The 57671-nt window shown below is 61.1% G+C and carries 53 protein-coding genes (2 of these 53 running past the window's edge); 19 read left to right on the forward strand and 34 right to left on the reverse strand.

Annotation, left to right across the window (positions count from 1 at the left end):
• From AB4N82_RS04320 to AB4N82_RS04330, 3 genes are all read right to left on the reverse strand, one after another.
• On the reverse strand, nucleotides 1–121 hold the 5' portion of the coding sequence (locus AB4N82_RS04320) for a hypothetical protein (RefSeq protein WP_241089526.1). 1124 nt of this gene lie to the left of the window's left edge; only the first 121 of its 1245 coding nucleotides appear in the window; its start codon is at nucleotides 119–121; its stop codon lies off the left edge, out of view.
• A gap of 5 nt (nucleotides 122–126) precedes the next feature.
• Nucleotides 127–2646 carry a CS1-pili formation C-terminal domain-containing protein gene (locus tag AB4N82_RS04325; RefSeq protein WP_122764794.1) on the reverse strand — a complete coding sequence of 840 codons (2520 nt, stop codon included), beginning with the start codon at nucleotides 2644–2646 and terminating at the stop codon, nucleotides 127–129.
• A 119-nt stretch (nucleotides 2647–2765) separates the two neighbouring features.
• Nucleotides 2766–3266 (reverse strand): CS1 type fimbrial major subunit, encoded by a 501-nt coding sequence (locus AB4N82_RS04330; protein WP_032891862.1) that lies wholly within the window; start codon nucleotides 3264–3266, stop codon nucleotides 2766–2768.
• Nucleotides 3267–3761: 495 nt separating this feature from the next.
• Between AB4N82_RS04330 and AB4N82_RS04335 the strand changes: the two genes are divergently transcribed.
• The gene (locus AB4N82_RS04335) at nucleotides 3762–4301 is read left to right on the forward strand and encodes a PadR family transcriptional regulator (protein WP_032891863.1); all 540 of its coding nucleotides are present in this window, start codon (nucleotides 3762–3764) and stop codon (nucleotides 4299–4301) included.
• Nucleotides 4298–5065, forward strand: coding sequence for a siderophore-interacting protein (locus AB4N82_RS04340; protein WP_460104483.1), 768 nt, complete (start codon nucleotides 4298–4300; stop codon nucleotides 5063–5065). Before AB4N82_RS04335 ends, AB4N82_RS04340 begins: the two co-directional genes overlap by 4 nt.
• A 1-nt stretch (nucleotide 5066) precedes the next feature.
• Here the strand turns inward: AB4N82_RS04340 and AB4N82_RS04345 are convergent, their stop codons facing one another.
• Nucleotides 5067–5690, reverse strand: coding sequence for a Pr6Pr family membrane protein (locus tag AB4N82_RS04345; RefSeq protein WP_032891866.1), 624 nt, complete (start codon nucleotides 5688–5690; stop codon nucleotides 5067–5069).
• A 4-nt stretch (nucleotides 5691–5694) separates the two neighbouring features.
• The gene (locus AB4N82_RS04350) at nucleotides 5695–5928 is read right to left on the reverse strand and encodes a VF530 family protein (protein WP_016977534.1); all 234 of its coding nucleotides are present in this window, start codon (nucleotides 5926–5928) and stop codon (nucleotides 5695–5697) included.
• Nucleotides 5929–6078: 150 nt separating this feature from the next.
• On the opposite strand from AB4N82_RS04350, the gene AB4N82_RS04355 reads away from it, so the two are divergent.
• Both AB4N82_RS04355 and AB4N82_RS04360 read left to right on the forward strand, forming a co-directional pair.
• A complete protein-coding gene (locus tag AB4N82_RS04355; RefSeq protein ID WP_122764792.1) occupies nucleotides 6079–8097 on the forward strand; it encodes a TonB-dependent receptor in 2019 nt (672 codons plus the stop codon).
• A gap of 445 nt (nucleotides 8098–8542) precedes the next feature.
• Complete coding sequence (locus AB4N82_RS04360) at nucleotides 8543–10954, forward strand: glucose/quinate/shikimate family membrane-bound PQQ-dependent dehydrogenase (RefSeq protein ID WP_032891870.1); 2412 nt, start codon at nucleotides 8543–8545, stop codon at nucleotides 10952–10954.
• Nucleotides 10955–11139: 185 nt separating this feature from the next.
• Here the strand turns inward: AB4N82_RS04360 and AB4N82_RS04365 are convergent, their stop codons facing one another.
• From AB4N82_RS04365 to AB4N82_RS04425, 13 genes are all read right to left on the reverse strand, one after another.
• Nucleotides 11140–11559 (reverse strand): group I truncated hemoglobin, encoded by a 420-nt coding sequence (locus AB4N82_RS04365; protein WP_122764790.1) that lies wholly within the window; start codon nucleotides 11557–11559, stop codon nucleotides 11140–11142.
• Nucleotides 11559–12416: a DUF3034 family protein gene (locus AB4N82_RS04370; protein WP_122764789.1), complete on the reverse strand. Its 858-nt coding sequence runs from the start codon at nucleotides 12414–12416 to the stop codon at nucleotides 11559–11561. Before AB4N82_RS04370 ends, AB4N82_RS04365 begins: the two co-directional genes overlap by 1 nt.
• A 9-nt stretch (nucleotides 12417–12425) precedes the next feature.
• The gene (locus AB4N82_RS04375) at nucleotides 12426–14774 is read right to left on the reverse strand and encodes an EAL domain-containing protein (RefSeq protein ID WP_122680308.1); all 2349 of its coding nucleotides are present in this window, start codon (nucleotides 14772–14774) and stop codon (nucleotides 12426–12428) included.
• On the reverse strand, nucleotides 14758–15432 hold the full coding sequence (locus AB4N82_RS04380; RefSeq protein WP_122755653.1) for a methylamine utilization protein: 675 nt from the start codon (nucleotides 15430–15432) through the stop codon (nucleotides 14758–14760). The genes AB4N82_RS04375 and AB4N82_RS04380 overlap by 17 nt, the downstream gene beginning before the upstream one ends.
• Before the next feature lie 194 nt (nucleotides 15433–15626).
• Complete coding sequence (locus AB4N82_RS04385) at nucleotides 15627–17963, reverse strand: putative bifunctional diguanylate cyclase/phosphodiesterase (RefSeq protein ID WP_032891874.1); 2337 nt, start codon at nucleotides 17961–17963, stop codon at nucleotides 15627–15629.
• 947 nt (nucleotides 17964–18910) lie between these two features.
• Nucleotides 18911–20086 (reverse strand): ABC transporter substrate-binding protein, encoded by a 1176-nt coding sequence (locus tag AB4N82_RS04390; RefSeq protein WP_032886475.1) that lies wholly within the window; start codon nucleotides 20084–20086, stop codon nucleotides 18911–18913.
• Nucleotides 20083–21057: a CobW family GTP-binding protein gene (locus AB4N82_RS04395; protein ID WP_122764787.1), complete on the reverse strand. Its 975-nt coding sequence runs from the start codon at nucleotides 21055–21057 to the stop codon at nucleotides 20083–20085. The genes AB4N82_RS04390 and AB4N82_RS04395 overlap by 4 nt, the downstream gene beginning before the upstream one ends.
• Complete coding sequence (locus AB4N82_RS04400; protein ID WP_032886473.1) at nucleotides 21054–21353, reverse strand: hypothetical protein; 300 nt, start codon at nucleotides 21351–21353, stop codon at nucleotides 21054–21056. The genes AB4N82_RS04395 and AB4N82_RS04400 overlap by 4 nt, the downstream gene beginning before the upstream one ends.
• Before the next feature lie 13 nt (nucleotides 21354–21366).
• Entirely contained in the window at nucleotides 21367–22116 is a 750-nt protein-coding gene (locus AB4N82_RS04405) for an SDR family NAD(P)-dependent oxidoreductase (RefSeq protein WP_032886471.1), read from the reverse strand.
• 168 nt (nucleotides 22117–22284) lie between these two features.
• Complete coding sequence (locus AB4N82_RS04410; protein WP_095183921.1) at nucleotides 22285–23046, reverse strand: SDR family NAD(P)-dependent oxidoreductase; 762 nt, start codon at nucleotides 23044–23046, stop codon at nucleotides 22285–22287.
• 10 nt (nucleotides 23047–23056) lie between these two features.
• The gene (locus AB4N82_RS04415) at nucleotides 23057–24397 is read right to left on the reverse strand and encodes an MFS transporter (RefSeq protein WP_032886468.1); all 1341 of its coding nucleotides are present in this window, start codon (nucleotides 24395–24397) and stop codon (nucleotides 23057–23059) included.
• A 39-nt stretch (nucleotides 24398–24436) separates the two neighbouring features.
• Complete coding sequence (locus AB4N82_RS04420; RefSeq protein WP_003210406.1) at nucleotides 24437–25315, reverse strand: polysaccharide deacetylase family protein; 879 nt, start codon at nucleotides 25313–25315, stop codon at nucleotides 24437–24439.
• 11 nt (nucleotides 25316–25326) lie between these two features.
• Nucleotides 25327–26649, reverse strand: coding sequence for an amidase (locus AB4N82_RS04425; protein WP_122764786.1), 1323 nt, complete (start codon nucleotides 26647–26649; stop codon nucleotides 25327–25329).
• 336 nt (nucleotides 26650–26985) lie between these two features.
• On the opposite strand from AB4N82_RS04425, the gene AB4N82_RS04430 reads away from it, so the two are divergent.
• The 6 genes from AB4N82_RS04430 (at nucleotide 26986) to cmoB (ending at nucleotide 33599) form a co-directional block, all read left to right on the forward strand.
• Entirely contained in the window at nucleotides 26986–27975 is a 990-nt protein-coding gene (locus tag AB4N82_RS04430) for a GntR family transcriptional regulator (RefSeq protein WP_095183918.1), read from the forward strand.
• Nucleotides 27976–28147: 172 nt separating this feature from the next.
• Complete coding sequence (gene lon / locus AB4N82_RS04435; RefSeq protein WP_032886465.1) at nucleotides 28148–30568, forward strand: endopeptidase La; 2421 nt, start codon at nucleotides 28148–28150, stop codon at nucleotides 30566–30568.
• A gap of 250 nt (nucleotides 30569–30818) precedes the next feature.
• On the forward strand, nucleotides 30819–31208 hold the full coding sequence (locus tag AB4N82_RS04440) for a protease inhibitor I42 family protein (protein WP_032886463.1): 390 nt from the start codon (nucleotides 30819–30821) through the stop codon (nucleotides 31206–31208).
• Between the two features lies 1 nt (nucleotide 31209).
• Nucleotides 31210–31866: a lysoplasmalogenase gene (locus AB4N82_RS04445; RefSeq protein ID WP_122764784.1), complete on the forward strand. Its 657-nt coding sequence runs from the start codon at nucleotides 31210–31212 to the stop codon at nucleotides 31864–31866.
• 36 nt (nucleotides 31867–31902) lie between these two features.
• Complete coding sequence (gene cmoA, locus AB4N82_RS04450; RefSeq protein WP_032886460.1) at nucleotides 31903–32646, forward strand: carboxy-S-adenosyl-L-methionine synthase CmoA; 744 nt, start codon at nucleotides 31903–31905, stop codon at nucleotides 32644–32646.
• Entirely contained in the window at nucleotides 32643–33599 is a 957-nt protein-coding gene (cmoB, locus tag AB4N82_RS04455; RefSeq protein ID WP_122764783.1) for a tRNA 5-methoxyuridine(34)/uridine 5-oxyacetic acid(34) synthase CmoB, read from the forward strand. Before cmoA ends, cmoB begins: the two co-directional genes overlap by 4 nt.
• A 94-nt stretch (nucleotides 33600–33693) precedes the next feature.
• Here the strand turns inward: cmoB and tadA are convergent, their stop codons facing one another.
• The 10 genes from tadA to lptF form a co-directional block, all read right to left on the reverse strand.
• On the reverse strand, nucleotides 33694–34191 hold the full coding sequence (gene tadA / locus AB4N82_RS04460) for a tRNA adenosine(34) deaminase TadA (protein WP_122764782.1): 498 nt from the start codon (nucleotides 34189–34191) through the stop codon (nucleotides 33694–33696).
• The gene (locus tag AB4N82_RS04465) at nucleotides 34191–35573 is read right to left on the reverse strand and encodes a multicopper oxidase family protein (protein WP_095184314.1); all 1383 of its coding nucleotides are present in this window, start codon (nucleotides 35571–35573) and stop codon (nucleotides 34191–34193) included. The genes tadA and AB4N82_RS04465 overlap by 1 nt, the downstream gene beginning before the upstream one ends.
• A 193-nt stretch (nucleotides 35574–35766) precedes the next feature.
• The gene (pdxJ, locus tag AB4N82_RS04470) at nucleotides 35767–36510 is read right to left on the reverse strand and encodes a pyridoxine 5'-phosphate synthase (protein WP_122752519.1); all 744 of its coding nucleotides are present in this window, start codon (nucleotides 36508–36510) and stop codon (nucleotides 35767–35769) included.
• Nucleotides 36511–36561: 51 nt separating this feature from the next.
• Entirely contained in the window at nucleotides 36562–37254 is a 693-nt protein-coding gene (gene recO, locus AB4N82_RS04475) for a DNA repair protein RecO (protein WP_460104498.1), read from the reverse strand.
• 146 nt (nucleotides 37255–37400) lie between these two features.
• On the reverse strand, nucleotides 37401–38303 hold the full coding sequence (gene era / locus AB4N82_RS04480; protein WP_032886448.1) for a GTPase Era: 903 nt from the start codon (nucleotides 38301–38303) through the stop codon (nucleotides 37401–37403).
• Nucleotides 38296–38985 carry a ribonuclease III gene (gene rnc, locus AB4N82_RS04485; protein ID WP_032886446.1) on the reverse strand — a complete coding sequence of 230 codons (690 nt, stop codon included), beginning with the start codon at nucleotides 38983–38985 and terminating at the stop codon, nucleotides 38296–38298. Before rnc ends, era begins: the two co-directional genes overlap by 8 nt.
• 161 nt (nucleotides 38986–39146) lie before the next feature.
• Nucleotides 39147–40001 carry a signal peptidase I gene (lepB, locus tag AB4N82_RS04490; protein ID WP_032886444.1) on the reverse strand — a complete coding sequence of 285 codons (855 nt, stop codon included), beginning with the start codon at nucleotides 39999–40001 and terminating at the stop codon, nucleotides 39147–39149.
• A gap of 5 nt (nucleotides 40002–40006) precedes the next feature.
• On the reverse strand, nucleotides 40007–41806 hold the full coding sequence (lepA, locus tag AB4N82_RS04495) for a translation elongation factor 4 (protein WP_003210439.1): 1800 nt from the start codon (nucleotides 41804–41806) through the stop codon (nucleotides 40007–40009).
• Between the two features lie 151 nt (nucleotides 41807–41957).
• The gene (gene lptG, locus AB4N82_RS04500; protein ID WP_122764780.1) at nucleotides 41958–43037 is read right to left on the reverse strand and encodes an LPS export ABC transporter permease LptG; all 1080 of its coding nucleotides are present in this window, start codon (nucleotides 43035–43037) and stop codon (nucleotides 41958–41960) included.
• A complete protein-coding gene (lptF, locus tag AB4N82_RS04505; protein WP_032886439.1) occupies nucleotides 43030–44148 on the reverse strand; it encodes an LPS export ABC transporter permease LptF in 1119 nt (372 codons plus the stop codon). Before lptF ends, lptG begins: the two co-directional genes overlap by 8 nt.
• 284 nt (nucleotides 44149–44432) lie before the next feature.
• On the opposite strand from lptF, the gene AB4N82_RS04510 reads away from it, so the two are divergent.
• The 5 genes from AB4N82_RS04510 to rlmF all read left to right on the forward strand — a co-directional run bounded on the left by AB4N82_RS04510 (nucleotide 44433) and on the right by rlmF (nucleotide 51094).
• On the forward strand, nucleotides 44433–45923 hold the full coding sequence (locus tag AB4N82_RS04510) for a leucyl aminopeptidase (protein ID WP_099601187.1): 1491 nt from the start codon (nucleotides 44433–44435) through the stop codon (nucleotides 45921–45923).
• 51 nt (nucleotides 45924–45974) lie between these two features.
• Nucleotides 45975–46403 carry a DNA polymerase III subunit chi gene (locus AB4N82_RS04515; protein ID WP_095183913.1) on the forward strand — a complete coding sequence of 143 codons (429 nt, stop codon included), beginning with the start codon at nucleotides 45975–45977 and terminating at the stop codon, nucleotides 46401–46403.
• Nucleotides 46404–46410: 7 nt separating this feature from the next.
• Nucleotides 46411–46800, forward strand: a complete 390-nt coding sequence (locus tag AB4N82_RS04520) for a DNA polymerase III subunit chi (RefSeq protein ID WP_122764779.1) — start codon at nucleotides 46411–46413, stop codon at nucleotides 46798–46800.
• A 211-nt stretch (nucleotides 46801–47011) separates the two neighbouring features.
• Entirely contained in the window at nucleotides 47012–49858 is a 2847-nt protein-coding gene (locus AB4N82_RS04525; protein ID WP_032886432.1) for a valine--tRNA ligase, read from the forward strand.
• 216 nt (nucleotides 49859–50074) lie between these two features.
• Nucleotides 50075–51094 (forward strand): 23S rRNA (adenine(1618)-N(6))-methyltransferase RlmF, encoded by a 1020-nt coding sequence (rlmF, locus tag AB4N82_RS04530; RefSeq protein WP_095183912.1) that lies wholly within the window; start codon nucleotides 50075–50077, stop codon nucleotides 51092–51094.
• Nucleotides 51095–51159: 65 nt separating this feature from the next.
• Here rlmF and AB4N82_RS04535 read toward each other — a convergent pair whose 3' ends face one another.
• Nucleotides 51160–51441 (reverse strand): HU family DNA-binding protein, encoded by a 282-nt coding sequence (locus AB4N82_RS04535; RefSeq protein ID WP_003188840.1) that lies wholly within the window; start codon nucleotides 51439–51441, stop codon nucleotides 51160–51162.
• A gap of 397 nt (nucleotides 51442–51838) precedes the next feature.
• Between AB4N82_RS04535 and yejK the strand changes: the two genes are divergently transcribed.
• Together yejK and AB4N82_RS04545 are read left to right on the forward strand one after the other, a co-directional pair.
• Nucleotides 51839–52843 carry a nucleoid-associated protein YejK gene (gene yejK, locus AB4N82_RS04540; protein ID WP_032886429.1) on the forward strand — a complete coding sequence of 335 codons (1005 nt, stop codon included), beginning with the start codon at nucleotides 51839–51841 and terminating at the stop codon, nucleotides 52841–52843.
• Nucleotides 52843–53193 (forward strand): glutaredoxin family protein, encoded by a 351-nt coding sequence (locus AB4N82_RS04545; RefSeq protein WP_032886428.1) that lies wholly within the window; start codon nucleotides 52843–52845, stop codon nucleotides 53191–53193. The genes yejK and AB4N82_RS04545 overlap by 1 nt, the downstream gene beginning before the upstream one ends.
• On the opposite strand, the gene AB4N82_RS04550 is transcribed toward AB4N82_RS04545, so the two are convergent.
• From AB4N82_RS04550 to AB4N82_RS04570, 5 genes are read right to left on the reverse strand one after another with little or no spacing between them, the layout of a single operon-like run.
• The gene (locus AB4N82_RS04550; RefSeq protein ID WP_122764778.1) at nucleotides 53194–54171 is read right to left on the reverse strand and encodes a FecR family protein; all 978 of its coding nucleotides are present in this window, start codon (nucleotides 54169–54171) and stop codon (nucleotides 53194–53196) included.
• Nucleotides 54168–54746: an RNA polymerase sigma factor gene (locus AB4N82_RS04555; RefSeq protein WP_032886425.1), complete on the reverse strand. Its 579-nt coding sequence runs from the start codon at nucleotides 54744–54746 to the stop codon at nucleotides 54168–54170. The genes AB4N82_RS04550 and AB4N82_RS04555 overlap by 4 nt, the downstream gene beginning before the upstream one ends.
• Nucleotides 54747–54755: 9 nt before the next feature.
• On the reverse strand, nucleotides 54756–55082 hold the full coding sequence (locus AB4N82_RS04560; protein ID WP_095183910.1) for a DUF3325 domain-containing protein: 327 nt from the start codon (nucleotides 55080–55082) through the stop codon (nucleotides 54756–54758).
• Nucleotides 55083–56657 carry a PepSY-associated TM helix domain-containing protein gene (locus AB4N82_RS04565; protein WP_122764777.1) on the reverse strand — a complete coding sequence of 525 codons (1575 nt, stop codon included), beginning with the start codon at nucleotides 56655–56657 and terminating at the stop codon, nucleotides 55083–55085.
• Nucleotides 56654–56956 carry a DUF3649 domain-containing protein gene (locus AB4N82_RS04570; RefSeq protein WP_032886421.1) on the reverse strand — a complete coding sequence of 101 codons (303 nt, stop codon included), beginning with the start codon at nucleotides 56954–56956 and terminating at the stop codon, nucleotides 56654–56656. The genes AB4N82_RS04565 and AB4N82_RS04570 overlap by 4 nt, the downstream gene beginning before the upstream one ends.
• A gap of 170 nt (nucleotides 56957–57126) precedes the next feature.
• Here AB4N82_RS04570 and AB4N82_RS04575 point away from each other — a divergent pair, with 170 nt between their 5' ends.
• Together AB4N82_RS04575 and AB4N82_RS04580 are read left to right on the forward strand one after the other, a co-directional pair.
• Nucleotides 57127–57615, forward strand: coding sequence for a sigma-70 family RNA polymerase sigma factor (locus tag AB4N82_RS04575; protein WP_122680321.1), 489 nt, complete (start codon nucleotides 57127–57129; stop codon nucleotides 57613–57615).
• A protein-coding gene (locus AB4N82_RS04580) for a FecR domain-containing protein (protein ID WP_032886417.1) crosses the window boundary here: on the forward strand, nucleotides 57612–57671 show its beginning. 882 nt of this gene lie beyond the right edge of the window; 60 of the gene's 942 nt are visible here — the first part of the coding sequence; the start codon lies at nucleotides 57612–57614; its stop codon lies off the right edge, out of view. Before AB4N82_RS04575 ends, AB4N82_RS04580 begins: the two co-directional genes overlap by 4 nt.

A 57671-nucleotide genomic window follows, 5' to 3' on the forward strand; every position in this document is an offset into this window, starting at 1 on the left:
CAGGCCGGAACCGCGCGGTGATGTTCTCGTCCGCCAGTGAGGCGCTGGCGCTGAACAACAGCGACGCGCCCATGGCCATGATCAAGGTGTTGAAGGGTTTCATCGTGAGTGTTCTCGTCATGGCACTCAACCTGCGGTCTGGGTGCTGGATATGTGTTCGGCGAGGGTGTCCGGCGTGCAGCGCAGGTCACCGATCATCAACACGTCCTGTTCATTGGCGGAGGTGGCCGGGTCCAGGCGGAACTGGCACAGCAATTGGTTGCGGTAGCGCACTTCGAGGGTTGGCGAGCTGGCGCTCATTTCCATGGAGAAGAACCCGTCGGCCTCGCTGACCCCACGGCTGGCGTGGTTGATCACGTGATGCCCCCTGAGCGGCTGGCCCTGGGCATCGAGCAGGCGCCCGAGTACCGACACGGTTTTCATGACGGTGATTTTCCGGTAGTCCACCCCGCCCTTGTTCAGGTGGTAGGTGGTCCGCGCCGGTTGGATATTGGCCGCCGGTGGATGGTTGCCGTCGAAGTCGAAGTTCACCGTGCTGCTCTTGTAGGCCGCCACCGGTACGAAGTTGCGCCCAGGACGCAGGATCGCGCCGCCGCCGCTGAAGTCGTCGGCACGCAGGGTGATCTCATCCAGATCGGTTTCGACGTCGACGATCATGCCCGCGCCATTGCTCTGGTACTGGCTGGTCATCAGCATCTGGTCGCCACCGGCAACGAAGGTGCTGTGCAGGTTCAGGCCGCCGCTGAGGTCGCCGTTGAACGAGCTGCGTTGGATGAAGCCGTCGCCGCTGACCACATCACTGTCGAAACTGGCCATGCCCGAGAACCCGACGCCGTAGGTGTCGGTGATGGCGGTGGCCGAGACGCTTTGCAGCAGGTGGTCGGTGAGGTCCTGGCGAACGGTGACCGACGCATTGTTATCGCGACCGCCGTCCCGCGCGGTGCGGGTGCCGATGCTGCCGGAAATCTGCCGGCCATCTCCGCCCAGGGCCAGGCTCACAGAGAGGTCCACGCCGCGGTTGCGCTTGTCGTTGGTGCCGGACGTGCCCGGTCGGTCGAACACCGAGAAACGCCAGTTGGCGTCGCTGCCCCACAAGGTGTCGCGGCGGCTCCAGCCCAGGTCGAGCCCTGCGCCTTCGGCATTGCCCTCGCTGTGGGACAGGCGCAGGTTCCAGGAATTGCGCGCGTCGACCCGGTGGTTCACCGAGAGTGCCGAGTTACTGGTCTGGCCAACAAAGGTGTTGCGCCGCAGGCGGGTGCCGTCGGGCAGGGTCTCGAAGGTGTCGCGGGTGTCGAGCCAACTGCGGTTATGGCTGAGCACCAGATTGGTGGCGCCAAACGTGTAGAGGCCCTGAACGTCCAGGCCGGTGCCGTGTTCGCGGGTCTGGTAGAGGTTGGTGTAGAGGCTGGTGTTGTTGGCCACCGTCCAGTCCACCGAACCGCCGTATTGCAGTTGCTCACGCACTTCCCGCGCCGACAGGCCGAGAATCACCCGGGGATGCACCAGGTAATTGACCGAGGCACCCGCGGTGATCGAGCCGGAAGACTGTTCATCCCAGTTGCTGAACAGCTTGGTTTCGCGTCCGGCAAACAGGTTGTAGCGCCAGCGGTCATCGACGTTGCGCCAGTTGCTGGGTTTGTACACCAGCTCTTGGGAGGTGCTGACGGTGAGACCGTCTTCCACCAGGCGCACTTCGACTTCGTAGATGCCGCCGGGCAACGGCCGCGTGTCCAGGGTCTGCAAACCGGCCGCGACCGCCTGGGTGTTGATCAGCAGACCGTTGCGGTAAATCTCCACGGCGGCCTGGCGATTGGCGGTGACGTAGATCGGGTAAACGCTGGCCTTGGCATTGTTGATCGCCAGGCTGTCGGAGCTGCCGTACATGACGCCTAACGCGGTATCCGGGCTGGCGCCAAAGCTGCGCAACTGCCGGGTCAGGCCGTCGGAATTGGGGGTGAAATGGCCCAGGCGCAAAAACTGGCCTTCCAGTTCTCGCTGGGTATACAGCTCATGGATTGCATGGCGCAGTTGTTCTTCGTCGCCACTCTGGCGCGCCAGCTGCAAGTTGAACACCTGGGTCCAATTGCCCAGGCTGGCACTGGCTTGCAGACCATAACGTCCGCCCAGGTTTTCTTCCTGGCCGCCGTTGAGGTTGAGCTGGTTGTTGATGATCAAGCCACGGCTACCGCCTTCGGGCTGCGCGTGAAAACGCGGTGCGTCGCTGGTGTGTTCGACGTTCTGGGTGATGATCGACAGCAGCGAGCTTTCCAGGTTGTAGTGCACTGACACCAGTTGCTGCGGGCACGCCTGGGTGCATGCGCCAAGGCCGACGCCGCTCTCCAGCACGGCTTGCCAGGTGTCGCGGGTGGTGGCGGGGACTTTGCTGTCGCCGGTATCGGTGAACTCCAGCAGCGTCACCCGTTCGTCCTGGGACAGCACAATCAAGGCTTCCCCCAGGGGTTGCTGATCCAGTTCGACCTGTACCGCCAGCGGTACGTCGAAAAAATGGTCGCCGAACCCGGCAGGCAAACCCTGAGCCTGGGTCAACAAACTGCCAGGCGTGACGGTGCCTGACGTGGGCGCGGCCAAGGCACTCGTACAAATCACTAGCGCAAGCGCAACCGCGATGGGCGTCATCGGGAACATGAAAGGAACTCTCTGAGGGCCAGGAGACTTGATAAAAAACAGGCCGACCAATGGGGGAAAATCGGCCGGCCCGAACGCAAATGCCCGCGGGCAAGAAAGCCCGGCGGGCACCTACACCATCAAGGTGCTGGCGTTGGCGGCACCGCATCGAACACCAGCGCCACAGCGGAGGTGTAGGCACCACGCTGGGTGGCCGTAGGCTTGGCTGCCACGATGCGCAGTTCAGCCCCCACGCCCGGGGTGGAGTCGGCTTCGTTCACCACTTCTTTTGGCGTGCCGGTCAGTTCAACGCCGTGCAGGGTGGTGGTCAGCGGGATGTTCTGCGCGACGTTGCCGTTGAACAGAACAGCCGGGCCGCCTTCGATGTAGGCGTGGACCGAACCACTGGTGTTCTTCAGGTCGTAGATAGCGCTCAACGGCGCCAGCTCACCGCTGACGATGTTGTAGGTCAGGGTTTCGTCGCGGCCGAAGTTCGGATCACGTGGCTGCGCGTGGAACACCGTGGTAGGGATATTCGCCTTGATGTTGACGGTGTGGTTGGCTTCGCCGGCAGCGAAGGCCGTCGAGGCGTTCAATGCCAGAAAGGCCAATGGAGCAGCAATTGCAAACTTCTTGAACATGATGAGTTCCTGTTTTGAGGACAAGTTAGTGCCCCATTGAAAGTTGAACAGTGAATTCAACACACAATGAGGTCCGCTGCAGCGAGACGTAAGTGAGTGCAACGCGAGAGGAATGATCCACTAACTTTAAAAACAGGTATGCAGGCTGCTTCCCATGCCTTCGTAGCCAATGTATGCGGGCAAATACAGAAAAATATGGCACTTTGCCAAAACTTTAATTTTCTCCGTAAGACATGGACTACATGAGTTATTCAACAACGTTCGTTGTGAATATTCCGTAGGAAAAACACCACACATAAAAAAACAGAAATTATAAAAGCCTCTTTGAAAGTACGAGTTCCAACTCTAATCTTAGTTGGATCGCCGCACCACTAATAAGTCAATCCAAATGCTTGCAATGTGCGATAGGCCACACTGACCGTTGGTCGTCTGTGGCTATGCATCCATTAAGATATATCTTACGTTATGTCTTATCCACACAAGGAGAGCATGACAATGAGAGACCATCATTCCCACCGTGAACCCGGTGACGGCTTCGAGAAACGTCCCGGCCGCGAACGTGCCGGCCGCGGCCCACGGGTATTCGCCCCGGGTGATTTGAAGTTGCTGCTGCCGGCATTGATTGCCGAACAGCCCTGCCACGGCTACGACCTGATCCGCAAGATCGAAGCCCTGTTCGACGGCGCCTACAGCCCGAGCCCCGGGGTGATCTACCCCACATTGACCTTCCTCGAAGAGAGCGAATTGATCAGCGGTGACGCCGACGCTGGAAAAAAACGCTACACAATCACCGACGCCGGTCGTCTCTTCTTAAGCGAACAAGCGGTGGCCCTCGACGGCATTCGCCAGCGCATGGAGGTGAGCAAGCGCTCGCTGCGCGGCCAGGATCGCCCGCCGGAAATCCACGAGGCGGTGCACAACCTGCGTCACGCCTTGCATTCGCACCACGGGCATTGGAGCCCGGAAGAAATCGTTCGTGTCGCGGCGCTGCTCAACGGCACCGCCCAAGCCATTGCCGACGGGAAAGCCCAATGAATACACAAGCCATCCACCGCGTGACCCACGAAATCAAACGCCGCCGCCTCGACGTACTGCGCGTGGTCGACATCACCCCGCGCATGCGCCGCATCATCCTGGGTGGGCCGGAACTGGCGGGCTTTGTCAGCCTGGGAAGCGACGATCACATCAAGCTGCTGTTCCCGCAGAATGCCGCCGAGCAAGCGGCGCTGGAAAGCCCGACGTTCAGCATCAAGGGAGATGGCCCGCAGCCGGCCATGCGCGACTACACGCCACGGCGTTTTGACCTGGACATTGGCGAATTGGACATCGACTTCGTGCTGCACGGAGACGGCCCCGCCTCCACCTGGGCCGAGCAGGCCAAGGTGGGTCAGCACCTGTACATCGGCGGGCCACGGGGCTCGATGATCGTGCCGGATATGTTCGACAGCTACCTGCTGATCGGCGACGAAACCGCGCTGCCGGCCATCGGTCGTCGCCTGGAAGAACTGCCGGCCGGGCGAAAGGTGCTGGCGGTGATCGAGATCGCGAATACCGCAGAGAAACAGGTCCTGCACAGTCAGGCCGATGTCGAGGTGATCTGGGTCATTCGCGGCCAGGATGATCTGCTGGAAACCGTGCAGAACCTGACGCTGCCGAGCGGCTCGCTGTACAGCTTCGTCGCGACCGAAACCAAAGTGTCGCGCCAGGTACGCCGGGTGCTGCTGGATACGCACAAGGTCGATGAAACGTTCCTCAAGGCCGTCGGCTACTGGCGCGCCGAGGGCAGTGAAGAAGCGTGAATCAAGGTCGGGGCTTGATAACTTTATCCAGCCCCACCACCGCCAACGCGATCAGCACAAACCCCGCCAAAATCCCTCCGGCATTCACGAACACTTGTGGATAACCAAGGGTGGCCACGTCGATGAACGGGTACTGATACTGCCCGAGCAAATCCCCGCGCAGCAGCGCATAAGCGAAGTACACCAGCGGGTAAATCATCCACGCGCCGATGTGCTTGAGGCGAAGGCTGCCCTTGGGCACGCACCGCCACCAGTAAATCAAAAACAGCACCGGCATCACGTCATGCAGCAGTTCATCGGCGATCAACTGAAAGCCTTCGGGCTGCCATAAATGCCGCAGCAACAGGCTGTAGGCCAAGCCCACTACCAAGATGCTCACCGTGATACCGCTGCTGATCGCCGGCCTGAGAAAAAACCGCTTCGCCGCCGAGTCCCGTTGGACCAAGGCATAGCTCAACACCACCACCGCCAGGGTGTTGGTGAGCACAGTGAAGAAACTGAAAAAGTTGATCAGCCCGCCCAGCAAGCTTGCGCCGCTGGACCAGCGCGAATAGAAAATCAGGTATTGCTGAATCGCCAACCCCACCCAACCGGCCAGTGCTGTCGCCGCTATAAACCGCTTCATGGATTCAATCCAGCGGACGTTTGGTGCGCATCAGCTTTACGTACAACCCTTCTACTTTTTCCCGCGCCCACGGAGTCTTGCGCAGGAACGTCAGGCTCGACTTGATACTCGGGTCGCTCTTGAAACACCGCACATCAATGCGCTCGGCCAGGCCTTCCCATTCGTAGTGCTCCACCAAGGTGGTGAGGACGTGCTGCAGGGTTACACCGTGAAGGGGGTCGTTGCTTGTCGCGGTCATGCCAGGCCTATGAAAAAAGTAATCACGAAGGCGCACACCTTATCACCCCCTCCGCTCAGGGATAAAAAGTTCCCGTGGCCCGCGAAAAAGAGATGTTATATTGTAACTATAACTTTCAAATCTTTTCGTCGTTTTGCCAAGGAATGTCCGATGTCCCTCTCTTCTCTGTGGCGCTTGACCCCGCTTGCCGCCGCCCTGCTGATCAGCTCCGAAGCCCACGCCCTGGAGTTGCAACCCCAAGTCATCACCGGCAACCCGCTGGGCAGCGAGCAACTCGCTTCACCGACCACCGTGCTGGAAGGCGATGACCTGACCCTGCAACAAAAAGGCAGCCTTGGCGAAACACTGAACAAGCAGCCGGGTGTGTCGTCTTCGTACTTTGGTCCAGGCGCCAGCCGGCCAATCATCCGTGGCCAGGACGGCGATCGTATTCGTATCTTGCGCAACGGCGTGGGCGCGCTGGACGCGTCGTCGCTGTCTTATGACCATGCGGTGCCGCTGGACCCGGTCAACGTCGAACGCATCGAGATCGTGCGCGGCCCCGCTGCATTGCTGTACGGCGGCAGCGCCATCGGTGGCGTGGTCAACACCTTCGACAACCGCATCCCCACCGAAGCCATTGAAGGCATCCACGGCGCCGGTGAACTGCGTTATGGCGGCGCCGACACTACACGCAGCAGCGCGGGCAAACTCGAAGCCGGCAACGGCACGTTCGCCCTGCACCTGGACGCCAACGCACGGGAGTTCAACGACCTGAAAATCCCCGGCCAGGCCCGCAGCCGCCGTGCACCGGAAAGCGAAGACGGCCCCGGCAAAAACGGTCGCCTGGGCAACAGCGACGGACGTCAGGACGGTGGCGCGGTGGGCGGTTCCTACACGTGGGACGACGGTTACGCCGGGCTGTCCTACAGCAGCTACGACGCCAACTACGGCTCGCCGGCCGAACAGGACGTGCGCATCCGCATGAAGCAGGATCACTACGCCTTTGCGTCCGAGATCCGCAACCTGCAAGGCCCATTTACCTCGGTGAAACTCGACGCGGGCTACACCGACTACGAGCACCGCGAAATCGAAGGCGGCGAAACCGGTACGATCTTCAAGAACAAAGGCTATGAAGCCCGCGTCGAAGCGCGTCACCAGCCCATCGGCCCGTTCGATGGCGTGGTCGGCGCCCAAGTGACCCGCAACGAGTTCTCGGCCCTGGGCGAAGAAGCCTTCGTACCGCAGACCGACACCAACGCCGGCGCGCTGTTTATCCTCGAAGAAATGCAGGCCACCGAGCGCCTCGCACTCAGCCTTGGCGGACGCCTGGAACACACCAGCGTCGAGCCGGATGCCAAGGGCAACGCGCGCTTTGCAGGCGCCGACAAAACCAACGATTTCACCGCCGGCAGCGTGTCCTCGGGTGCGGTGTATACGCTGACGCCGATCTGGTCCCTGGCGGCGACTCTGGGCTACACAGAACGTGCGCCGACCTTCTACGAGCTGTACGCCAATGGCGCCCACGTCGCCACCGGCACCTACGAACTGGGCGATGCCAACCTGAAGAAAGAAAAAGCCGTGTCCAGCGACCTGGCCCTGCGCTTTGACAATGGCACGCATAAGGGCAGCTTCGGTGTGTTCTACAGCCGCTTCTCCAACTACATCGGCTTGCTGGGCACGGGTCGTACGCTGAACGACGAAGGTGAAGAAGACGCGAATGGCATTCCTGAGTACGAATATTCCGGCGTGCGTGCACGTTTCGCCGGCTTTGAAGCTCAAGATCACATCAAGCTCGGCGAAGGCGCCTACGGCAAATTCGCCTTGGAGCTGTCGGGCGACTATACCCGCGCCACCAACCTCGACACCGGCGACGCCTTGCCGCGCATTGCGCCGCTGCGTTTGAACAGCGGATTACTGTGGGAACTCGACCGCTGGCAGGCACGCATCGACGTGGAACACGCGGCAGGCCAAGGCCGTGTGCCGGATAACGAAAGCGGCACCGACGGTTACACCACATTGGGCGCGAGCGCGGGTTATCACTTCAATGTCGGTGGCAGCCAGTGGTTGGCGTTTGTGAACGGTGACAACCTGACCAACCAGACTGTGCGTTATGCCAGCTCGATCCTGCGGGACATCGCACCGGCACCCGGTCGCAGTGTTCAGTTCGGCATCCGCACCACCTTCTGACGCACACCGCTAACCCCTTGTGAGAGGGGGCTTGCTCCCGATGGCAATCGGTCAGATAACCCAACGGTGTCTGATCCACCGCCATCGGGAGCAAGCCTTCTCCCACACTTATTGTGCAGCGACGTTCTGTCACTGTTACCAAATCGGAAATGATGCATCTTGCGATTTGCGCTTTCTCTCGACGCGTCCGCGCTTTATCCTTGTCGGCAATAACCTGAAACGTTTCACTCCCCGGTCGACCCCATCTTGCTGAATATTCCCACACACCAAGACAGCGCTGTCTTACACCGACCTGCGCCTGGGTATAAATCGCGCGCCTGTGGATAACCCTCGCAATCCTCAGAAAAACCGAATTAACGCTGAACCAAGCCTGTGCCGAATCGTCATCTACAGTGAGTGAAGCACGGGGTTACACAATTATTCCAACGTCACGGAGAAACACACTATGAGCACTGATGGTGCTTCAAGCCCAAGCCGCCTGCTGCCCAGGTTGCTAGGCGTCTTGCTGCTGATCATGGGCCTGGCCCTGCTGGCCGGCGGTATTAAGCTGACGATGCTCGGCGGGTCGCTGTATTACCTGCTGGCCGGTATCGGCATCGCCCTCACCGGCGTCCTGCTGCTGGCTACCCGCCGCGCAGCGCTTGGCCTGTACGCGCTGGTGCTGTTCGCCAGTACCGTGTGGGCATTGTGGGAAGTCGGCCTGGACTGGTGGCAGTTGGTGCCACGTCTGGCACTGCTGTTCGCCCTCGGCATCGTCATGCTGCTCCCGTGGTTTCGCCGTCCGTTGCTGCGTGGCCAACCTGCCCCGCTGGGCACTGGCGCGCTGAGCGTGGCCGTGGTGTTGGCCGGTGCTGCCGCCCTTGCCAGCCAATTCACCAACCCCGGTGAGATCAAAGGCCAACTGGACCGCGACGCGGTGCCGGGCATGGCCAATGCTGCGCCGTCCCAGGCTGATGGCGATTGGAATTCCTACGGTCGTTCGGCCTTTGGTGATCGTTACTCGCCACTGGCGCAGATCACCCCGGAAAACGCCCACAAGCTGGTTCCGGCGTGGACGTACCGCACCGGCGACATCCCTGGCCCGAACGATCCAGGCGAGACCACCGCGGAAAACACCCCGCTGAAAGTCAACGGCATGCTCTACGTGTGCACGCCGCACAGCCAAGTGATTGCCCTGGACCCGGACACCGGCAAGGAAATCTGGCGCTTCGATCCGAAGATCAGCAGCCAAGGCGCTGAGAACTTCAAAGGTTGGGCGCACATGACCTGCCGTGGCGTGTCGTATCACGATGACGCCGTCTACGCTTCCGAGCAGAGCCCAACCGGCAGCGCCAGCCCGGCCGCTGCGCCGAATGCCTGCCCGAAACGCATCTTCGTGCCGACCGCCGACACCCGCCTGATCGCCCTGAACGCCGACACCGGCAAGATGTGCGAAGACTTCGGCGACAAAGGCCAGGTCGACCTGCGTGCCAACATCGGCAGCTTCGCCCCAGGTGGTTACTACTCCACTTCGCCACCGGCCGTGACCAAGAACCTGGTCGTGATCGGCGGTCACGTCACCGACAACGTTTCGGTCGACGAGCCAAGCGGCGTAATCCGCGCGTTCGACGTGCACACCGGCAAGCTGGTGTGGAACTGGGACAGCGGCAACCCGGACGACACCACCCCGTTGGCCGAGGGTAAGACTTACACCCGTAACTCGCCGAACATGTGGTCCATGTTCGCCGTGGATGAAAAACTCGGCATGCTTTACCTGCCGATGGGCAACCAGATGCCCGACCAATACGGCGGCGACCGTACCGACGATTCCGAAAAATACGCCGCTGGCCTGACCGCCCTGGACATCGACAGCGGCCATGTGAAGTGGACCTTTCAGTTCACTCACCATGACCTGTGGGACATGGACGTAGGCGGCCAGCCGTCGCTGATCGACATCAAGACCGAAGCCGGCGTGAAGCAGGCCGTCATGGCGTCGACCAAGCAAGGCAGCATCTACGTGCTGGATCGCGCAACCGGTCAGCCGGTCGTGCCGATCCATGAAGTGGCTGTTCCGCAGGGCGCAGTGGCGGGCGACCGTACCTCCCCTACCCAACCGAAGTCCGAACTGAACTTCATGCCGCCGCCGCTCAAAGAGCGCGACATGTGGGGCGTGACGCCGTTCGACCAACTGCTGTGCCGCATCGATTTCAAATCCATGCGCTACGACGGCCCGTTCACCCCGCCATCGCTGCAAGGCTCGATCGTTTACCCAGGTAACTTCGGTGTGTTCGACTGGGGTGGCATTTCCGTCGACCCAGTGCGCCAGATCGCCTTCGTGAACCCAAGCTACATGGCGTTCAAGTCCAAGCTGATCCCAGCTGCCGACATCGCCAAGCAAGGTCCACGCGTCAGCGAAACCGAAGGCGTGCAGCCGAACAAAGGCGCGCCGTACGGCGTGATCCTGGAAGCGATGCTGTCGCCAATGGGCCTGCCGTGCCAGGCACCGGCGTGGGGTTATGTGGCAGCGGTCGACCTGACCACCCACAAAACCATCTGGATGCACAAGAACGGCACCGTGCGCGACAGCTCGCCGGTTCCGATCCCACTGAGCATGGGCGTACCTAGCCTGGGCGGCACCTTCACCACCGCCGGTGGCGTGTCCTTCCTCAGCGGTACCCTCGACCAGTACCTGCGTGCATATGACGTGAAAAACGGCAAGCAACTGTGGGAAGGCCGCCTGCCAGCTGGCGCGCAAACCACACCGATGACCTATACCGGCAAGGACGGCAAGCAGTACGTGCTGGTCGTGGCGGGTGGTCATGGTTCCCTGGGTACCAAACAGGGTGACTACGTAATGGCGTTCAAACTGCCGGATTAAGCGTTACCGGCGGCAAAACAAAGGCGGCTACCCTCACAGGTAGCCGCCTTTTTCATAAACAACACAGATCAAAATGTGGGAGGGGGCTTGCCCCCGATGGCAGTGGATCAGCCAATGCTCATGTCACTAGCGCACTGCTATCGGGAGCAATCCCCCTCCCACGCTTGCCGCCGGCACTCATGAAACTAGTGCTCGATCACTTCACCGCGCATCACCGCCAACCGTGCAATCAACCGATTCTGCACCGGCACCGCGATCCCTTCGCTGTCCATCGCCTTGATCAAATCCTCCACCAACGCATTGAAGTCACTGCGGCTCACATTCTGGCCCTTGTGACTCTCGGCCATGCTGTCACCGGTGTAGGTGCACGGCCCGCCTGCTTCGACGCAGAACTGTTCGATCAATTTGTTGCGCAGGCGCTGGATATCGACGCGCCGAAAGCGTTCGACGATGCGCTGATCCCGGGCAATGTTGAGCAGCATGCCTTCGACAATCCGCGTGATGCCGGGCATGGCGCCAAGGTCGCGGTACAGGCTGTCGTCCTTGGGCGGTTGCTGGGCGCAGGCGCTGAGCAGCAGCACCAGCGCAATCGGTAAAAGGCGCATTAGAAACTCCCCTGCACGGACAGGTAGGTGCCGTTCTGGTTATCCAACGTAGCGATTTCGCCGAGGCGCGCGTAGGCCAGCACAAACGACACATGCTTGTTGGGAAAGTAGCCGACAAACACGTCCGCCCAGTCGTTTTCACCAGCGAACGACAAGTTATCGGGCTTCTCGCGGTACTCCACGCCCACCGCCCAGCGCGGGTTGAACAGCAGGGCCACCGACCCTTCCTTGAGCAGGCTGCGACGGTCGCGGCGGTCGCCGCCGAAGCCAAGCAGGCCAGTTTCATTGGCGCGGCTGTAACGCAGGCTACCGTTGACCAGCACGTTGTAGCCAAACGCCGCGCCCATGAACAAACGGCTGGCGGCGAGGTAGCCCTCCACGTCGCTGTCACGCTTGGCGCCAACCAGGCTGGGGATGTCGAAGTTGGTCTGGTGTTTGTATTCCAGGCCCAGCGAAACCTGCGGCAAGCGGTCGTAAATCACGTCACCGAACAGGCGGACCTTCACACCGAGCACATCCTGGCCAAGGTTGTCTTCCGGCAGATTCAGCTTGTGCACCAGGCTGCCGAGGTCAAAGCGCTGGCGGGCAAAAGAGACTTCGACGCGGTTGTCATAGGCCAACGCCAGCCCCGCCACATCCAGCCGATAGTCCGGCAGGTTGACGCTGGTGGCGAACGCCGTGGCGCCCCACTCGTGCTGTTCGCCATAGCCAGCCAGCACCGCCCACGGCGTGATGCCGCCGCCCGCCGTGCCCTCGATGCTGCTGGCACCGCCGGTGGCGATCAGGCGGCCGTTGTCGGCCAGGGTGGTTTGCACAGTCAGGGCGGCCAGGCAGCCGATCAGTAGAGAAAGACGCACGTCAGCCACTCAATGAACCAGGGAAGTTTGCGCACTGAGTGGCAACGCCACCCAGGCTTCGAAAGCGTCGGCGCTCAAAGGCCGACTGATCAGATACCCCTGGGCCGTGTCGCACTGCCAGCGCTCCAGCAGGCGCAGGCTATGGGCATATTCAACGCCCTCGGCAACCACTTTGAGGCCCAGGTTGTGGCTCATTTCGATGGTGGAACGCACGATCACCGCGTCCTCACTGGTTTCATCGAGGTTGCGCACAAAGGATTGGTCGATCTTCAACTCTTGCACCGGTAGACGCTTGAGGTGCGCGAGGGACGAATAGCCGGTGCCGAAGTCATCCACCGACAGACTGATGCCGCAATCACGCAGCAGGTGCAGGACTTTGAGGGCTTTTTCCGGCTCGCGCATTACTGCGCTTTCGGTGATTTCGAACACCAGTTGCTCAGCCGGCAAACCGTAGCGACGCAGCAACGCCGAGACGCGGTGGGCCAGTTCATCGCCGAGCAAATCGTCCGCCGAGATGTTCAACGACAACTGCAGGTACAGGCCACGGCGGTTCCACTCACACAGCTGACGAATGCCCTCTTCGATCACCCAGTGGGTCAGCAACTGAATACTGCCGGAGCGCTCGGCCAAGGGAATGAACTCCGCCGGCGAGACCATGCCGAACTGCGGATGCTGCCAGCGCAGCAAGGCTTCGGCCTGACGTACGTGGCCCTCACGAATGTCCAGCTTGGGCTGGTAATGCAGCAGCAATTGGCCTTGGTTGGGCGCGTGGCGAAGGTCGCGGATCAGCGTAATCTGGCGGCGGTGCGCGAGGTCACGGCCATGTTCATAGACCTGCAGGCGACCGGGCATTTGCGCGGCGTCTTTCATGGCGATGGCCGCGCGTTCAAGCAAGGTGTGCGGGCTTTCGCCATCGGCTGGGAATGCGGCGATGCCCAAACGGCAGTCCAGCGCCAGGTCATGGCCGTTGATGCGCTGGGGCCGCAGCAACAGTTGTTGGAGTTTGTCGGCCATGCCCACCGCCTCGTCGCTGCCTGCGCCTTCGAGCAATAGCAGGAACTCGTCGGCGATCAGATGCGCCAGGGTATCGCCGGGGCGCAGCACGGCTTCCAGGCGACGGCTGACGGCAAGCAGCAATTGGTCCACCGCATCCGTCCCGGCGGTTTCGCTGGCGACGCGCAAGTTGTCGATGCCCAGGTAGATCAACGCGACCGGCCGATTCAACGCAATGGCGCTGCCCAGACGCTCCATGGCCAGTGCCCGGTTCGGCAGGCCGGTGAGGCGATCATGCAAAGCATTGTGGGCAAGCTGCTGTTCGCGCTCGGCGATGCCGCTTTGCATGGAATTGACCGCATGGGCCAGTAACCCCAGTTCGTCACTGCGGGCCAGGGTCACGGGCGTTTGATAGTCGCCCTGGCCAATGCGCTCGGCCGCCAGGGCCAGCGCCTGCACTGGGCGCGACACGGTGCGCGCCAGCAGCAAGGCACCGATCAACGAAGCCAGCAACGCGACCAGTGCGATGGCGAGGATCTTCTCATCCAACGGCACAAAGGCTTGCATCGCCGCATCCAGCGGGCTTTGCAGCAACGCCAGGACTTTGCCGTTTTCATCGCTGGCCAATACCAACGACTGATTGAGGAAACGCTGCTCCAGGTGATCGGTGGTGGACACGCCACGGCGCGTGGAATCGCCCTGCATCAATGCAAGGATGCTCCTGCGCAGCTCTTGAGGTTGGGTGGTGACCAACTCGCCAGGCTGGTCTTTTTCAATCGCCAGGAACGACACTTCCAGGTTGCTCAACGAGCGCAACTCATCGGCGAACGCACCGTCCATGCTGAAGCCCATCACCACCCGCGCAATCGGCAGCGGCGCCAGCACCGAGGCTTCCACCAACAGGTGCGGCTTGCCTTGCAGCGGCACAATCAACATGACCTGGCGATTGCGCCGGGCCTCGCGCAGCGACTGGTCATACTTGAAGGTCGAGCCTTCGGGCACTTCGCTGAGGGTACTGGCCAGGACTTTGCCGTCCATGCCGAGCAGGATCATGTCACTGGCGTTGATGCGCTTGCCGTGGTTGAGCAGCACCGAGCGCATCGTCGCCGAATCGCCACTGGCCACCGCATCACGAAAACCGAAGTCGGCCGCCAACAGTTGCACACCGTCAGCGAGGCGCCGCCCGCGTACGTCCAGCAAGCGCTCGAATACCCGCGCGCCCACATCCAACTGGGCCAGCGCCTGGCTGCGCACCGCTGAACTGGTGGCAGCCTTGACGCTGAAATACAGCGCGCCGATCACCACCAGCAACAGCAGGATCAGGACGCTGGCGACCCGCGCCTGGAAACTACTGCGCAGTTTCACGGGCGGCTCGATTGAAGGCATCGCCAAAGGCACTTGGCGTCGGCGGAAGATCCTCGGACGCCGGCTCCAGGGCCAGCACTACGTTGTGTCTCAGGCCAGCGGCAGGCACATGCAGGGTGCCGCCGTCCAAGGGCTGCATATCCGCCAACTGCGGGTGCCATAGGGTGGCGTGGTAATCACCGGGCGCCAGCTGCTCCAGGTGCACTTGGCCCTGGGCATCGCTGACAGCGAAGAGCGGGTCATCGGTGACGTAGATGTAACCGAGCATCCAATCATGGATATTGCAGCCCAGCACCACCACGCCGGGTTTGTCGAACAGCAACGGCTCGGCGGGAGTGCCTTCGTACAGGCGTAGTTCGAAACGTTTGGCGGCGCTGAACGAATAGACCTGATGCCGGATGTTGTCGCTGTTGGGGAAGCGCACCTGAGTGCCGGTGTGTACCGCCAGCACATGGGGCGCAAAGCGCTGGCCGCGTTGGTCCATATTCGCCTTGAGCACGGCCGACGATGAGCCGGGCGGGCCTTGCAGGGTCACGACCGCATCCGCCACCGGACTGCCATCGGCCCGCTTGAACACCAGGTCCAGCGTGGCCGCCGACGCAGAGCCGGCCAACATCAGCATCAGCGTCAGGGAGAGCAAGGGAGGAGTTCGGGCCATGGTCGATCCGCAAAAAATGGAAAATGAGCGGCCAGCCCTGGCACAGTGGGTTACGGTCATGATGCCGCAAACAAGGCACAATGCCATCATGCAATAGCGCTGGATACTTGACCGTTGGTCGGTAAATAACTGTGCAAACGGTCAAGCCTTGTAGAGCGTATCGGCCTGGGGCCTAAAAACTATAGACACGGGCTTCAGACCGGCGCGCGCTCGCGGCGCATCCACATCTCGAACGCCATGGCATTGAGCGGCCGACTGATGAGGTAGCCCTGGGCCGTATCGCAGTTCCACTGTTTGAGGAGTTTGAGACTGGGCTCGAACTCCACGCCTTCGGCCACTACCTTGAGCCCCAGGTTGTGGCTCATTTCGATGGTGGAGCGCACGATCACGCCGTCGCCCGTGGCGCTGTCGAGGTTGCGCACAAACGACTGGTCAATCTTCAATTCCTGTACCGGTAAGCGCTGCAATTGCGCCAGCGACGAATAGCCCGTGCCGAAGTCATCCACCGACAGGCTGATGCCACACCCACGCAATTGTTCCAGCACGCTGAGGGCCTGCTTCGGGTTGTGCATGATCGCGCTTTCGGTGATCTCGAAAATCAGTTGCTGGGCCTGCACGTCGTAGTGTTCCAGCAAAGTGGTCACACGAATCGCCAGGTCATCATCGGCCAGGTCGTCCACCGAAATATTCACCGACAACTGGATATGTAATCCGCGCTGCGCCCACTCGCCGATCTGACGAATAGCCTCTTCGATCACCCACTGGGTCAGGCCACCCATGCTGCCAGTGCGTTCAGCCAGGGGAATGAACTCGGCGGGCGATACCAGCCCCAGCGTCGGATGCTGCCAGCGCAGCAAGGCCTCGGCCTGGCGAACATGGCCATGCAGGAGGTCGAGCTTGGGCTGATAACACAGGTGCAACTCACCTTCGACGACCGCACGGCGCAGGTCGCGGATCAGGCTGATCTGGCGCTGGTGCGCAAGATCGCGGTCCTGCTGGTAGATCTGTAGATAACCGGGCAGCGTCGTTGCATCGTGACGCGCGATGGCCGCACGGCTGATCAACTCCTCCACATACTGGCCGTCGGCGGGGTACGCGGCGATGCCGATACTCACCTCGTGGCGCACTTCGTCATTGCCGATGCGCTGGGGTTCGGTAAGCAGCGCGTAGAGGCGGTCGGCGCGGGCTACGGCGCGGTCAACCTCGGTATTTTCCAGCAACAACAGGAATTCGCTGCTGGTGATGCGCGCGGCGGTATCGCTGGCCAATAGGCTCATGGACAGACACCGGCTGGCCTCGCGCATCATTTCTTCGACGCCCTCGGGACCGAAGCCCTCGTTGATGACCCGGTAGTTTTCGATGCCCAGGTACAGCAACACTACTGGCCGACGCGCACTGATCGCGCTGCCCAGGCGCTCCATCGCCAGCGCGCGATTGGGCAACCCGGTGAGAGCGTCATGCAGGGCGTTATGGGCCAGTTGCCGTTCGCGCACGGCGATGCGGCTTTGCATGGCATTGAACGCACGGGCCAACAGGCCGAATTCATCGTGGCTGCGCACCCGCACCGGCGTGCGGTAATCCCCCGCGCCAATGCGCCCGGCCGCCTCCACCAACGCATTGAGCGGGCGCGACACCCGCCGCGCCAGGAACAACGCACCGGCCAACGAGACCACCAGCACGGCCAGGGCGATCCCGAGGAACTGCCGGTCCAGCGGCGCAAAAGATTCCAGCGCGTGATCCAGCGGGCTTTGCAGCAATACGCGCACCTCGTTGCCGTCACCGGTGTTGGCCAGCGGCAACACTTGGCTGAGCACACGCTCACCGTAAAACGGATGGATCTGCGCCTCTGGGTTCAAAGGCGCATCGTGGAGCAGGCTGAGGGTGCCGGCCTGATAGTCGACAGGCTGGGTACTGAACAACGGGCCGGGCTTGCCGTCCTGCACGCTGAGAAACGACACCTCCAGGTTGCTCATGGAACGCAGTTCGTTGGCGAACAGTTGGTCCATGGCAAAGCCCATGACAACGCGGGCGATGGGCAGGGGGTCGAGGACTTCATCCTGCACCAGCAAGTAAGGCCGCCCGTCCAAGGCGACAATCACCATTTGCAAGCCGTCACGCCGCGCATGGCGCAAGGCAGTGTCATAGGGAAAAAGCTGCCCGCGCGTGAGGATGGGCAACGTGCTGACCACGACTTTGCCATCCAGCCCCAGCACAAACACCTCGCTGGAACGGACGCCGGAGCCATGCCGACGCAGTGCAGCCAGAATCGACACCGTGTTGCCTTCGGCCACGGCTTGCTTGAACGGGCCGTCGACGGTGAGCCAATCGAGGCCGTATTGCAGGCGGCGCCCGCGCAGGTCCAGCAGGCGCTCGAACACCTGGGTTCCGGTTTTCAACTGGACTTGTGCCTGGTTCTCCACCGCGCGGGTGGTGGCGGCCTTGACGGCAAAATAGGTGGCGGCGACTACCACCAGCAGCAGCAGTGCCAGTACCCCGGCGATGCGAGTTTGGAACGTATGGCGCCACGTCATGGCGGTGCCCTCTGGCAGTGTTCGCCTCTCTCTGCCACTACGTCCTTTTGTCATGTGCATTCCTTGCGACAGCTGACCTGGCGTCAAAAAAATATCCATTTTCGTTGGATATTGGGTGTGAGGAGATTAGCTGGGAGTTGGGGGGTGTGCATTCAATAAACGTGGGGATTTAGGTGGCGGTTTATTGGCGACAGAGGGTTGGCTTGGGGGGCATATCCGTTATTTGGGTAACGGCGGGTATGGGTTCCGCCCTTACGGCGGGTCACTTTGGAAAAGCCCCAAAGTAACCAAAGGGCTCTTGCCCCAACACTCGGCACCTCGCTTAGGCTCGGTGTGCCCGCACTCCGGCTTGAATCCGTGGGCCGCCGCAATGGGCCATCCATGGCCCAGTGCGGCTAACCCGGCGTCCTGCCGGGTTACCCACGGATTCAAGCCTGCGTTCGGCCAGCGTGTTTGACGGGGCGCCTAAGATCACGATCAAAAGCGCAGATCAAAAGACCGCTGACTTCGTCAGCGAAAAGGATGTAAGAGCAAAGGCAAAAGCAAAAGCAAAAGCAGATCTAAAGCAGATCTAAAGCAGATCTAAAGCAGATCTAAAGCAGATCTAAAGCAGATCTAAAGCAGATCTAAAGCAGGCTGGGACTTATCTGATATGTGGAGATCAAAATGTGGGAGGGGGCTTGCTCCCGATGAGGGTGTGTCAGTTGATGCAGCTGTGACTGACCCACTGCCATCGGGAGCAAGCCCCCTCCCACAATTGGACGGAGTTCGGCTTAAGAACCCGGTCGGCTCTAAGGCCGCCGCGCTCTTGCTTTTGATCTGAAATTGCCCCGTCAACCACGCTGGGCCAACATTCCGGCCTTTTCCAAAAGTGACCCGCTGTAAGAGCGGAACCAAAGGCGGTCGTTACCGCAGCAACGGATATGCCCCCCAACCCACGCACTCAATCAAACACCACGCGCCCGCATGAAATCCCCCCACCTGCGCACCAGGTAGTTGTGCTCATCCATCACCGAGTTCCACACCGCAATATGCCCCATCCGCTGCTCATACGAACCACCATCGCGCACTTCGCCAATATCGATCAGCGGCAATCCATCACTCCCCAACAATTCCTCCCGCGCAGGCTTGCCGGCGTACCAGTAATCCCACTCGGCGCTGCTCAGGTGATCGCGGCTGCGCGCCGGGTTGCCGATGTAGTAACCCTGGCGGGCCATGACCGCGCCGGGCCAGCCGGACAACCACCAATTGAGGTAGGCATAGGCCGCATCCAGCACCGGGCCTTGGGCATGGCGCGACAGTGACAAACCGCCAAACCAGGCGCGATAGCCTTCGCGGGGCACGGCCAGGCGGTATTTCACTCCGGCGCGGTGCAGGCGCATCAGGGTCGGCGACCACAGGCTCTGGATATCGATGCTGGGGCTGAGCATCAGTTGCGCAGCCTCTTCATCGTCGGACCAGAACGCAGCGAAATGCCCTTCTTTCTGTTTGCGCACCAGAATGTCAGCAAGCACGTCGATCTCTTCGATGCTCATATTGCCGATGTCGTTAAAGCGGGCCAGCCCCGCGCCCTGCACCGCCAGTGCGGCGTCCAGGGCGCCGATGGCGGCGTCACTTTGCAGCGCTGTGCGCGCGCGCCAGGCCGGGTCAAGCAACCAGCCCCAGCTTTCGTTGCCGTGGCAAAAACCTTCGGGCAGGCGCTCGGGGCGGTAGGCGAAACTGTCGGCGTTGTGGGTCAGGGGCAGCATGCTGATACGGTCGGTGACGGTGCTGCCGAGGCTGCCGTCGTGCTGCACAAATAAACGCTCACTGGGCACGCTGCCGCTACCCAGGCGGTCGCTGGGCGACAAACGCCCCCGTTTGGGCAGGTCGTTGATCTCATGCCACAGCGCGATGCGCCGTGTGTCGATGGGCTGGATCGCCCGGGCCGGCCACACGAAGTCGACGTTATGAAACCACTGGTCGTACAGGTCGTAGCTGTCGGGCTGCATCACCGCAATGCGTTGGGCCTGTTCAACGTCGTGCACCTGGTACACCAGGCGAATACCCAGCTCCTGTTCGGCACGTACGCGCAGGGTTTCAAGCAAGGTCACGGAGGTGCCAAGGACGCGTAAAGTGATCATCCGGCGAACCGCCGCGAGAACACATCAAAAGAACGCCGCAACAGCGCAGGGTCAAGGCCGCGCAGGATAAACACCAGGCGCGATTGCCGGTCTGTGCCCGGCCACGCAGGCAGATGGACCGGGGCATGCAGGCAGTGCTGCACGCCATGAATGACGATGGGGGCGTTGCTGGCGTTCACGTTGAGCAGTCCTTTGACGCGAAGGATTCGTTCGCCGTGGCATCTTAACAGCATCGATAACCACACCCCGAAGCCGACCCAGTCCAGCGGCTGGTCGAAGGTCAGGCTGCACACTTGCGCCGCACCGTGGGTGGCGGTGGTGGTTTGATGCAGTTGCCAACGGCTGACTTCCATCGCCGGCTCGGCGCTGCGCAAGCCTTCGCCCAGCAGCAATTGATCGCCGCTGTGAATGTCATGGGTATTGAGGATCGGCGTGCCGGTATTGAGTGCCCGCAGATGCGCGCGCAGGGGCTCGCACTCGCCCGCCAAGTCGGTCTTGCTCAGCAGCAAACGGTCCGCAGCCGCCACCTGGGCCAGCCATTCCGGGTGCAGGCGCTCTTGCAGGGCGGCGTGGCTGGCATCGACCAGCGTGATCACCAGGCCGATATGAAAACGTCCACGCAATTGCACATCGTTGTTCAGGGTGGCGAGGATCGGTGCCGGGTCGGCCAGGCCGGTGGTTTCCAGGATCACGCGTTTGAACGCGGGTATTTCGCCACGCTCGCGGCGCTGCAACAGGCCGAGCAACGCGTCCTTGAGTTCGCCACGGATCGAGCAGCAGATGCAGCCGCTGGGCAGCAGCACGGTGTCTGGCGCGACTTCTTCCACCAACAGATGATCAATGCCGACGTCGCCGAATTCGTTGATCAGCAACGCAGTATCGCCGAGGCTTTCGCCTTGCAGCAGGCGTTTGACCAAGGTGGTCTTGCCGCTGCCGAGGAAGCCGGTAATGACATTCAGCGCGATGCTCATGGGGTTGACTCCAAGTGATCCAACAGCCGTGGATCGAGAGGATCCAGCGGGCGGCCGAGCATGGTTTCGGCCGCCTGCCAGAGTTGATCCAGGCCGCTCGCCAGTTCCTGTTTACCGGTGGCGCCCAACAGCAGATAGGAGGCGCCCTGGAAATCTTCGACCTTGAGTCGGAACACCGCCAACACCTGGTTGATCGCAGCGATACGGCGCAGGCGCTCGCGGCGCCGGGGCAATTCGTCGCCCAGGGGATCACTCCAGTGCAGGTCTTCGCCGAGCAATCCGCAGAGTCCGCACATGGCTACACCTCACTCATGGCATGACATCGCCGGAGTTCGGGCCCAGGGTCTGGCCGACGAACAGATTGCCGCCCGGCTCGCTGGCGAGCAGCACGGCGGTAGGCGCGACTTCGTCCGCCAGGCCAAAGCGGCCCAAGGGCAGTTCGGCGGCCTTGGCGCGTTTCCAGTCGTCGCTGATGCCACCGACCAAAGGGGTTTCGATCGGGCCAGGGGCGATGGCGTTGACCAGCACGTTGTCCTTGGCCACTTCCAGCGCCAGGGACTTGGTAAAACCAATCACACCCGCTTTGGCCGCCGCGTAGTGAGTCAGTTCGGCGCCGCCCTTGATGCCCAGTTGCGAGGCCACATTAATGATCCGCCCCCAGCGCTGCGCGACCATGTGGGGCAAAGCGCGCTGGCTGGCGACGAACACGCTGGTGAGGTCGACGCGCAGCATGTCGTTCCACATCTCGATGGACAAGTCGACGCACCGCGCCTGGGTAAGCATGCCAGCGTTGTTGACCAGAATATCGATGCCGCCGAAGTGCTCGACGCAGCGGTCGACACTGGCTTGGGCGCCTTCGACGGTGCCCACATCGGCCACGCACTCGACCACTTCGGCGCCGAGGTTGCGGCAGGTGATTGCGGTTTCGGCGAGGCTGGCGGCGTGGCGATCGGCCAATAGCAGACGCGCGCCTTCAACGGCGTAGGCGCGGGCGATGGCGGCACCGATGCCGCTGCCGGCGCCGGTGATCACGGCGCGGCGGTTGGTCAGTTGGTTCATGCAAAAACTCCTGAAAAATTCCACTTCCAATGTGGGAGGGGCGGTGCGACGATTCGACTTGCCCCCGATGGCAGTGGGTCAGTCACAGATGGGCTAACTGAACCACCGCCATCGCGGGCAAGTCGAATCGTCGCACCGCCCCTCCCACATTTGGATCAAGTACATCAGTCAGTCAGGCCAGCGCACGGTCAGGCCGCCGTCGATGACGATGCTCTGCCCGGTTAAATAACTCGACGCATCACTGGTCAAGAACTGCACCAGCGACGCCACTTCATCCGCGCGCCCTACCCGCCCCAGCGGAATCGCCCGCGCGGCTTTCGCCAAACCTTCCGGGCCCAGCGAGTTCTTCGCATCCAGGGACTGCGGCGTCTCGATCAAGCCTGGGATCACCGCATTGCAGCGAATTCCCAAACCGGCCAATTCCACCGCCAGCGACCGGCACAAGCCCGGCACACCGGCCTTGGCGGCGGCATAGTGCGAGTGCTCCTGCCAGCCATACACGCCGCCGGCAATCGAGGAAATCGCCACCAGCGCGCCGCCTTCCTTCATGTGCCGCGTCGCCGCACGGAAGGTGCGCATCACCCCCGTCAGGTCGACGTTGAGCATCTCGTCCCAGAGTGCATCGGTCATTTCCAGCAGTGGCGCGCGACGCAGCAAGCCGGCGTTGGCGACCGCGTAATCCAATCGGCCGAAGTGCTGTACGGCCTGTGCGGCCAGGGCGTCGACCGAGGCGGTATCACCGACATCCAGCGGCAACATCAGGCATTCGCCACCGGCCTCTTCCACCAGGGAAACGGTGGTCTGTGGATCATGGGGATCGGCCGGGTAGTACCCGCCCACCACCGCCACGCCGTTGCGCGCATACGCCACGGCGAGGGCTTGGCCGATGCCACTGGCGGCACCGGTAATCAAGGCAACTTTACGACTCATCAATCACTCCTTACTGAACGGTTTCCGGACGCACATGGCGCGCGGCAAACATCAGGACACCGGACAAAAAGCACGGCAAGGCGCCGAACCACAGCGCGGCGGTCTGCCAGTCGCTGCCGGCGGACAACACCTGGGTTGCACCGAAACCGGCGACTACTGCGCCAATCGGCCCCATGGCGTGGATGATCGCGCCACCGGTGGCGCGGATGCTGGTGGGGAAACTTTCGCTGATGAAGAACAAAGCCGCCGAGTACGGCCCGATCAGGAAGAACAGGCCCAGGCTATAAAGCCCGACCACCATGGCCATGTTGCTTGGGCCAAACAGCATACCGGCGAACGACAGGCCACCCAGCATCCAGCCCAGGCCGATCACGTTGCGACGGCCGATCTTGTCACCCATCCAGCCGTGGCTGAGGTAACCGCAGTAACCCACCAGGTTCGACAGCACCAGGATGATCAGCGAGTTCTCGAACGAGATGTGGTGCACGCTGACGATCACGGAAGTGCCCAACACGCTGAATACCTGGATCGCCGCCCAGTTGAGCAACAACGCAGCGCCGATCACCAGGGTGGCGCGGCGGGCCGGGCCACGGAACGCAGCTTTCAGGCCGGCCTTGCTGTGTTCGTCGTAATCCACGCCGTAGGTTGCCGCCACGTTCTGTGCTTCTGTCACCGCGCCGTTTTTGCGCAGTTGGCTGATGCGTTCATGGATCTGGAACTGCGGGCTCTCCTTGAGCTTGCGCGCCATGATCGCAATCACCACCGCCGGGATCGCGGCGAAGATAAAGCAGCCCTGCCAGCCGATGATCGGTAGCAACAGTGCAGTCAAGCCAGCGGCGATCAATGCACCGACCGGCCAGCCGCCCTGCACCAGGCTGTAGATGAAACCGCGACGTTTGGTCAGTCGCGGGTCTTCCGAGGCGCCGTACAGCTCACTCAGGTACGTGGCGTTGACGGTTTCCTCGGCATAGCCCAGGCCGCCCAACGAACGGATCAGAATCAGCGGTGACTTACCCCACGCCCCACCAATCGCGGTCAGCGCCGAGCACAGCGCGGAACCGGCCACGGTGAAGATAATGCCCTTGCGACGGCCCAACTTATCGACCACAGGGCCGATGGCAAAGGCGACTACTGCCGTGCCCACCGCCACCCACGTCGCGATTTCAGCTTGCTCCACTTCACCCCAGCCAAAATGCCGGCCGATCTCCGGCAGCAAGGTGCCGAACAGGATGAAGTCATACACCGCAAACACCCAGGCGAAAAACGCAATCCAGGTCGCAAACCGCACTTCCTTGGAGGTGAGTTGCCGGGGTTTCCAGCCAGTCAGGTCAAGCTTGTTGTAGATGGACATGAGTCGCGCCTCGGAGGTGGGGGGCTGTTTTTCTAAGGGTCAGGTACGGGGTTGGCGGCGGATAAAGTCATCGGCGATTTCGTCGAAGGTGACGAAGCGCACGCCGGCATGGCTCTGGATGTGTTCGATCAGGCGCTCAAGCATCAACAGCACTTGCGGGCGGCCGGACACGTCGGGGTGGATGGTCATGGTGAACACCGCGTGTTCGTGTTCGCGATAGACCCAGTCGAACTGGTCGCGCCACATTTCTTCGAGGTGACGCGGGTTGACGAAACCGTGGCTGTTGGGGGCTTTCTTGATGAACATCATCGGCGGCAGGTCGTCCAGGTACCAGTTGGCCGGGATCTCCACCAGGTCGGTTTCTTCGCCGCGCACCAAGGGTTTCATCCAGGTGTCGGGGTGCTGGCTGTAGTCGATCTTGGTCCAGGTGTCGCCCTTGCGGACGTAGTACGGATGGAAGTCGTTGTGCATCAGACTGTGGTCGTACTTGATGCCCTTTTTCAGCAGCAGTTCGTTGGTGACCTTGCTGAATTCCCACCAAGGCGCGACGTAGCCGGTGGGACGTTTGCCAGTCACCTGAGTGATCAACTCGATGGATTTATCGAGGACGATTTCTTCCTGCTCGGCGGTCATCGCAATCGGGTTTTCGTGGCTGTAGCCATGCACGCCGATTTCGTGACCGGCGTCGGCCACGGCCTTCATCTGCTCAGGGAAGGTTTCCATCGAGTGGCCAGGGATAAACCAGGTGGTGCGCAGGCCGTAACGTTCAAACAATTTGAGCAGGCGCGGCGCGCCGATTTCACCGGCGAACAGGCCACGGGAAATATCGTCGGGCGAGTCTTCGCCGCCGTAGGAACCGAGCCAGCCGGCGACGGCGTCCACGTCGACGCCAAATGCACAGAGGATGTCTTTAGCCATGGTGTGTCTCCTTAAACGTTAAGTACGGTTTCGACGGACAACGCTGCGCGCAGCAGGCGTGCGTCTTCTCCCGTCGGGGCGCTGAGCAGCAACCCGGTGGGCAGGCCCTGGGCATCGCGGCCGCTGGGCAAGGTCACGCCTGGCATGTCCAGCAAACTGCCGGGCATGGTCAGGCGCAGGGTGGCGAGGTTGGTGTTCACGAAGAGGTCGTCGTCGTTTTCCAGGGGCGCCAAAGCGGGCGCGACGTGGGCGACGGTGGGGGTGATCAGGATCGCCCCGTCAAGGTCGTCGAGCAGTTGCTGTTGCAGACGACGGCGCGCATCGGTCAGGTGGATAAGTTGGCTGGCCGGCAGCGCGCGGGCGGCTTCGAGGCGGCGGCGCACGCGGGGGTCGAGTTGCTCGGCATCGGCGCTGTCAAGCAGGGGTTGGTGCAGGGCGAACGCTTCGAAGGCACCGAGCCAGCCGTGGTGTTTGATCAGGTCAAGAGTGGCCTGGAAGGTCGGGCATTCACGTTCTTCGATCAGCGCGCCTTGGGCCTTGAGTTGCGCCACGGCACTCAGCAGATTGTTGCGCACAGCGGGCTCGACGTCCTGCTGCGCCAGTACAAAGCGCTGGCCTTTGAGGCTGCGGGCACTGTGGGTCTGTGTGCGGCCATGGAGCAGGTCATCGATGGCCAGCGCATCACGCACGCTGCGGGTCAGCGGGCCGAGGCTGTCGAGGGAACGAGCCAGGGGAAATACGCCGTCACGGCTGTAACGTCGGCTGCTGCTGCGGTAACCCACCACACCATTGAGCGCCGCCGGGATGCGAATGGAGCCAGCGGTGTCGGTGCCCATGGCAATCGGCACAATGCCGGCAGCCACGGCCACGGCCGAACCCGAGGACGAGCCGCCGGAAATGCGCGGCTGGTCCGTGCCATGGGGGTTGTGCGGCGTGCCGAAATGCGGGTTGAGGCCCAACCCTGAATAAGCGAGTTCGCTGAGGTTGGTTTTGCCGATGCTGACCATCCCGGCGCGGCAAAGCAGGCCCACGCTCGGTGCGTCGAGCAAGGCCGCAGGCGCGTTGCGCCGGTAAGCAGCGCCGGCTGTGGTGACGCTGCCAGCCACGTCGAACAGGTCTTTCCAGGCCACGGGCACACCATCGAACCCGCTCAAGGGCTGGCCAGCTCGCCAACGGGCCGCGGACGCTTCGGCTTCACGGCGGGCGCGCTCGGCGGTCAGGGAAATGAAAACGCTGGCCGAGCGGCTCGCTTGATCGAGTGCCTGTTCGAGGGCTTTCACCGGGTCGCTGCGACCGCTGGCGAAATCCTCGGCCATTGATGTGGCGTCTGACATCAGGAGAACCTCATAAAACGTACATATTCATAAAATGTACATTTTACAAAGGCAGCTTTCGTGCCAGTCTCTACGTAGCGCTGTTTACGCGGTTAAGGTTTTTCGCCCATAGCAGCGGGATAGATGGTTTTGATCGGTGGAAAAATGTCTTGCATCACACCTGGGATCAACCCTCAATGAAATAATGTATCTTTTATTAATAAGTACATTTTGGTGCAGAAAAGTAACAGTCACACCTTTCAGGCCCCAAAAAAGTGCCACCGACGTAGCACAGAGTGACAGGCGCAACTTATGAGAGAATCCCCGGCCACCGTCCTACAAGCCCCAGAGAAAGTGATGAAAGCAGTGTCCGCCTCGGCCTCCCGTTACGCGATGATTCACCAGGTGTTGCGCGACGCGATCGTCAATGGCACCGCCCGTCACGGCTTGGTTTTACTGGAAGCGCCCTTGGCCGAACTGTTCGGCACCAGCCGCGTGCCGGTGCGCAAAGCGCTGGACCTGCTGCATGCCGAAGGCTTGATCTGCCGCTTCAACGGCCGGGGTTATCTGATCAACCCCGAAGGCTTGGTCATGGAGCCGCTGCGCCTGCCCCTGAGCCATGCGCACCTGGGTCTCAACGGCGAGGCTGAGCTGGTGGACACCCGGCCGCTGGGCGAGCGGATCGTCGAGGAGATCGGCGCGGCACTGTCCACCTGCATTGCCTTCGGCCATTACCGCTTGGATGAACAAGCCGCCGCCGACCACTACGGCGTCAGCCGAGCGGTGGTGCGTGAAGCGCTGATGCGCCTGCGTGACCGTGGCCTGGTGGAAAAAGAGCCCTACTCCCAATGGTTGGCCGGGCCGTTGACCGCGCGGGAAGTCACCGAGGATTACGAACTACGTGCCTGCCTGGAGCCCGAGGCGCTGCGCCAGAGCGCACCGAACCTGGACCGCGAGGTCCTTGAAGCCATGCTGCAGCGGGTACTGGATGCCCAGAACAGCGCCGAGTGCAGCCTGGAAGCCATCGAGCAGATCGAAGAAGACTTGCACCAGCGCTGCCTGGCCGGGATGCAGAACCGCAAGATTGCCGCGCTGATTCGCCAGGGCCAAAGCCCGATGATCATCAGCCGGATTTTTTACCGATTGCTGGGGATCGGCGCGGATCCAGCCATGCTCGCCGAACATCGCTTGATTCTGGAGTTGCTGCTGCATGGCGCGTTTGACGCGGCGGCGTTGAATCTGCGCGAGCATTTGCAACGGGCACGGCAGCGGATGTTGCAGCGTTTGAAAGTGCTATCGGTGCTGCCAGAACAGCCACTCCCCGCCTACCTCCACAAAATCAGCTGACGCAACACGGAGCCAATGTTGGCAGGGCGGTGCGACGATTGACTTGCCCTCTCCCACATTGACCAATGTCGCCGCAGGAATTTCATGCAATATGTTGCTATCTCACGCCCCCCATTGAAACCACTGCTGCCTCGCCCCATCTAACCTCCATACTTCCTTATGCAGGTGCCCCATGAGCGACCAGCAAGAATTCCCTGATTACGACCTCAACGACTACGCAGACCCCGAAAACGCTAAAACCTCCTCGTCCAATACCGGCCTGGCTCTTCCAGGGCAAAACCTGCCGGACAAGGTCTACATCATCCCGATCCACAACCGGCCTTTCTTCCCGGCGCAAGTGCTGCCGGTGATTGTCAACGAAGAACCGTGGGCTGAGACCCTTGAGCTGGTGAGCAAATCCGACCACCACTCACTCGCTCTGTTCTTCATGGACACGCCGCCGGAAGATCCACGCCACTTCGACACCTCCGCCCTGCCGCTGTACGGCACCCTGGTGAAGGTGCATCACGCCAGCCGCGAGAACGGCAAGCTGCAATTCGTGGCCCAGGGCCTGACCCGCGTGCGCATCAAGACCTGGCTCAAGCACCATCGCCCACCGTATCTGGTGGAAGTCGAATACCCACACCAGCCCACCGAGCCGACCGACGAGGTCAAGGCCTACGGCATGGCGCTGATCAATGCGATCAAAGAACTGCTGCCGCTTAACCCGCTGTACAGCGAAGAGCTGAAGAACTACCTCAACCGCTTCAGCCCCAACGACCCGTCGCCCCTCACCGATTTCGCAGCCGCGCTGACCTCGGCCACCGGTAACGAGCTGCAGGAAGTGCTGGACTGCGTCCCCATGCTCAAACGCATGGAAAAAGTCCTGCCGATGCTGCGCAAGGAAGTCGAAGTCGCGCGCCTGCAAAAGGAGCTCTCCGCCGAGGTGAACCGCAAGATCGGCGAACACCAGCGCGAGTTCTTCCTTAAAGAACAGCTCAAGGTGATCCAGCAGGAGCTGGGCCTGACCAAGGACGACCGCAGCGCGGACGTGGAGCAATTCGAGCAACGCCTGGAAGACAAAGTGCTGCCAGCCCAGGCGAAAAAGCGCATCGATGAAGAACTGAACAAACTGTCAATCCTGGAAACCGGCTCGCCGGAATATGCGGTCACCCGCAACTATCTGGATTGGGCAACCTCGGTGCCGTGGGGCGTGTACGGCGAGGACAAGCTCGACCTGAAACACGCGCGCAAGGTGCTGGATAAGCACCATGCCGGCCTGGACGACATCAAGAGCCGCATCCTCGAATTCCTGGCGGTGGGCGCTTACAAAGGCGAAGTCGCCGGCTCCATCGTGCTGCTCGTCGGCCCGCCGGGCGTGGGCAAGACCAGCGTGGGTAAATCCATCGCCGAGTCCCTGGGCCGGCCGTTCTACCGATTCAGCGTCGGCGGCATGCGCGACGAGGCCGAGATCAAGGGCCATCGCCGTACCTACATCGGCGCTATGCCGGGCAAGCTGGTGCAGGCGCTCAAAGATGTTGAAGTGATGAACCCGGTGATCATGCTCGACGAGATCGACAAGATGGGCCAAAGCTTCCAGGGCGACCCGGCCTCGGCCCTGCTCGAAACCCTCGACCCGGAACAGAACGTCGAATTCCTCGACCACTATCTCGACCTGCGCCTGGACCTGTCCAAAGTGCTGTTCGTGTGCACCGCCAACACCCTTGACTCAATTCCCGGCCCGCTGTTGGACCGGATGGAAGTGATTCGCCTGTCGGGCTATATCACCGAAGAAAAAGTCGCCATCGCCAAGCGCCACCTGTGGCCAAAACAGCTGGAAAAAGCTGGCGTATCGAAAAACACCCTGACCATCAGCGACGGCGCCCTGCGCGCATTGATTGACGGTTATGCCCGTGAGGCAGGGGTGCGCCAGTTGGAGAAACAACTGGGCAAACTGGTACGCAAAGCCGTGGTCAAGTTGCTGGATGCGCCGAACTCGGTGATCAAAATCGGCAACAAGGACCTGGAAAGCTCCCTGGGCATGCCGGTGTTCCGCAATGAGCAAGTGCTGTCCGGTACCGGTGTGATCACCGGACTGGCCTGGACCAGCATGGGCGGCGCGACCCTGCCAATCGAGGCGACGCGCATCCACACACTGAACCGCGGCTTCAAGCTCACCGGGCAGTTAGGCGAGGTGATGAAAGAGTCTGCCGAAATTGCCTACAGCTACATCAGCTCCAACCTGAAGTCGTTTGGCGGCGATCCGAAGTTCTTCGACGAAGCCTTCGTACACTTGCACGTGCCGGAAGGTGCCACGCCGAAGGACGGCCCGAGCGCTGGCGTGACCATGGCCAGTGCGTTGTTGTCCCTGGCCCGTAACCAAGCGCCGAAAAAAGGCGTGGCCATGACCGGCGAACTGACGCTGACCGGGCATGTATTGCCGATCGGCGGCGTGCGCGAGAAAGTAATTGCTGCGCGACGTCAGAAGATTCACGAGCTGATATTGCCGGAACCCAATCGCGGCAGTTTTGAAGAGTTGCCGGAGTATCTTAAAGAGGGCATGACGGTGCACTTTGCCAAGCGGTTTGCGGATGTGGCTAAAGTGCTTTTCTAATTCGCCTTGTCCCTGAACAGGGCTTCTGTGGTGAGCGGGCTTGCCCCGCGCTGGGCTGCGAAGCAGCCCTCTTGAAAAGACCCCATTCCTTCAGAAGGAATGGGGTCGTCAGTATCGGGCCTGCTTCGCAGCCCAGCGCGGGGCAAGCCCGCTCACTACAACAAGCACCCACGTCTGTCGCATCCCTCTTGTCACACCTTGTCTCATCTTCGGTTATGCTCGCCCTTCGTCGTGTATAAACGGAGTCTCCATGACTGCTGCCCGCCTGCTTCTCCCCCTGAGCCTTTGCCTGCTGACCGCGTGCGCCAGTGCGCCGAAGCAAAACGTCACCGTGGAAAACCAGAGCGCCTGCCCGCTCCAGCTTAAAACCGGGCAAAACCTGATCCTCACCCTGCCGAGCAACCCCACCACCGGCTACCGCTGGGCCATCCAGGATTCCGCCGGCGGTGTGCTGCGCGCGCTGAGCCCTGAGGTCTACAGCAGCACTGAGTCCGGCGTGATCGGGGGCGGTGGTCAATCCACCTGGCGCTTCCAGGCGTTTGCCGCCGGCCAGGGTCGTTTACGCCTGACGTCCCAGCAGCCGTGGGAGCCGGAAGCCGAACCCGTGGAGACCTTCGACTGCACCCTTACGGTGAACTGATATGCCATGGCTGATACTCGCGTTGATGGGCGCCGCCACTTTTATCTACGGTTTGAGCACTCACGCGATGTTGCTCTGCCTGCTGGTCAAACCGCTGCCGGTACTGGCGTTGTTGGGCTGGCTGCATGACGCACCGCCCACCGACTATCGACGCTGGATCAGCCTCGGGCTGATTTTCTCACTGGTGGGCGACGTGTTGCTCGCTTGGCCTGGCGACTTGTTTATCTTCGGCCTCGGCGCGTTTCTGTTTGCGCACCTGGCATACCTCAAGGCCTATTTCAGCGATTGCCGTCGTTTGGCGGTATTACCGTTGGTATTGGCGCTTGGTGTAGGCGTCGTCCTGCTGAGCATCCTGATTTCCCATGGCCTTGGCGACTTGTTGATTCCCGTCGTGGTTTACGCCTTGGTGATCAGCACAATGCTCTGGCGCGCGCTCGCGCGGCTGGGCAGTGACGTGCCAAAACGCTCGGCCTTACTGGCTGCGGCGGGCGCGGTGTCGTTTGTGTTTTCAGACGCCCTGATCGGCATCAATCGGTTCGTGGTGGCGTTCGACGCCGCGCCGTATTTGCTGATCACCACGTATTGGCTTGGCCAGTGGGGCATCACCGCCTCTGCTTTCCATCAGACAACCCGCGCACACGAGGGCCAACTTGGCTAAAATGCCGGCCTTTCCCCCCTCGTCGCCGGAACAACCGTGAGCAAAGAACCCGATCGCCTTTTCGCCCAGCCCCTGCCCCAGGTGCCGGACTTCGCCTTTAACGAGGACGTGGTGCGGGTATTCCCGGACATGATCAAGCGCTCGGTGCCAGGCTACCCGACTATCGTCGAAAACCTCGGTGTGCTCGCGGCGCAGTTTGCCCAACCCAACAGCGTGCTCTACGACCTGGGTTCATCCCTTGGCGCTGTCACCCAAGCCCTGCGCCGACACGTGCGTACCGACGGCTGCCGAGTGATCGCGGTGGATAACTCCGCCGCCATGGTCGAGCGCTGCCGCGAATACCTCAACGGCCAGGACTCGATGTTCCAGGAGTTGCTGCCGGTCGAGGTGATCGAGGGCGATATCCTCGCGCTCCAATTCCAGCCGGCCTCGGTGGTGGCGTTGAATTTCACCCTGCAATTCATCGCGCCCGACGAGCGCCTGAGCTTGCTGTCGCGAATTCGTCAGGCGCTGTTACCGGGCGGTGCGCTGATCCTTTCGGAAAAGCTGCGCTTCAATGACCTTGAAGAACACGCGCTGCTCACCGACCTGCATATCGCGTTCAAACGCGCCAACGGCTACAGCGAACTGGAAATTGCCCAGAAGCGCAGCGCCATCGAAAACGTCATGAAGCCCGACAGCCTCGAAGAACACCGCGAACGCCTGCTGGCAGCCGGGTTCTCGAAAGTCGTGCCGTGGTTCCAGTGTCTTAACTTTGCCTCGTTGATTGCCTTGCCATGATTGATTTGTCTCCCCTCGCCCGCCATCTGGTCGGCACTCCTCTGGCCGTATGGGCCCAAGGCCTGCAAGCGCAGCTCGACAGCAAAATGGAAAAAGGACATGGCGACCTGGGGCGCTGGCAGAGTGCATTGGATGCACTGCCGAAGATCATGCCCAGCGACGTCGACTTACTGAATGACCTGGTGCTGGACACCGACTGCGACGACGAAACCCGCGCACAGATGCGCACCGCATTGATGGGCCTGAGCCCATGGCGCAAGGGGCCGTTCCACCTGTTCGGCGTGCACGTCGACACCGAATGGCGCTCGGACTGGAAGTGGTCACGCGTCGCACCGCACCTGGACTTGAAAGGCAAGCGCATCCTCGATGTCGGCTGCGGCAACGGTTATTACATGTGGCGCATGCTAGGCGCCGGCGCCGACAGCGTGATAGGTGTCGACCCGAACTGGCTGTTCTTCTGCCAGTTCCAGGCGGTGCAGCGGTATCTGTCCGAACCGAAAGCCTGGCACCTGCCATTTCCGTTTGAAGACTTGCCGGCCAACCTCGAAGGCTTCGACACGGTGTTTTCCATGGGCGTGTTCTACCACCGTCGCTCGCCCATCGAGCATTTGCTGGCGCTGAAGGACACCTTGGTCAAGGGCGGCGAATTGGTCCTGGAGACCCTGGTGGTGGAAGGCGACCAGCAACAGGTGCTGGTGCCGGAAGACCGTTATGCGCAGATGCGTAACGTGTGGTTCCTGCCGTCGGTACCGGCGCTGATGCTGTGGCTGCGCCGCGCAGGTTTCAGCGATGTGCGTTGCGTGGATGTGAGCGTGACCACGGTGGAGGAACAGCGCGGGACGGAATGGATGAAGTATCAGTCCCTGAGTGACTTCCTCGATCCCGAGGATCACAGCAAGACGATTGAAGGGCTGCCGGCACCGATGCGGGCGGTCATCATCGCCAAGAAGTAACCGCTAATCTCCCTGAAAAAATGAAGATCAAAAATGTGGGAGGGGCAAGTCGAATCGTCGCACCGCCCCTCCCGCATTTGATATTCGGTGTTGGTTAGATCTGAGGCTTGGCCCGGCGAGCCTTGAAGAATTCGCTCAATACCGTGCCGCACTCCTCGGCCAGCACACCGCCTTCAAACATCACCCGATGATTCAGAAAGCCCTGGGTAAAAAACTGCCCCTGGCTTTGCACAATCCCCGCCTTCGGCTCCAACGCGCCATAAACCACCCGCGCGACTCGCGAATGCACGATCAACCCCGCGCACATGCTGCACGGCTCCAACGTCACATACAGCGTGCTGCCCACCAGCCGGTAGTTGCTGATGGCCTGGGCGGCGTCGCGTATGGCGACCATCTCGGCATGGGCGCTGGGATCGTTGCCGCTGATGGGACGGTTGAAACCGCGACCGATGATTTCACCGTCCTGCACCAACACCGCACCCACGGGCACTTCGCCCAGTGCGGCGCCTTGGGCGGCAAGTGCCAGGGCTTCACGCATGAAGTCTTGGTCGCGGCTGCGGTCGATGATTGCCGAGGGGCGAATCTGGCGCATCACGCCACCTCGATGGCGGCCATCAGGCCGGTTTCCATGTGGTCGATGACGTGGCAGTGGAACATCCACACTCCAGGGTTATCCGCCACCAAGGCCACGCGGGCGCGCTCGTTCTTGCCCAACAAATAGGTGTCGGTAAAGTACGGGATCACCTTGTGGCGGTTCGAGGCGATCACCTTGAAGCTCATGCCGTGCAGGTGGATCGGATGCTGGTACTGGGTCATGTTCTTCAATTCGAAAATGTAGCTCTTGCCCTTTTCCAGCTTGGCAATCGGTCGGTCGGCGCAGGTCTTGTCGGTGATGTCCCAGGCCTGGCCGTTGATCTGCCACAGGCTCGGCGGCTTGCCATTGTCGACGTTGACCGAGACCGAGCCGACCCACTCGAAATTGAAGTTGAGTTTCTCGGCATTGGCCAGGTCCGGTTCGGCAATCGGGTTGGCGGGCAGCGCCGGGGGCCATTCGGTCGGTGCATCGGTGTTGGCGACTGAGCGGAAAGTGCCCAGGCGCACCGGGCCGTTGCGAATAGAGAGCTCTTCGCCTGCCGGCGGTGCCTTGATCGCCAGGCAGATGCGCATACCCGGACCCAACCAGTACTCCTTGCCCAATGGACGCGGTTCGATGGGATTGCCGTCCAGCGCATAGATCTGCGCTTCGACGTCGGGGATGTTGATGCGATAGGTCAGGGTGTTATCGAGGTTGAGCAGGCGCACGCGGGTGATCTGCCCAGCGGGTAAGTCGATCACCGCCTGGGATACGCCATTGATCGTCGACAGCCGCCCGGCCGTACCGCCACGCGCCGCTTCACGGGGAACGCTGAAGGCAACGAACGCACCCTCTTCGTCCACATGCCAGCTCTTCAGGCTGAGGGTCCGTTCGTGTTTGAAACCGGTGGGTTCACGCTCTTCGATGATCAGCGGGCCGACCAGGCCTCGGCCGAGTTCTTCGCTGCTGTTCACATGCGGGTGATACCAGTAGCTGCCGGCGTCGGGCACGCGGAATTTGTAGTCGAAGTATTCGCCCGGCAGCACCGGCAGTTGCGAGACATAGGGCACGCCGTCCATTTCCAGCGGCAGGCGGATGCCGTGCCAGTGGATGGTGGTCGCGACCGGCAGGTGGTTGATAAAGCGCACCCGCAACCATTCGCCCTGACGCACACGCAACTCGGTGCCGGGTGCCGAGGGGCCGAACGCCCAGGCTTGGGTCTTGTGCCCCGGCACCAGCTCCACGTCCAACGGTGCAGCGATCAGCTCGTAGTCGTGACCCGCTTCGGATTCGGCGACTTTCCCCAGCCAGTAACGGTAGGCGCCACCGGCACCGACGCCCACTACGGCCAGGCCTGCAAGACCACCCAGGATTTGTCGACGGGAAAAGGATCGGGACACAACAACCTCACGTATCTGCCGCAGGCCCTAGGCCTGCAAAGGGCAGATACGATACACCTGCATCGGCTAAACAGTAAGGCTTCTCATGTGGGAGGGGGCTTGCTCCCGATAGCAGTGTGTCAGCCACCACATTTATGGCTGATACACCGCTATCGGGAGCAAGCCCCCTCCCACATTGGTTCTTCATTGTTTTTTAGGGCTTGGAGGCCGCCAGGATCAGGGCTTTCATCTCGGCCACAGCGCCTTTGAAACCGACGAATAGCGCGTGGGCTACCAACGCGTGGCCGATGTTCAGCTCGTTGATGCCTTTGATCGCAGCCACGGCTTCAACGTTGTGGTAATGCAGGCCATGGCCGGCGTTGACGATCAGGCCTTCATTGAGGCCGCAGTTCACACCGTCAATGATGCGCTGCAGTTCATCCGCCACTTCGGTCGGCGTGGTGGCATCGGCGTAACGGCCGGTGTGCAGTTCGATGGCCGGCGCGCCGACACGACGCGACGCTTCGATCTGGCGCTCGTCGGCGTCGATGAACAGCGACACTTCGCTGCCGATTTTCGACAGGCGCTCCACCGCGGCCTTGATCCGCGCTTCCTGGCCGGCCACGTCAAGGCCGCCTTCGGTGGTCAGCTCCTGGCGGGTTTCCGGTACCAGGCAGATGTGCGCTGGGCGAATGCGCTCGGCGAAGAGCATCATTTCTTCGGTGACGCCCATTTCGAAATTCATGCGGGTTTGCAGCACGTCCTTGAGCAGCAACACATCGCGTTCCTGGATGTGGCGGCGGTCTTCTCGCAGGTGCACGGTGATGCCGTCGGCGCCTGCTTCTTCGGCGTCCAGCGCGGCCTTGACCGGGTCAGGGTAACGGGTGCCCCGGGCCTGGCGCAGGGTGGCGACGTGGTCGATGTTGACGCCAAGAAGAATGCGATTGCTGGTGGTCACGGAAGCGCTCCTGAAAAGGGAAAGAAACGGTGCACAGCATACACGGGGAGGTCAGGGCTTTCGAAACAACTCGCGGCTGACCAACGGCCGTCCGCCCAGATGCACGGCCAAGGCCTGACGCATCAAGCGCTTGGCGGCGGATAACGCACCGGGTGCGCTCCAGTCGGCCTCGCTCATGGCCAGCAGTTCGGTGCCCTGGAACAGGCCGGGTTGCAGCAGGTAGACGCGCTCAAGACCCGCGTCGACTTGCAGGCGGTACATGCCGTCGGCGGCGACGGGGTCGCCGTGCAGGTCGTTGCTCAGCTCGAAGCCGTAGCCCAGGTCATTGAGCAGACGCCATTCGAAGGCACGCAGCAGCGGCTCCAGAGGGCGACCTTCGGCCAGGGCCAGCAAAGTGGCAGCATAGTGATCGAAGACAGCCGGGTGCGGGTCTTCGGCGGGCAACAGACGGATCAGCAGCTCATTGAGGTAGAGCCCACTGAACAACGCATCGCCATTGAGCCAGGCGGAAGTGCCGACGCTTTCCAGGCGGCCGACGTTTTTCAGCTCGCCCTTGCCGCGAAACTCCACGTCCAACGCCACGAAGGGCCGCGCCAATGTCCCCGCCTTGCCCCGCGCGCTACGCAACACCGCGCGCAGGCGGCCTTGGGGCGTGAGGAAATCCACTAGCGCGCTGGTCTCGCGGTAGGCGCGGCTGTGCAGGACGTAGGCGAGTTGGCTGGGGGTTGGGACATGGGTGCTCACTGCTGGAATGCATTTTTTGAAAACTACACAAACCTAATGTGGGAGGGGGCTTGCCCCCGATGGCAGTGTGTCAGTCACTTATTTATTAACTGACTCACCGCCATCGGGAGCAAGCCCCCTCCCACATTTTTTGCCCTGCGGTGTTCTTACAGGTCGCCGTAACCGAGGGAACGCAGAGCGCGCTCGTCATCGGACCAGCCGCCTTTCACCTTCACCCACAGGTTGAGCATGATCTTGGAATCGAAGAGCAATTCCATGTCCTTGCGCGCCTCGGTGCCGATGCGCTTGATGCGCTCGCCCTTGTCGCCAATGATGATTTTCTTCTGGCCGTCACGCTCGACGAGGATCAGCGCATGGATATGCAGGGTCTTGCCCTGTTGCTTGAACTCTTCGATTTCGACGGTGATCTGGTACGGCAGCTCAGCACCCATCTGGCGCATGATTTTCTCGCGGACCAGTTCAGCGGCGAGGAAGCGGCTGCTGCGGTCGGTGATCTGGTCTTCCGGGAAGAAGTGCTCGTTCTCCGGCAGGTAGCCAGCGATCACGCGCTCCAGGGCTTCGAGGTTATGGCCGTGCTGGGCCGAGATAGGCATGATCTGGGCGTTCGGCAGTTGCTCCTGCAACCAGGTCAGGTGCGGCATCAGTTCGGCTTTGTCTTCGATGCGGTCGGTCTTGTTCAGCGCGACGATCAACGGGCCGGTTACGTACTGCACACGCTCAAGGACCATCTGGTCTTCGTCAGTCCACTTGGTGCGGTCGACCACGAAGATCACCACGTCGACGTCTTTCAACGCCGCCGATGCGGTCTTGTTCATGTAGCGGTTCAGGGCTTTCTCGCCACCTTTGTGCATACCCGGGGTGTCGACGTAGACCGCTTGCACGGCGCCTTCGGTCTTGATGCCCAGCATGTTGTGGCGAGTGGTCTGAGGCTTGCGCGAGGTGATCGCGAGCTTCTGACCGAGGATGTGGTTCAGCAGCGTGGACTTGCCCACGTTCGGGCGGCCAACGATGGCAACATAGCCACAGCGTGTTGCGGTTGAATCAGTCATGGCCATTCTCCACGCCCAGGGCAATCAGTGCTGCAGCGGCCGCTACCTGTTCGGCAATACGACGGCTCACACCCTGACCTCGGCTTTTTTCATTCAGTAAGGTGATTTCACATTCCACGAAGAACACGCGGCAATGGGGCTCACCCTGGATATCCACCACTTCGTAGCGTGGCAGTTCGCAACCACGGGACTGCAGGTATTCCTGCAGGCGGGTCTTGGGATCTTTGTTGGTGTCGACCAGCGTAAGGCTTTCAATCTCCGAAGCCAGCCAGGCGACCACGCGCTCCTTGGCCGTTTCCATACCTGCATCGAGGTAAATCGCGCCGATCAAGGCTTCGAGGGCATCGGCCAGGATCGACTCGCGACGGAAGCCACCGCTTTTCAATTCGCCCGACCCCAGGCGCAGGTACTCACCCAGGCCGAAACCACGGGCCAGTACGGCCAGGGTCTCACCCTTTACCAGACGTGCGCGCAATCGCGACAGCTGGCCTTCGCGCGCTTGCGGGAAGCGTTCGAACAGCGCCTCACCGGCGGCGAAATTGAGAATGGCGTCACCGAGGAATTCCAGGCGCTCGTTATTACGCCCTGCAAAGCTGCGGTGTGTGAGGGCAAGGATCATCAATTCCTGATCCTTGAAGGTGTAGCCGAGCTGGCGCTCTAAACGACTTAGCGAAACGGTCACGGTTTATCCATACCTAGTTGCTGCATATCTAGTGGGTGGCACCGGCGGCCATCGACGATTGACGCAGTGTTCAAATTCAAATCCTGATGGTTACAGCCTGGAGCCGGAATTGTCCAAGCCCCAGAAAAGCAGTCGGCGCTGTGTTCACAGCGCCGCTTGTATTACTTGATCAGCCCGACCCGCGAGAAGTTCGGCAGGTGGCTGAGCTTGGGTTCCGGCCAGCTCATCCAGACCGCGAAGGCCTTGCCGACGATATTCTGGTCGGGAACCATGCCAAGCAGCTCCTTGGGAATGCTCGGGTCATCCCAGTAGCGGCTGTCGTTGGAGTTGTCACGGTTGTCGCCCATCATGAAATAGTGCCCGGCTGGCACTTTCCACTCTCCATCAGGCATGGCGCGGTAGCGGCTCATTTCCTTGCGGATTTCGTGCTCTACCGCACCGAGTTTTTCCTGGTACAGCTCGGCGCTGCCCAGGCTGTTCGGTTCGGAACCGAGCAGTTTCTCGGCCACCGACTCGCCATTGATCAACAGGCGCTTGTCGCTGGTGTAGCGAATCACGTCGCCCGGCAGCCCCACCACACGCTTGATGTAATTGACGTTCGGGTCGCTTGGATAGCGGAACACCATCACATCACCGCGCTGCGGATCACCGACTTCGATGACCTTCTTGTCGATCACCGGCAGGCGAATCCCGTAGGAAAACTTGTTCACCAGGATGAAGTCGCCCACGTCCAGGGTAGGTTTCATCGAACCCGAAGGGATCTGAAACGGCTCCACCAGAAACGAACGCAGCACCAGCACGATGAACAACACCGGGAAGAACGACTTGCCGTACTCAACCAGCAAAGGCTCTTTGTTCAGCTTCTCGATCACCACGACATCGGGCTGGCTGACGCTGCCCTGATAGGACGCGATAGCCGCCCGCCGACGCGGGGCGAAGAACACCAGATCGAGCAACGCCAGGAGACCACAAACGGCAACGGCGATGACCAGCAACAGCGGGAAATTTAGCGACATAGGACCTAACTATCCAACCTGAGCACCGCAAGGAAGGCTTCTTGTGGAATTTCCACGTTGCCCACTTGCTTCATGCGTTTTTTACCGGCCTTTTGCTTCTCAAGCAGCTTGCGCTTACGGCTTACGTCACCGCCGTAGCATTTGGCCAGTACGTTCTTTCTGAGAGCCTTGACGGAGGTCCGTGCAATGATCTGCCCGCCAATAGCGGCCTGGATCGCGACGTCGAACATCTGGCGCGGAATCAGTTCTTTCATCTTCTCGGTCAACTGGCGACCTTTGTAGTGCGCGTTGTCCTTGTGCACGATCAGTGCAAGGGCATCAACCTTGTCGCCGTTGATCAACACATCCAGTTTCACCAGATTAGCCGATTGGTAACGATCGAAATGGTAATCCAGCGAAGCATAGCCGCGACTGGTGGATTTGAGACGGTCAAAGAAGTCCAGGACCACTTCGTTCATCGGCAAATCGTAGGTCACTTGCACCTGGGTACCGAGGAACAGCATGTCGTGCTGCACGCCACGTTTTTCGATACACAGGGTAATGACGTTGCCCAGGTGTTCCTGCGGCACCAGGATATTGGCGCGCACGATCGGCTCACGCATGTCTTCGATAGAAGACAGGTCTGGGAGCTTGGACGGGTTATCTACATAAATCGTTTCACCGGTTTTCAGCGCCAGCTCAAAAATAACCGTTGGCGCTGTGGTGATCAGGTCCAGGTCGTATTCGCGCTCAAGGCGCTCCTGAATGATCTCCATGTGCAGCATGCCGAGGAAGCCGCAACGGAAACCGAAGCCCAGGGCGTCGGAGCTTTCCGGGGTGTACTGCAACGACGAGTCGTTGAGGGTCAGCTTCTGCAGCGCTTCGCGGAAGTCTTCGAAGTCATCGGAGCTGACTGGGAACAGACCGGCGTAAACCTGCGGCTGGATGCGTTTGAAGCCAGGCAGCACGTCGACGTCAGGGGTGGAGCTCAAGGTCAGGGTGTCACCCACCGGCGCACCGTGGATGTCCTTGATACCGGCGATGATGAAACCTACTTCACCGGCTTTCAGATCAGTGGTTGCAGTGTGTTTCGGGTTGAATACACCGACGCTGTCCACCAGGTGGATCTTGCCGGTGGACTTGACCAGGATCTTGTCGCCCTTCTTCACACGGCCGTGGCGTACACGTACCAGGGAAACAACCCCCAGGTAGTTGTCGAACCAGGAATCGATGATCAACGCTTGCAGCGGATCTTCGTAGTTGCCGGTGGGGGCAGGAATGGTCTTGACCAGGCGTTCGAGCACTTCGTCAACGCCCAGGCCGGTCTTGGCGCTGCACTCGACGGCGTCGGTGGCGTCGATGCCGATAATTTTTTCGATTTCTTCTTTGACGCGGTCCGGATCGGCCTGTGGCAGGTCGATCTTGTTCAGCACCGGCATCACTTCCAGGCCTTGCTCGATGGCGGTGTAGCAGTTGGCCACGGACTGGGCTTCAACGCCCTGACCCGCGTCCACCACCAGCAGCGCACCTTCGCAGGCCGCCAGGGAACGGCTGACTTCATAGGTGAAGTCGACGTGGCCCGGGGTGTCAATGAAGTTCAGCTGGTACTTGATACCGTCTTTGGCGGTGTAGTACAGAGTAACGCTGTGGGCCTTGATGGTGATCCCGCGCTCGCGTTCGAGGTCCATGGAATCCAGTACCTGGGCTTCCATTTCACGCTCGGCAAGGCCGCCGCACATCTGGATGAATCGATCGGCCAGCGTCGACTTACCATGGTCAATGTGGGCGATGATGGAGAAATTGCGGATATGACTCAAATCACTCACGGATCAACACTCAAAAAGGCTGCAGGCAGATTGCCCGCTGAAAAATAGCCGGGAATTGTACCTGAAGCTTCGGCCAGACGTCATCTTTGCTGACCAGAACAAAAATGCCCCACTCATTCGAGCGGGGCATTTTTTGTGCATAAGCGCGGTATCAGCCAGCTCGGCGCAGCAGCCAGAACCCGGCCAGGGCGCAGATGGCGGTCGGCACCAGCACCGCAAACAGAGGGGAGAAACCGAATACCAGGCTCGACGGGCCGAGCAGGTCCTGGGCGATGCGGAATGTGAAGCCCACCAACACGCCAGTAAACACACGCTGACCCAGGGTCACGGAACGCAATGGGCCGAAGATGAACGAGATCGCCATCAACACCAGCGCGGCGGTTACCACTGGCTGCAACACCTTGACCCAAAACGCCAGCCAGTAACGACCGTTGTTCAGCCCTTGCTCCTTGAGGTAGTGGATGTAACTCCACAACCCAGAGATAGGCAGGCTTTCCGGAATCATCACCACGGTGTTGAGCAATTCCGGCTTGAGAGCGATGTCCCACTCTTCGCTTGGCTCATTGACCACTTCGGTGCTGGCCTTGGTGCCTTGGCCGACATTGCGGAAGTGAGTGGTAGTGATGTCCGTCAGTTGCCATTTTTCGCCACTGTACTGCGCACGTTTGGCGAAGCTGGACGACAGCATGTGACGTTCTTTATCAAAGGTGTAACGCGTCACACCGATCAACAGGCCGCCCGGTTGCACGGCGTTGATGTGGATGAACTCATCACCCTGGCGATGCCACAGGCCATGCTTGGCGCTTTGCGCATCGCCCGAACCCTGCGCCAGGGCGCGGTTGGCTTGGGCGGTGGTTTCGGCCGGCGGCGCGACGTATTCACCGATCAGCACGCTGCACAGCATCAGCAGCAACATGGGCTTCATCACCGCCCAGACGATACGGGCGATGGACACCCCGGCAGCACGCATGATGGTCAGCTCGCTGTTGCTGGCCAGGCTGCCCAGGCCGATCAGGCAGCCGATCAGCGCAGCCATCGGCATCATGTCGTAGAGCCGACGCGGCGCGGTGAGTGCCACGTAGCTCAGTACATCCCACACGGTGTAGGTGTCGCTCACGTTGCCCACTTCATCGATGAAGGCGAACAACGAGGCAAGACCCAGGATGATGCCCAGAACCGCCAGAATGGCGATCAGGACGCTGCTACCAATGTAGCGATCGAGCTTAGCCACGAGCCAACTCCTTCTGGCCGCGACGGCTCAACATTTTCAAACGGATAGGTTCCCAGTAGAGCAGGCCCAGGCCGATCACCAAGAAGATCCCGTGCACCCACCACAACCCCAGGGTCGGCGAAAGCTTGCCCTTCTCCAGGGAGCCGCGAGCGGAAATCAGAATGGTGAGGTAAGCCATGTACAGCAGGATCGCTGGCAACAGCTTGAGGAAGCGGCCCTGACGTGGGTTGACGCGCGACAATGGCACGGCCATCAAGGTCACGATAAACACCAGCAGTGGCAGAGAAATACGCCATTGCAGCTCGGCAATGGAGCGCAGTTCCTTGCTGCCGAACAAATCCTTCGTGGGGATGGCGTCGCGGTCAGTCACCTCGTCGCTGACATCCGGACGGGCGAGCAACACGCCGTAAGTGTCGTACTTGATGGCGCGGTAGTCGGCCTGGCCGGGACTGCCGTCATAGCGATAGCCGTTCTCCAGGATCAGGTAGCGACTGCCATCGGGACGCACGTCCTGGCGACCGGACTCGGCCACCAGCACGGAGATGCCACGGTCTTTCTTGTCCTGGCCCAGGCGCTTCTCGGAGATGAACACCCCGCCCAGGTTGGCACGGTCTTCGGTCAGGGTTTCGGTATAGGTGACCCGCGTGCCGTCATTGAGTGCCTGGAAGCGGCCCGGTTCAAGGGTGTCGAACTCGGTCATCGCGTCCTGCTTGTTCAGCACCAGCTGGAACTGCATGGCGCCCTGGGGGGCCAGGCTCAGGCTCAGCCAGGCAACGATAAGCGCGATGCCGGCTGCCGGGATCATGGTCATGCCGAGCAGACGCTGCTGGCTCATGCCGGTGGCCGAGAGCACAGTCATTTCGCTTTCGAGGTACAAACGACCGTAGGCCAACAGGATCCCGAGGAACAGGCCCAGCGGCAGGATCAGTTGCAGGAACCCCGGCAGGCGAAAGCCCATGATCAGGAACAACGAGCCTGGATCCAGGGCGCCCGAAGCGGCTTGGGCCAGGTATTTGACGAAACGACCACTCATGATGATGACCAACAGGACCGCACTCACGGCACTCAGGGTCAACAGGACTTCGCGGGATAGATAACGGAAGACAATCAAACCAGACACTCCAGGGTTGTCAGGCTAAGGCGGCCAAACAAGCAAGCATACCGAGTCAGCCCCTTTACGCAGGGCCGATTAAAAAGATGGCGCATTATCCTGTGATTGACCGCGCCTGTCACTGCGCAACCTCATACGCGGGTACAAAGCGCGTACGAAGGGTTGTCAGGCTCCGCCGGCGAGGTTCAAACTGCGGCCTTTGTCGCTGGCGGTTTACACAGCTGCCACGCTTTAAAGCCTGGATACAAATACCAGGCTCTCAGACCTTTATAAGGGACCCGAAAATGGAATTGGTTGTAAAAAGCGTTAGCCCCGAAACGTTGAAAACCGCCACCCTCGTGGTCGCCATCGGCGAAGGCCGCAAGCTCGGCGTGGCCGCCAAGCAACTCGACGAACTCAGCGGCGGCGCCATCAGCGCCGTGCTCAAGCGCGGCGACCTGGCCGGCAAAGTCGGTCAGAGCCTTCTGTTGCAGAGCCTGCCTAACCTCAAGGCCGACCGCGTTTTGCTGGTCGGCGTGGGCAAAGACGCTGAGCTGGGCGACCGCCCGTTCCGCAAGATCATCAGCGGCATCCTCAGCACCCTGAAGGGCCTGGGCGGTGGCGATGCGACACTGGCTCTCGACGAAATCGTGGTCAAAGGCCGCGACAGCTACGGCAAGACGCGCCTGCTGGCAGAGACCCTGGTGGACGGCGGCTATATCTTCGACCAGTTCAAGAGCCAGAAAGCCGAACCCCGCGCCCTGAAGAAAATCACCCTGCTGACCATCAAGGCCGCGCAGGCTGAAGTTCAGCGCGCCGTAACCCACGCTACCGCGATTGCCAACGGCATGTCGTTTACCCGCGACTTGGGTAACCTGCCGCCGAACATCTGCCACCCGACCTACCTGGGCGAGCAAGCCAAGGCGCTGGGCAAAGAGTTCAAGGGCCTGAAAGTTGAAGTGCTGGACGAGAAAAAGATCAAGGAACTGGGCATGGGCTCGTTCTACGCCGTGGGCCAGGGCAGCGACCAGCCACCACGCCTGATCGTGATGCAATACAACGGCGGCAAGAAGTCCGAGAAGCCTTACGCCCTGGTCGGCAAAGGGATCACCTTCGACACCGGCGGCATCAGCCTCAAGCCGGGCGCGGGCATGGATGAGATGAAGTACGACATGGGCGGCGCCGCCAGCGTGTTCGGCACCCTGCGTGCCGTACTGGAGCTCAAGCTGCCGATCAACCTGGTGTGCATCCTGGCCTGCGCCGAGAATATGCCGAGCGGCGGCGCTGCCCGCCCAGGGGATATCGTCACCACCATGAGCGGCCAGACCGTCGAAATCCTCAACACCGACGCCGAAGGCCGCCTGGTGCTGTGCGATGCCCTGACCTACGCCGAGCGCTTCAAGCCGCAAGCCGTAATCGACATCGCCACCCTGACCGGTGCGTGCATCGTTGCCCTGGGCTCCCACACGTCGGGCCTGCTAGGTAACAACGACGAGCTGATCGAGCAACTGCTCAGCGCGGGCAAGGCTGCCGACGATCGCGCCTGGCAACTGCCGCTGTTCGATGAATACCAAGAACAGCTGGACAGCCCGTTCGCCGACATCGCCAACATCGGCGGCCCGAAAGCCGGCACCATCACCGCTGCCTGCTTCCTGTCGCGCTTCGCCAAGAACTTCAACTGGGCGCACCTGGACATCGCCGGCACGGCCTGGACCAGCGGCGGCAAGGACAAGGGCGCCACTGGCCGTCCGGTTCCGCTGCTGACCCAGTACCTGCTGGATCGCGCAAAGGCCTGAAACTGAAGATGCCGGGGCGGCCATCACGCCGCTCCGGTCTCAGGAACCGCAATGACCCAAGTCGACTTCTATATATTGCCCAGCGCCGACCCGCTCGCGCGCCTGGACTTTGCCTGCAAACTCACCGAAAAAGCCTGGCGCATGGGCCATCGCATCTACCTGCACTGCAGCGATGCCGCTCAACGCGACGAGCTCGACGCCCGCCTGTGGCGCTTCAAGGGTGAAAGCTTCGTGCCACACGGCCCTGCCGAATCAGAACCTGAAGGTCTGATAGTGCTGGGGCTGGGTGACAGCTGCGGCGATCACCATGACCTGCTGGTCAACCTGGACCTGAAAGTACCGCCGTTCGCCAAGGCCTTCGCCCGTGTGGCGGAAGTGGTGGTGGAAGATCCGGCTATTCGTCAGGCCGCGCGGGAGAGTTTCCGTTTCTACCGCGAACAGGGCTATCCTTTGCAAGATCACCGGCTACAACGACTTTGAGCACACGATGGACACTTCCAACCCTGTAAAAAAAGATGACCACCTGCTGGACGACCTGGAGTCGATCCGTCAGTTGCTGGGTGATGATGGCTTGCAACCGCCGCTGCTGACCGAACCGGTCGACGGCGAGGTACAGATTCCGTTGCTGTTTGACATGGTGGGCGGCAAACCTGCGCCGGCACCGGTCGAACTGCCCGTCGTAGAACCAGCCCCCGTTGCCGCCGCTGCCGAGAAACCCCCCGACGCCCTGCTGCTGCATCTAGACAACGAACTGCGCGCCGCCGCGCAATTGATCATGCAAGACGTGATCGACGACTTTGCCCCGCATATCGAAACCGAGATCAAGCGCCGAATGGATGCGCGAATGGAACGGTTGCTCAGCCAGTACCAGTCTTAAACCGTGCATAGACCCCCTGTGGGAGGGGGCTTGCCCCCGATCGCGGTGTATCAGCCAGCCCATGTATGGTTGACACATTGCCATCGGGGGCAAGCCCCCTCCCACATCGACCAGCGCACGCCTTTAGCCCGTCTTCGCCTCGCCCTGCGCCCTATCCCCCGTTATACTTGCCGGCTTTCCTGAATATATGCCAACTAGGGTCCCGCCGCGCATGGATAAGACCTACCAGCCGCACGCTATTGAAACTTCCTGGTACAACACCTGGGAGTCCGAGAACTATTTCGCTCCGCAAGGTGCGGGCGAGTCCTACACCATCATGATTCCGCCACCGAACGTCACTGGCAGCCTGCACATGGGCCATGGCTTCAACAATGCGATCATGGATGCGTTGATCCGTTTCCGCCGCATGCAGGGTCGTAACACCCTGTGGCAACCGGGCACCGACCACGCCGGTATCGCCACCCAGATGCTGGTGGAGCGCCAACTCGAAGCCACCGGCCAGAGCCGTCACGACCTGGGCCGTGAGAAATTCCTGGAAAAGATCTGGGAATGGAAAGACCAGTCCGGCGGCAACATCAGCCGTCAGATCCGTCGCCTGGGCTCGTCCGTCGACTGGAGCCGCGAGCGTTTCACCATGGACGACGGCCTGTCCGAATCCGTGAAAGAAGCTTTTGTGCGCCTGCATGAAGACGGCCTGATCTACCGCGGCAAGCGCCTGGTCAACTGGGACACCAAGTTGCACACGGCGATTTCCGACCTCGAAGTGGAAAACCACGACGAGAAAGGCTTCCTGTGGAACCTCAAGTACCCGCTGGCCGACGGCGCCAAGACCGCTGAAGGCAACGACTACCTGATCGTCGCCACCACCCGTCCGGAAACCATGCTCGGCGATGCCGCCGTCGCGGTTAACCCGAACGACGAACGCTACCAGGCACTGATCGGCAAGTTCGTCGACCTGCCATTGGTTGGCCGTCGCATCCCGATCATCGCGGACGACTACTGCGATCCCGAATTCGGCACCGGCTGCGTGAAGATCACCCCGGCCCACGACTTCAACGACTACGAAGTCGGCAAGCGCCACAACCTGCCGCTGCTGAACATCTTCGATAAAAATGCCGCCGTACTGCCGGCCTGCCAGGTGTTCAACCTGGACGGCACGCTGAACGAAAGCATCGACGGCAAGATCCCGGCCGAATACGCCGGCCTCGACCGTTTCGAAGCACGCAAGCAGATCGTGGCCGCTTTCGATGCCGCCGGCCTGCTGGTCAGCGTTGACGACCACGGCCTGAAAGTGCCGAAGGGCGACCGCTCCGGCACCGTGATCGAGCCGTGGCTGACCGACCAGTGGTACGTGTCCACCAAGCCGCTGGCTGAGCCTGCGATTGCTGCCGTAGAAGATGGCCGTATCCAGTTCGTGCCTAAACAGTACGAAAACATGTACTTCTCGTGGATGCGCGACATCCAGGATTGGTGCATCAGCCGTCAACTGTGGTGGGGCCACCGCATCCCGGCCTGGTACGACGAGTCGGGCAAGGTCTATGTCGGCCGCGATGAAGCCGAAGTGCGTGCCAAGCACAACCTCGGCCCGGACGTGGCGCTGCAACAGGACAACGACGTACTGGATACCTGGTTCAGTTCTGGCCTGTGGACGTTCTCCACCCTGGGCTGGCCGCAGCAGACCGAATTCCTCAAGAAATTCCACTCCACCGACGTGCTGGTGACCGGCTTCGACATCATTTTCTTCTGGGTTGCCCGGATGATCATGCTGACCATGCACTTGGTGAAGAACGAGGACGGCACGCCGCAGGTTCCGTTCAAGACCGTGTATGTGCACGGTCTCGTACGTGATGGCCAGGGCCAGAAAATGTCCAAGTCCAAGGGCAACGTCCTGGACCCGCTGGACATCATCGACGGCATCGACCTGGAAACCCTGGTGCAGAAGCGCACTTCGGGCTTGATGCAGCCGAAACTGGCGAAGAAGATCGAAAAGCAGACCCGCGACGAGTTCGCTGACGGCATCGCCAGCTACGGCACCGACGCCCTGCGTTTCACCTTCTGCTCGTTGGCGTCTACCGGTCGCGACATCAAGTTCGACATGGGCCGCGTCGAAGGCTATCGCAACTTCTGCAACAAGATCTGGAACGCCGCGCGCTACGTGCTGGATAAAGGTGAAGACTGCGGCCAGAACGGCGAAGCCTATGAGCTGAGCCTGGCCGACCGCTGGATCATCTCGCAGCTGCAACGCACCGAAGCCGAAGTGACCCGCCAACTCGACCAGTTCCGTTTCGACCTGGCCGCGCAAGCCTTGTACGAGTTCATTTGGAACCAGTATTGCGACTGGTACCTGGAGCTGTCCAAGCCCGTGCTGTGGGACGAAAACGCACCGGTCGAACGCCAGCGCGGCACCCGTCGTACCCTGGTACGCGTGCTGGAAGTGGCGTTGCGCCTGGCGCATCCGTTCATGCCGTTCATCACCGAAGAAATCTGGCAGCGCCTCGCGCCGCTGGCCGGTATCGAAGGCAAGACCATCATGCTGCAGCCTTGGCCGGTGGCCAATGAAGCACGCATCGATGAAGCCGCTGAAAGCGATATCGAATGGCTCAAGACCCTGATGCTCGGCACGCGCAACATCCGCGCCGAGATGAACATCGGACCGGGCAAGCCGTTGGCGGTGTTCGTGAAGAACGCCAGTGCCGAGGACCAGCGTCGCCTTACCGAAAACGATGCACTGCTCAAGAAACTGGCGAAGCTGGAGTCGATCACCGTATTGGCTGATGGCGCCGAAGCACCGTTGTCCGCTACCGCGCTGGTTGGCGACATGGAAGTGCTGGTGCCAATGGCCGGTTTGATCGACAAGGGCGCAGAGCTGGCCCGTCTCGACAAAGAAATTGCGCGCCTACAAGGCGAAGTGCAGCGGGTGGGCGGCAAGCTGTCCAACGCGGCATTCGTCGACAAGGCGCCAGCTGAAGTGATCGAGAAAGAGCGCGCCAAGCTCGCCGAGGCCGAACAGGCTCTGGGCAAGCTGGCGGAGCAACATGCGCGGATTTCCAGCCTGTAAGGTGGAATCAGCGTGAAAAAAGAGACCTTCGGGTCTCTTTTTTTATTTGCGAACCCGGTCAATGTGGGAGGGGGCTTGCCCCCGATAGCAGTGCATCAGCCTGAATATCTTTGACTGTCACACCGCCATCGGGGGCAAGCCCCCTCCCACATTTGCCCGGGTCAGGCTCAAGATGTGTGACAATGCCCACCACTTTGAGCCAACACCAGAATCAACATGACCGCCCCCACTACGCCCAAACCTCCGCGCAAGAAGCCTAAAACCGCTGCCACGGCCAAACCCGTCGCGCCGCGCAAAGAGGCCACCCTGCACCCGCGCAACCGCCACACAGGCCGTTACGACTTCCCGGCGCTGATCAAGACCACGCCGGAGCTGGCGAAATTCGTGATCCTCAACCCCTACGGTAAGGAAAGCATCGACTTCGCCAGCCCTGACGCCGTGCGGGTATTCAACCGGGCGTTGCTCAAGTCGTTCTATGGCATCCAGCATTGGGATATCCCGCAGGATTACCTATGCCCGCCGGTGCCGGGGCGTGCGGACTATGTGCACTTCCTCGCCGACCTGCTGGCCAGCGTCAACGACGGCAAGATTCCCCGTGGTTCCATCGTCAAGGTGTTGGACATCGGCATGGGCGCCAACTGCGTCTATCCGCTGATTGGCTACATGGAGTACCGCTGGAACTTCCTTGGCTCGGAAGTCGACCCTATCGCCGTAGCCGCTGCCAAGGCCATCGTGCAGTCCAACGACCTGAGCAAGGTCATTCAACTGCGCCAGCAAAATAACCCCAAGCACATCCTGTTGGGCCTGCTGGAACCTGGCGAGCGCTTTGACCTGACCATGTGCAACCCGCCCTTCCATGCGTCCATGGACGAAGCCACCAAGGGCAGCGAACGCAAGTGGCGCGCGCTGGGCAAGGCTGATCCCAAGCGCAAATTGCCGGTGCTGAACTTCGGTGGCCAGTCGGCCGAGTTGTGGTGTGAAGGCGGTGAAGCGCGGTTCGTGACGCAGTTGATCGCTGAAAGCGCGAATTTTGCCCATAAGGTGCTGTGGTTCAGCACCCTGGTATCAAAAGCATCGAACTTGCCCGCCATTGAAACAGCCCTGAAAAAAGCCGGCGTGCTGGAAAGCCAGGTGGTGGAGATGTCCCAGGGTCAGAAGCAAAGCCGTTTCGTGGCATGGACTTTCCAGACCAAGAACGAGCAGCAGATCTGGCGCCAACGCTGGGTTCGCGATTAATAAATCGCAGGCAACAAAAAACCGTGCCCGGATTGCTCCGGAGCACGGTTTTTTTTTGCTGCGTCTTACTTGTTAACAGCGTCGGTCAGGCCTTTGGCCACAACCAGCTTGATAACTTTCTTGGCAGCGATTTCGATGGCAGCGCCAGTCGAAGGGTTACGGCCAGTACGGGCTGGACGCTCGGTCACTTTCAGTTTGCCAACGCCTGGCAGAGTGATTTCGCCGCCGTTTTCCAGCTGATCAGCAACAACTTGGCTCAGTTGGTCCAGCAGAGCGCGCACGGTAGTTTTCGGTGCGTCTACTGCTTCAGCCAGGTCAGCGATCAGTTGGTCTTTAGTAATAGCCATTGTGGTGTTCCTTCCCTATCAAATTCATATGGATTGCAGAGTGCAGTGTCAGCCGTCGAGCCCGACCGTCTAGGCCTGGCACCCCAGGCTTATAACCTCGGAGAACGGGGTTATAGATGCTTGAAACGGGGATTGGTTCGACCTGACAGATGCTGAATGCACGCTTAACGCCGAGACTTGGCGTAAGACGGGGCAAAACTAGCACAGAGACGGGGAAATATCCGCCTCTACCTACCCATTTGGTCAGCTTTATCGCTCTAAACCGTCAAAAAAAGGAATATACCCGGTCGGACCCCACCCAAAACGCCCTTCGAAGCGCGTCTTGACCAATGGGTGCGGTACACTGGGCGACTTTTCGGGGAGGCCAACCGCTCCCCTTCAACCAGCCGAGAAGCCCATGCCGATCCGTCATTGCATCGTCCACCTGATCGACAAAAAACCCGACGGCACGCCCGCAGTTCTCCACGCACGCGACTCGGAGCTCTCCGAATCCGCCGCCATCGAGAATATGCTTGCCGACCTCAACGAGAGCTACAACGCCAAACAAGGCAAGGCCTGGGGTTTCTTCCATGCCGAGTCCGGCGCGCACCCGTTCAGTGGCTGGTTGAAGGAATATTTCGAGGGTGGCCAGGATTTCACCACCTTCAGCCGCACCGCCGTTGAGCATCTGCAGAAGCTGATGGAGGAATCCAACCTCTCCACCGGCGGCCACGTACTGTTCGCCCACTACCAGCAAGGCATGACCGATTACCTGGCCATCGCCCTGCTGCACCACAGCGAAGGCGTAGCGGTAACCGACGAGCTGGACGTGACTCCGTCGCGCCACCTGGACTTGGGCCAACTGCACCTGGCCGCACGGATCAACGTGTCGGAGTGGCAGAACAACAAGCAGTCCAAGCAGTACATCTCGTTTATCAAAGGCAAGAATGGCAAGAAAGTCTCGGAGTACTTCCGCGACTTTATCGGCTGCCAGGAAGGCGTCGACGGTCCGGGCGAGACCCGCACCCTGCTCAAGGCCTTCAGCGACTTCGTGGAAAGCGAAGACCTGCCGGACGAGTCCGCCCGCGAGAAAACCAAAACATTGGTGGACTACGCCAGCAGCCAGGCCAAGCTAGGCGAGCCCATGGGCCTGGAAGAACTGTCGGGCTTGATCGATGAAGATCGACCAAAGGCGTTCTACGACCATATCCGCAACAAGGACTACGGCCTGTCGCCGGAAATCCCCGCCGATAAGCGCACCCTTAACCAGTTCCGCCGCTTCACCGGGCGCGCCGAAGGTCTGTCGATCAGTTTTGAAGCGCACCTGCTGGGCGACAAGATTGAGTACGACGAAGCCGCTGGCACCCTAATCATCAAGGGCCTGCCGACCCAACTGACTGACCAGCTCAAGCGCCGTAACTGATGCTCGGCGGGGTTCTCAAGAAAGTCCTGTTGGTGTTGCTGGTGGTGGTGGTTATCCAGAACTGGGGCAAGATCGAGCGGCTATTCAACCCCTCGCAGGTGGTTTCAGAGCAGGTCCGCACTTCGGCGCGGGTGGTGCTCTATGCCACCGAGTGGTGTGGCTACTGCAAGCAGATCCGGCGCTTCCTGGATCAGAAAGGTATTCCGTACCAGGCCTTCGACATCGAGAAGGACGCCCCTGCGCGCAAGGCGTATGAGGCGTTGGGCGGTGGCGGGATTCCGTTTGTGGATGTGAATGGGACGCTGATTCGCGATTACAACCCTGAGGCGATCATGGCGGCGTTGAAATAATCAGCGCACCACGATCACCCGTCCCAGCAGGCTGTGCTGTTCAAACCCCAGCACTGCCTGCAACGCGTTCAGCACGGCCTGCGGGTCTTTGCTCGGGAAGCTGCCACTGACCCGCTTGGCGCCCATATCTTCGTTGAGCAGCAGGATGCGGCCAGGGTAGTAACGCCCCAAATCCTTCACCACATCGGCGAGCGGTGCCTTGTAGTAGTTGAGCCAGCCGTCGCGCCAGGCCAGGCGCGATTCGCTGTCGACAGCGTGCAGGGGATCGGCAATGCCATCGGCGTAAACCACTTGCTGGCCCGCCGTCAGAATTTGCTGCTGGCCCTGCTTCGACGGCGTCACGCCGACCCGCCCCGACAACACCGTCACTTGAGCGCCCGCTGGTTGCAGGCGCACTTCGAATTGTGTGCCGAGCACCCGCGCTTCACCGCTGCCCGCCCCCACCACAAAGGACTCGCCGGTGTGGGTCACGCTGAAAAAACCGGCGCCGCGACGCAGCTGGATATGCCGCTCGCCATGGCTGAAATCCACGGCAATCGCGCTGTCCGCATCCAGGGTGACTTGAGATTGATCCGCCAGGGTGACGGTTTTTATTTCTCCTGGCGCCGTCACGTAATCGGCGCCGAAATCATCGACCCAACGCGACGGCTGCCAACCTGCGCCCATGGACACCATCAACAGCAGGCAGGCAGCCATGGCCAGGGCGCCGGACCAGCGCACGACACGTGAACGTTTCGCGGTGTTCATCGTATTGAGGTAGCCCTGCAATGCCAGGGCTTCTTCTTCCGCCAGGGCGCGTGCAGGTACTTCGCTTAGTTCCCAGAGCACCTGGGCCTGGGCGTAGGCCTCGACGTGTGCCGGGTTGGCGCGCAGCCAGTGGCTGAACGTCGCCTGGTCGCCGCTGCTGGGTTGGTCGTGCAACAGACTCAGCCAGGCCAGTGCGGCGTGTTCCTGCTCGGGCGTGGGGGTGACGTTCACGGTGCTTTCCCTGGCGTGCGTGGAGGCGATGGGTCGCGAAGGCTGGCCTTACAAGCTTCGAGGGCACGCATCATATGTTTTTCCACGGCACTTTGGGACAGACCCATGGCCTTGGCGATTTCCGCATATTTGCGGCCATGGATGCGGTTGAGCAGGAAAATCTGCCGAGTGCGCTCGGGCAGGCTGCGCAAGGCGGCTTCGACATGGCGCAGGTCGTTACCCGCTTCCAGTGCGGCCTGGGGTTCAGAGCCCTGGTTGTCCTGCTGCTCGGGCAACCAACCTTCGCTGCTGCGCACCCGCGCGCCTTCGCTGCGCAGGTGGTCGATGGCGATATTGCCGGCGCAGCGCAGCAGGTAGGTGCTGAGCTCTTCGACCTGCACCAGCGGCCGGCGCCAGAAGCGTAGAAACAGATCCTGCACCAGGTCGGCCGCCGTGGCGCGGCAGCCTACACGTCGACTCACCAAGGCTTCCATCTGCGAACGCTGGGACAGAAACACCTGCAGAAAATGCGCACGCCCACCCGCCGCATCAGCTTGCGAGCTGTCCTGGGATTCGGGTGGGGTGCTGATCATCATGGCTTGGGCTCAGAGGGTGGCGAAGGCCGCAACGGGGCTCGCCAGCAGGCCGGCGCCCGCGAGGATCAAGGCCAGCCTTGGCCGATACGGCAACAGCAACACCAGCAACAGCGCGCTGAGCATCAATACAGCGCACCACTCCACCAATCCCAGGCCCCAGCCAGCCACGCTCACGGCGGGCCAGATCGCGACGGCAAGCAGCAAACCGCCAGCCACACGCAAACCCAGGCGTCGACGAGGTGATGGCTTACTGTGCAGCAGTTCGCCGTGATGGCGATCGGTGGACAGGCACAGAGCAGTAAACCCGGCATAGCACATCAGCAGCGCGAGGAACATTCAATTGGCCTCTTGCTTGAGGTTGAGCGGACGCGCCCGTTCAGCCTTGGGCTGCGGTGCCGTGCGGTGGTGCATCTTCCACGCCGCCCAGGCGAGAAACACGCCGCTGCCCAGACAGGTCAGATCAAAGCCGGCCATCGCCCAGTCACCACGGGCCAGGGACACGCCCAAAGGGTGATCGGTGGTGATTGCGTTGAGCAGTGGCACCGCGGCAAACAACAACGCACCGACGCTCAATTGCTCGACCCAACCCTGGCGCCCAAGACGCACAATGGCGTGCAACAGGCTCAGGCCCCAAGCGATAAAGAAGGTCTGCACTTCCCAATCGGAGCGTTCGGCGAGGCTCACCGGCAGCAGGCGGTTGGCCCAGAAGAACGCTGCAATGGCGATCAGCAAACCGGACATGCTGGCGATATTCAACACTTCCACCAGTCGCAGCTCAAACGGCATCACACCGGTTTTGGCATGTTTGAGTTGGCGCTTGCCAAGCCAGATCACCAGCCCGGTGCCGATCATCGCAGTGCCTGCCAGGCCGCAGATGAAGTACAACCAGCGCAGCACCGGCCCAGCGAAATGACCCATGTGCAGGCCGTAGAAACTGCCGCCGACCATGGCGGTCAACGATTGCCCGTCGCTGGCCCGCAACAGTTCGCCGGTGTGCCCGTTAAACGACACAATGCTGTCGAATTCATGCACCACGCTGTCGGAACTTGCGCGGAACACATTGACCGACGCGTTGACATCACCGGGGTTATTCACCCCGATCCGCCCTACGTGGCCACCCTCCCATTGCGCCCGCGCTTGCTCGTACATCGGCAGCAGCGGCACCAATTTGCCCGGCTGCCCCGACGCCGGCGCGTTGTTGGTCGCGGGGAATATCTCGTTGAAAAATGCGCGGGTATCGTTGCCATAGGAGGCCATGATCGGCGCCGGCATCACCATGCTCATAAAGATCACCAGGCTGCTGTACGTGATCATCAGGTGAAACGGCAGCACGAGCACACCCACCGCGTTATGCCCATCAAGCCAGGAGCGCTGGCCTTTGCGGGGGCGGAAGGTGAAGAAGTCCTTGAATATTTTCTTGTGGGTGATGATGCCGGTGATCAGCGCCACGAACATCACCATCGCAGCGAGGGTGGACAGCCAGCGGCCCCAGGGGTGCGGCATTTGCAATTGGAAGTGGAAACGGTAGAAGAAATCCCCGCCCATGCTTTCGCGGGCCTCTACGGCTTGGCCGCTGACGGGGTCGAGGGTTTTGCGCATGAAATTGCCGCGGCGGCCGGGGTCGAGCTTGTCTTGCCACATGACCGACAGGCCGGGGTCGCGGCTATCCGGCAGGGCGATAAACCAGCGTACCGCTGTGGGTGCCACCTGCTGCAGGTAGGTTTGCGCGACGCTGAGGCTGCGCGCATTGTCCAACGGATGAGCCTGGACCTCGGGCTGCATCCAGTGGCTGATCTCATCCTTGAAGTAAGACAGCGTGCCCGTCAGGAAAATCGCAAACAGCAGCCAGCCGAAGATCAAGCCCGCCCAGGTATGCAGCCAGGCCATGGCCTGGCGAAATCCCTCCTTCATGTGCGCACCATCCACAAGCCCACACCCGCCAAAGCGGCAAAGACTGCGCTCGGCAGCATCACGCCAAACCAGGCGCGCCAAGCCGTACGGCAGGCGAAGCACCAGAGTACGGCCAGCAAATAGAACACAAATGAACTCATCATCCCGGTGATCACGGCGTCGGCGCGAGATGTTGGCATCCACAATGCCAGGCAGATGGCGGCGAGGGAGGCCATGAGATAGCCACCGACCACGGCCGCCAGCACGCGGGAGGTGACGGCCAAGCGGTAGAGCGCGGGAAGCGAAGTTTTGCTTTTCATGCGAGAGGCGCCAGGTTCATCAGCGCGCAATATTAATGATAAATATTCTCATAAGCAAAAGAGAACGGATGAAACACCTGCTCTGCCGGATTGCCGAACCGGGTCTCGGACCATACAATGCGAACAATTCTTGTTCTCTAAAGCATGCCGATGCTTGCGGAGTGTTTGCGTTGAGCCCGTCCAACACCGTCGAAGTTCTGTACAACGACCATCACCACTGGCTCACCGGCTGGTTGCGACGCAAGCTCGGCTGCCCGGAAAGTGCTGCCGACCTGGCGCAGGACACCTTCGTCCGCGTACTCACTGCAAGAGAAACGCCCACGCTGGTCGAGCCGCGCGCGTTTCTCACCACCGTGGCCAAGCGCGTGCTCTTCAACTTCTATCGCCGCCAGGACCTCGAACGCGCCTATCTTGACGCCCTCGCACAAATGCCCGAACACGTGGCGCCGTCGGAAGAAGAACGCGCAATCATCCTGCAAACCCTGGTCGAGCTGGATCAACTGCTCGCCGGCTTGCCCACACAGGTCAAGCGCGCGTTCCTGCTGGCCCAACTCGATGGCCTGACCTACGCGCAGATCGGCGCTGAACTGGGCATTTCCATTGCCACCGTCAAACGCCACCTGAATAAAGCCGCCATGCGCTGCTACTTTGCCCTATGAACGTCTCGACCCAAGTCGCCGAACAGGCCGTGCGCTGGCTGATGGAAATGCAGCAA

Source organism: Pseudomonas sp. H1_D04, assembly GCF_054683855.1.

Coding starts and splice junctions, on each gene's coding strand:
- AB4N82_RS04325 (WP_122764794.1), bottom strand. CDS start 2,646: ATGTTCCCGATGACGCCCATCGCGGTTGCGCTTGCGCTAGTGATTTGT.
- AB4N82_RS04330 (WP_032891862.1), bottom strand. CDS start 3,266: ATGTTCAAGAAGTTTGCAATTGCTGCTCCATTGGCCTTTCTGGCATTG.
- AB4N82_RS04335 (WP_032891863.1), top strand. CDS start 3,762: ATGAGAGACCATCATTCCCACCGTGAACCCGGTGACGGCTTCGAGAAA.
- AB4N82_RS04340 (WP_460104483.1), top strand. CDS start 4,298: ATGAATACACAAGCCATCCACCGCGTGACCCACGAAATCAAACGCCGC.
- AB4N82_RS04345 (WP_032891866.1), bottom strand. CDS start 5,690: ATGAAGCGGTTTATAGCGGCGACAGCACTGGCCGGTTGGGTGGGGTTG.
- AB4N82_RS04350 (WP_016977534.1), bottom strand. CDS start 5,928: ATGACCGCGACAAGCAACGACCCCCTTCACGGTGTAACCCTGCAGCAC.
- AB4N82_RS04355 (WP_122764792.1), top strand. CDS start 6,079: ATGTCCCTCTCTTCTCTGTGGCGCTTGACCCCGCTTGCCGCCGCCCTG.
- AB4N82_RS04360 (WP_032891870.1), top strand. CDS start 8,543: ATGAGCACTGATGGTGCTTCAAGCCCAAGCCGCCTGCTGCCCAGGTTG.
- AB4N82_RS04365 (WP_122764790.1), bottom strand. CDS start 11,559: ATGCGCCTTTTACCGATTGCGCTGGTGCTGCTGCTCAGCGCCTGCGCC.
- AB4N82_RS04380 (WP_122755653.1), bottom strand. CDS start 15,432: ATGGCCCGAACTCCTCCCTTGCTCTCCCTGACGCTGATGCTGATGTTG.
- AB4N82_RS04385 (WP_032891874.1), bottom strand. CDS start 17,963: ATGACGTGGCGCCATACGTTCCAAACTCGCATCGCCGGGGTACTGGCA.
- AB4N82_RS04390 (WP_032886475.1), bottom strand. CDS start 20,086: ATGATCACTTTACGCGTCCTTGGCACCTCCGTGACCTTGCTTGAAACC.
- AB4N82_RS04395 (WP_122764787.1), bottom strand. CDS start 21,057: ATGAGCATCGCGCTGAATGTCATTACCGGCTTCCTCGGCAGCGGCAAG.
- AB4N82_RS04400 (WP_032886473.1), bottom strand. CDS start 21,353: ATGTGCGGACTCTGCGGATTGCTCGGCGAAGACCTGCACTGGAGTGAT.
- AB4N82_RS04405 (WP_032886471.1), bottom strand. CDS start 22,116: ATGAACCAACTGACCAACCGCCGCGCCGTGATCACCGGCGCCGGCAGC.
- AB4N82_RS04410 (WP_095183921.1), bottom strand. CDS start 23,046: ATGAGTCGTAAAGTTGCCTTGATTACCGGTGCCGCCAGTGGCATCGGC.
- AB4N82_RS04415 (WP_032886468.1), bottom strand. CDS start 24,397: ATGTCCATCTACAACAAGCTTGACCTGACTGGCTGGAAACCCCGGCAA.
- AB4N82_RS04420 (WP_003210406.1), bottom strand. CDS start 25,315: ATGGCTAAAGACATCCTCTGTGCATTTGGCGTCGACGTGGACGCCGTC.
- AB4N82_RS04425 (WP_122764786.1), bottom strand. CDS start 26,649: ATGTCAGACGCCACATCAATGGCCGAGGATTTCGCCAGCGGTCGCAGC.
- AB4N82_RS04430 (WP_095183918.1), top strand. CDS start 26,986: ATGAAAGCAGTGTCCGCCTCGGCCTCCCGTTACGCGATGATTCACCAG.
- lon (WP_032886465.1), top strand. CDS start 28,148: ATGAGCGACCAGCAAGAATTCCCTGATTACGACCTCAACGACTACGCA.
- AB4N82_RS04440 (WP_032886463.1), top strand. CDS start 30,819: ATGACTGCTGCCCGCCTGCTTCTCCCCCTGAGCCTTTGCCTGCTGACC.
- AB4N82_RS04445 (WP_122764784.1), top strand. CDS start 31,210: ATGCCATGGCTGATACTCGCGTTGATGGGCGCCGCCACTTTTATCTAC.
- cmoB (WP_122764783.1), top strand. CDS start 32,643: ATGATTGATTTGTCTCCCCTCGCCCGCCATCTGGTCGGCACTCCTCTG.
- tadA (WP_122764782.1), bottom strand. CDS start 34,191: ATGCGCCAGATTCGCCCCTCGGCAATCATCGACCGCAGCCGCGACCAA.
- era (WP_032886448.1), bottom strand. CDS start 38,303: ATGACTGATTCAACCGCAACACGCTGTGGCTATGTTGCCATCGTTGGC.
- lepB (WP_032886444.1), bottom strand. CDS start 40,001: ATGTCGCTAAATTTCCCGCTGTTGCTGGTCATCGCCGTTGCCGTTTGT.
- AB4N82_RS04510 (WP_099601187.1), top strand. CDS start 44,433: ATGGAATTGGTTGTAAAAAGCGTTAGCCCCGAAACGTTGAAAACCGCC.
- AB4N82_RS04515 (WP_095183913.1), top strand. CDS start 45,975: ATGACCCAAGTCGACTTCTATATATTGCCCAGCGCCGACCCGCTCGCG.
- AB4N82_RS04520 (WP_122764779.1), top strand. CDS start 46,411: ATGGACACTTCCAACCCTGTAAAAAAAGATGACCACCTGCTGGACGAC.
- AB4N82_RS04525 (WP_032886432.1), top strand. CDS start 47,012: ATGGATAAGACCTACCAGCCGCACGCTATTGAAACTTCCTGGTACAAC.
- rlmF (WP_095183912.1), top strand. CDS start 50,075: ATGACCGCCCCCACTACGCCCAAACCTCCGCGCAAGAAGCCTAAAACC.
- AB4N82_RS04535 (WP_003188840.1), bottom strand. CDS start 51,441: ATGGCTATTACTAAAGACCAACTGATCGCTGACCTGGCTGAAGCAGTA.
- yejK (WP_032886429.1), top strand. CDS start 51,839: ATGCCGATCCGTCATTGCATCGTCCACCTGATCGACAAAAAACCCGAC.
- AB4N82_RS04545 (WP_032886428.1), top strand. CDS start 52,843: ATGCTCGGCGGGGTTCTCAAGAAAGTCCTGTTGGTGTTGCTGGTGGTG.
- AB4N82_RS04555 (WP_032886425.1), bottom strand. CDS start 54,746: ATGATGATCAGCACCCCACCCGAATCCCAGGACAGCTCGCAAGCTGAT.
- AB4N82_RS04560 (WP_095183910.1), bottom strand. CDS start 55,082: ATGTTCCTCGCGCTGCTGATGTGCTATGCCGGGTTTACTGCTCTGTGC.
- AB4N82_RS04565 (WP_122764777.1), bottom strand. CDS start 56,657: ATGAAGGAGGGATTTCGCCAGGCCATGGCCTGGCTGCATACCTGGGCG.
- AB4N82_RS04570 (WP_032886421.1), bottom strand. CDS start 56,956: ATGAAAAGCAAAACTTCGCTTCCCGCGCTCTACCGCTTGGCCGTCACC.